At 42.0% G+C, this 45526-nt stretch carries 39 protein-coding genes and 1 tRNA gene; 19 read left to right on the top strand and 21 right to left on the bottom strand.

What is annotated here, in order from left to right; genetic code table 11:
- Positions 1-1001, bottom strand: a 1001-nt coding sequence (locus CAN34_RS08035; RefSeq protein WP_165767629.1) for a UvrD-helicase domain-containing protein, incomplete at its 3' end; no start/stop codon positions are given.
- Positions 1002-1355: 354 nt separating this feature from the next.
- Between CAN34_RS08035 and ychF the strand changes: the two genes are divergently transcribed.
- The 3 genes from ychF (at position 1356) to CAN34_RS08020 (ending at position 4864) form a co-directional block, all read left to right on the top strand.
- Entirely contained in the window at positions 1356-2447 is a 1092-nt protein-coding gene (gene ychF, locus CAN34_RS08030) for a redox-regulated ATPase YchF (RefSeq protein WP_089555204.1), read from the top strand.
- Between the two features lie 232 nt (positions 2448-2679).
- Positions 2680-4101, top strand: a complete 1422-nt coding sequence (locus CAN34_RS08025) for a deoxyguanosinetriphosphate triphosphohydrolase (protein WP_089555203.1) — start codon at positions 2680-2682, stop codon at positions 4099-4101.
- An 82-nt stretch (positions 4102-4183) separates the two neighbouring features.
- Positions 4184-4864, top strand: a complete 681-nt coding sequence (locus CAN34_RS08020; protein ID WP_079692077.1) for a TetR family transcriptional regulator — start codon at positions 4184-4186, stop codon at positions 4862-4864.
- A gap of 74 nt (positions 4865-4938) precedes the next feature.
- On the opposite strand, the gene gspK is transcribed toward CAN34_RS08020, so the two are convergent.
- The 8 genes from gspK to CAN34_RS07980 form a co-directional block, all read right to left on the bottom strand.
- Entirely contained in the window at positions 4939-6039 is a 1101-nt protein-coding gene (gene gspK / locus CAN34_RS08015; RefSeq protein WP_089555202.1) for a type II secretion system minor pseudopilin GspK, read from the bottom strand.
- Positions 6040-6072: 33 nt separating this feature from the next.
- Positions 6073-6957 (bottom strand): type II secretion system minor pseudopilin GspJ, encoded by an 885-nt coding sequence (gene gspJ, locus CAN34_RS08010; RefSeq protein WP_089555201.1) that lies wholly within the window; start codon positions 6955-6957, stop codon positions 6073-6075.
- Positions 6954-7433 (bottom strand): type II secretion system minor pseudopilin GspI, encoded by a 480-nt coding sequence (gene gspI, locus CAN34_RS08005; protein WP_089555200.1) that lies wholly within the window; start codon positions 7431-7433, stop codon positions 6954-6956. The genes gspJ and gspI overlap by 4 nt, the downstream gene beginning before the upstream one ends.
- A 3-nt stretch (positions 7434-7436) precedes the next feature.
- On the bottom strand, positions 7437-8120 hold the full coding sequence (locus CAN34_RS08000; RefSeq protein WP_089555199.1) for a prepilin-type N-terminal cleavage/methylation domain-containing protein: 684 nt from the start codon (positions 8118-8120) through the stop codon (positions 7437-7439).
- Between the two features lie 177 nt (positions 8121-8297).
- Positions 8298-8981, bottom strand: a complete 684-nt coding sequence (locus CAN34_RS07995; RefSeq protein WP_079692082.1) for a TetR/AcrR family transcriptional regulator — start codon at positions 8979-8981, stop codon at positions 8298-8300.
- A 233-nt stretch (positions 8982-9214) separates the two neighbouring features.
- Positions 9215-10003: a TatD family hydrolase gene (locus CAN34_RS07990; RefSeq protein WP_089555198.1), complete on the bottom strand. Its 789-nt coding sequence runs from the start codon at positions 10001-10003 to the stop codon at positions 9215-9217.
- A 149-nt stretch (positions 10004-10152) separates the two neighbouring features.
- The gene (locus CAN34_RS07985; protein ID WP_089555197.1) at positions 10153-11940 is read right to left on the bottom strand and encodes a GspE/PulE family protein; all 1788 of its coding nucleotides are present in this window, start codon (positions 11938-11940) and stop codon (positions 10153-10155) included.
- Positions 11941-11998: 58 nt separating this feature from the next.
- Entirely contained in the window at positions 11999-12907 is a 909-nt protein-coding gene (locus CAN34_RS07980; protein ID WP_174668351.1) for a tRNA (N6-threonylcarbamoyladenosine(37)-N6)-methyltransferase TrmO, read from the bottom strand.
- Positions 12908-13357: 450 nt separating this feature from the next.
- On the opposite strand from CAN34_RS07980, the gene CAN34_RS07975 reads away from it, so the two are divergent.
- The gene (locus CAN34_RS07975) at positions 13358-14131 is read left to right on the top strand and encodes a ferredoxin--NADP reductase (RefSeq protein WP_089555195.1); all 774 of its coding nucleotides are present in this window, start codon (positions 13358-13360) and stop codon (positions 14129-14131) included.
- 137 nt (positions 14132-14268) lie between these two features.
- Positions 14269-14355, top strand: a tRNA-Leu gene (locus tag CAN34_RS07970).
- Between the two features lie 242 nt (positions 14356-14597).
- On the opposite strand, the gene CAN34_RS07965 is transcribed toward CAN34_RS07970, so the two are convergent.
- The 5 genes from CAN34_RS07965 to hppD form a co-directional block, all read right to left on the bottom strand.
- The gene (locus CAN34_RS07965; protein ID WP_089555194.1) at positions 14598-15302 is read right to left on the bottom strand and encodes a hypothetical protein; all 705 of its coding nucleotides are present in this window, start codon (positions 15300-15302) and stop codon (positions 14598-14600) included.
- A gap of 328 nt (positions 15303-15630) precedes the next feature.
- Positions 15631-17055, bottom strand: a complete 1425-nt coding sequence (gene nhaC, locus CAN34_RS07960; protein ID WP_089555193.1) for a Na+/H+ antiporter NhaC — start codon at positions 17053-17055, stop codon at positions 15631-15633.
- Positions 17056-17146: 91 nt separating this feature from the next.
- Complete coding sequence (locus tag CAN34_RS07955; protein ID WP_089555192.1) at positions 17147-17488, bottom strand: 4a-hydroxytetrahydrobiopterin dehydratase; 342 nt, start codon at positions 17486-17488, stop codon at positions 17147-17149.
- Positions 17489-17740: 252 nt separating this feature from the next.
- On the bottom strand, positions 17741-18577 hold the full coding sequence (phhA, locus tag CAN34_RS07950; protein ID WP_089555191.1) for a phenylalanine 4-monooxygenase: 837 nt from the start codon (positions 18575-18577) through the stop codon (positions 17741-17743).
- A gap of 212 nt (positions 18578-18789) precedes the next feature.
- A complete protein-coding gene (gene hppD / locus CAN34_RS07945) occupies positions 18790-19890 on the bottom strand; it encodes a 4-hydroxyphenylpyruvate dioxygenase (RefSeq protein ID WP_089555190.1) in 1101 nt (366 codons plus the stop codon).
- A gap of 154 nt (positions 19891-20044) precedes the next feature.
- On the opposite strand from hppD, the gene CAN34_RS07940 reads away from it, so the two are divergent.
- The 4 genes from CAN34_RS07940 (at position 20045) to CAN34_RS07925 (ending at position 24797) form a co-directional block, all read left to right on the top strand.
- A complete protein-coding gene (locus tag CAN34_RS07940; protein WP_089555207.1) occupies positions 20045-20986 on the top strand; it encodes a LysR family transcriptional regulator in 942 nt (313 codons plus the stop codon).
- 336 nt (positions 20987-21322) lie between these two features.
- Positions 21323-22519 (top strand): amino acid aminotransferase, encoded by a 1197-nt coding sequence (locus CAN34_RS07935; RefSeq protein WP_089555189.1) that lies wholly within the window; start codon positions 21323-21325, stop codon positions 22517-22519.
- A 266-nt stretch (positions 22520-22785) separates the two neighbouring features.
- A complete protein-coding gene (gene fahA / locus CAN34_RS07930; protein WP_089555188.1) occupies positions 22786-24087 on the top strand; it encodes a fumarylacetoacetase in 1302 nt (433 codons plus the stop codon).
- A 134-nt stretch (positions 24088-24221) separates the two neighbouring features.
- The gene (locus CAN34_RS07925; protein ID WP_089555187.1) at positions 24222-24797 is read left to right on the top strand and encodes a VOC family protein; all 576 of its coding nucleotides are present in this window, start codon (positions 24222-24224) and stop codon (positions 24795-24797) included.
- 59 nt (positions 24798-24856) lie between these two features.
- On the opposite strand, the gene CAN34_RS07920 is transcribed toward CAN34_RS07925, so the two are convergent.
- Positions 24857-25741 carry an IclR family transcriptional regulator gene (locus tag CAN34_RS07920; RefSeq protein ID WP_089555186.1) on the bottom strand — a complete coding sequence of 295 codons (885 nt, stop codon included), beginning with the start codon at positions 25739-25741 and terminating at the stop codon, positions 24857-24859.
- Positions 25742-25880: 139 nt separating this feature from the next.
- Here CAN34_RS07920 and maiA point away from each other — a divergent pair, with 139 nt between their 5' ends.
- Positions 25881-26525 (top strand): maleylacetoacetate isomerase, encoded by a 645-nt coding sequence (maiA, locus tag CAN34_RS07915; RefSeq protein ID WP_174668353.1) that lies wholly within the window; start codon positions 25881-25883, stop codon positions 26523-26525.
- A gap of 83 nt (positions 26526-26608) precedes the next feature.
- Here maiA and CAN34_RS07910 read toward each other — a convergent pair whose 3' ends face one another.
- Positions 26609-26854, bottom strand: a complete 246-nt coding sequence (locus CAN34_RS07910; protein ID WP_089555184.1) for a hypothetical protein — start codon at positions 26852-26854, stop codon at positions 26609-26611.
- 553 nt (positions 26855-27407) lie between these two features.
- Here CAN34_RS07910 and dinB point away from each other — a divergent pair.
- From dinB to infA, 7 genes are all read left to right on the top strand, one after another.
- Positions 27408-28493 carry a DNA polymerase IV gene (dinB, locus tag CAN34_RS07905; protein ID WP_089555183.1) on the top strand — a complete coding sequence of 362 codons (1086 nt, stop codon included), beginning with the start codon at positions 27408-27410 and terminating at the stop codon, positions 28491-28493.
- Between the two features lie 175 nt (positions 28494-28668).
- Positions 28669-29889, top strand: a complete 1221-nt coding sequence (gene queA, locus CAN34_RS07900; RefSeq protein ID WP_089555182.1) for a tRNA preQ1(34) S-adenosylmethionine ribosyltransferase-isomerase QueA — start codon at positions 28669-28671, stop codon at positions 29887-29889.
- Positions 29890-30006: 117 nt separating this feature from the next.
- Positions 30007-31827, top strand: a complete 1821-nt coding sequence (locus CAN34_RS07895; RefSeq protein ID WP_089555181.1) for a peptigoglycan-binding protein LysM — start codon at positions 30007-30009, stop codon at positions 31825-31827.
- Between the two features lie 51 nt (positions 31828-31878).
- Positions 31879-33441, top strand: a complete 1563-nt coding sequence (locus CAN34_RS07890) for a FimV/HubP family polar landmark protein (protein WP_089555180.1) — start codon at positions 31879-31881, stop codon at positions 33439-33441.
- Between the two features lie 161 nt (positions 33442-33602).
- Entirely contained in the window at positions 33603-34688 is a 1086-nt protein-coding gene (locus CAN34_RS07885) for an asparaginase (RefSeq protein WP_089555206.1), read from the top strand.
- Positions 34689-34836: 148 nt separating this feature from the next.
- A complete protein-coding gene (gene truA / locus CAN34_RS07880) occupies positions 34837-35643 on the top strand; it encodes a tRNA pseudouridine(38-40) synthase TruA (RefSeq protein WP_174668352.1) in 807 nt (268 codons plus the stop codon).
- A gap of 120 nt (positions 35644-35763) precedes the next feature.
- Positions 35764-35988 (top strand): translation initiation factor IF-1, encoded by a 225-nt coding sequence (gene infA, locus CAN34_RS07875; protein ID WP_088591986.1) that lies wholly within the window; start codon positions 35764-35766, stop codon positions 35986-35988.
- Positions 35989-36263: 275 nt separating this feature from the next.
- Here the strand turns inward: infA and CAN34_RS07870 are convergent, their stop codons facing one another.
- The 5 genes from CAN34_RS07870 to leuC form a co-directional block, all read right to left on the bottom strand.
- On the bottom strand, positions 36264-37391 hold the full coding sequence (locus CAN34_RS07870) for a L,D-transpeptidase family protein (protein ID WP_089555179.1): 1128 nt from the start codon (positions 37389-37391) through the stop codon (positions 36264-36266).
- Between the two features lie 516 nt (positions 37392-37907).
- A complete protein-coding gene (leuB, locus tag CAN34_RS07865) occupies positions 37908-39011 on the bottom strand; it encodes a 3-isopropylmalate dehydrogenase (RefSeq protein WP_089555178.1) in 1104 nt (367 codons plus the stop codon).
- 209 nt (positions 39012-39220) lie between these two features.
- Positions 39221-39970 (bottom strand): hypothetical protein, encoded by a 750-nt coding sequence (locus CAN34_RS07860; RefSeq protein ID WP_089555177.1) that lies wholly within the window; start codon positions 39968-39970, stop codon positions 39221-39223.
- Positions 39971-40169: 199 nt separating this feature from the next.
- The gene (gene leuD / locus CAN34_RS07855; protein ID WP_089555176.1) at positions 40170-40820 is read right to left on the bottom strand and encodes a 3-isopropylmalate dehydratase small subunit; all 651 of its coding nucleotides are present in this window, start codon (positions 40818-40820) and stop codon (positions 40170-40172) included.
- Positions 40821-40899: 79 nt separating this feature from the next.
- A complete protein-coding gene (gene leuC / locus CAN34_RS07850; protein WP_089555175.1) occupies positions 40900-42318 on the bottom strand; it encodes a 3-isopropylmalate dehydratase large subunit in 1419 nt (472 codons plus the stop codon).
- A 299-nt stretch (positions 42319-42617) separates the two neighbouring features.
- Here leuC and CAN34_RS07845 point away from each other — a divergent pair, with 299 nt between their 5' ends.
- Together CAN34_RS07845 and putP are read left to right on the top strand one after the other, a co-directional pair.
- Entirely contained in the window at positions 42618-43490 is an 873-nt protein-coding gene (locus CAN34_RS07845) for a LysR family transcriptional regulator (protein WP_079692110.1), read from the top strand.
- 509 nt (positions 43491-43999) lie between these two features.
- Positions 44000-45499 carry a sodium/proline symporter PutP gene (gene putP, locus CAN34_RS07840; protein WP_089555174.1) on the top strand — a complete coding sequence of 500 codons (1500 nt, stop codon included), beginning with the start codon at positions 44000-44002 and terminating at the stop codon, positions 45497-45499.
- Positions 45500-45526: the final 27 nt, after the last annotated feature.

Genomic DNA, 45526 nt, shown 5'->3' with positions numbered 1-45526 from the left:
TTGTCATCCCCAACGACCATCAGCGACACCGACGCAGGTGCACAAATGAGGTCAATCAACTCTTTTTGCGGGATATTGGTGTCTTGATATTCATCCACCATAATGTAACGATATTGATTTTGTAGCAGCTGCCGAAAGGTGTCATTGCTCTTTAAATGACGTACTACTTGACTAATAATGTCATCAAAATCGTATAAATGATTGGCGCGCTTATACTCATGAAAATCAACCGCCAATTGCTCAATAGTTGGAATGTGCACAGCGATATCAGGATAGCTGCTTTCAATCAAATCACGGATATGAATGCGCCGATTTCTAGAGGTTGAAAAGATATTTTGCAAGGTTTTTTTGCGTGGAAATGCTTGCTTGGTTATTTTTATCGGATACTTTTTTTCTTTATGAATCAAATCGATAGCATCCTCACTATCGCCCGTATCTAAAATAGTAAAGCGCGGATTGATACCAAGCAGCCCTGAATATTGGCGCAATAACATATTGCAAAAGGAATGGAATGTGCCGCTAGTGATATCGTTTAGCGCCTTATTAGTTGGCAGCTTATCCTTGGCTAAATCCTCATTAGACCATTTATCAACAGATAATGTGCTTGCCAGCAGTGACTTGGCGCGACTTTTGATTTCATTGGCCGCCTTACGGGTAAAGGTTAATAGTAAAATCTCTTTAGGCGACACACCATTTTCTATCAGATAGCTGGTTCTATACGTCAGAGTTTTGGTTTTACCGGAGCCTGCACCAGCAATGACCAACACCTTGCCCTCAATAGTTGTAGCGGCTAAGAGTTGGTTGGGGTTGAGCTCACTGGCATAATCAACTTGTAGCCCTAAATGACTGGCAAGCCTTTGCTCTAACACCTCAGCATCAGCATCCATCAAATTGGCTTCGAGCTTCTTAATCGCCTGTTCAAGACGCGTAAGCTTTGGCTTCATCTCGATAAAATTTTGCGGATAATTATAATGGTGCGTAGCAAAAATTGTGGTGGTCATTATGAGCGATTGCCTTTGATATTGTTTGTAGCGCAGTTTATTATTAGCATACGGAATAAATGAGATAAACAGGCGTTTAATCTGTACGCATGGGTCTAGATATCGGAATGAAATGTTATGCTGTTACTCAACTATTGATGATAGCTAAACGGCTTTGATTATGATTTACAGATAGTAGCTTAGCATAATAATGAAAGCACTAAACGTGGTTGATAATGAGTGGTGAAAATCCAAGTATCTAGCATAACAACCTCACCCATATTGGGTTAAATTTGCTACAATACGCCCAATTTTGATTTCACATTTCATTAAGTTTTAAGCTAATTGATTCTATTACTATATTGAGAGACTACTATGGGTTTTAATTGCGGCATCGTCGGCCTACCAAACGTGGGTAAATCCACCCTGTTTAACGCCTTGACCAAAGCGGGTATTGCCGCTGAAAACTTTCCATTTTGTACCAAAGATCCCAACACTGGTATTGTGCCAGTGCCAGATCTGCGCCTTAAAAAACTGGCTGACATCGTCAATCCTGAGCGCGTATTACCAACGACGATGGAGTTTGTTGATATCGCAGGTTTGGTCGCTGGTGCGTCAAAAGGCGAAGGCATGGGCAACCAGTTCTTAGCCAATATCCGTGAGACCGATGCGATTGCTCACGTGGTACGCTGCTTTGATGATGACAACGTTGTACACGTCGATGGTCGCGTCAGCCCGATTGATGATATCGAAACCATCAATACTGAATTGGCATTGGCAGATTTAGAAGCGGTTGAGCGTGCTATTTTTAACTTAACTAAAAAGGCCAAAGGCGGCGATAAAGACGCACAAGCCATGCTTGATGTGTTCAAAAAAGTCGAACCATTATTAGCAGAAGGTCAAGCCGCACGCGCCGCCAATCTTGATGCTGATGAGAAAAAACTGATCAGAAGTTATGGCTTAATCACCCTTAAGCCTACCATGTATATCGCCAACGTCTCTGAGGATGGCTTTGAGAATAATCCTTACTTAGATGCGGTGCGCAACTATGCCACTGGTGAAGACTCTATCGTTATCGCGCTATGTAATCAAATCGAATCTGAGATTGCCCAGCTTGATGAAGATGATAAAAAAGACTTCTTGGCTGAAATGGATATGCTCGAGGCCGGTCTTGATCAAGTCATTCGCGGTGGTTATGATTTGCTTGATATGCAAACTTACTTTACCGCTGGCGTTAAAGAAGTACGCGCATGGACAGTAGCCGTGGGTGCAACGGCACCTCAGGCAGCTGGCGTGATTCATACCGATTTTGAGCGCGGCTTTATTCGTGCCGAAGTAATTGCTTATGACGACTTTATCGAACACAATGGCGAAAAAGGCGCTGCTGCTGCCGGTAAATCGCGCTTAGAAGGTAAAACCTATATCGTGCAAGATGGCGATGTGATGCATTTCCGTTTTAACGTATAATTTTAAATACTTAAGTGCTGAAATAATTAGCTAGGTTAATGGCTTAATAGTTTTCCAGCTTAATTATTTACTTACACAGTCTTAGCATATCACTACTAAAAAGCCAGCCTCGATGCTGGCTTTTTTATGCGCTTGATTTTAGTATGGTAAGCACAAACCCTTTACCTATCCAAAATTTTTAAAAGAGCTTAAATCGTTTAAAATAATAATGACGAATAGTGGACTACGATTTATGAGTACTCAATTTGATAAACCAAGCAGTCCAGCTGAGCACTGGGCGCGACTATTTAGTGCGCAGCGTTTGGGCAGTCATAAAAAAGCCCCCGCTCAAGACAGCGCACGTTCCTCTTTCCATAAAGATTATGACAGACTGGTATTTTCGCACTCCTTTCGTCAACTGAATCAAAAAACCCAAGTACATCCACTGACCAATCAACTGGGCATTCATACACGCTTAACGCATTCGCTTGAAGTCTCTTGTATCGGACGCTCTTTGGGCGTGATGGCAGCAGAAAAACTCCATGATAAATTAGAAGGTGGTTTACCTGACGGTGTCACGCCAGCTGATGTCGGTGTGATTGTCCAAGCGGCATGTCTTGCGCATGATATCGGCAATCCGCCTTTTGGTCATGCTGGAGAGTACGCCATCCGTGATTGGTTTATGCACTCTGAACGGCAAGCAGTTCTGCAAAATATGAGCAGCAATGAGCAATTAGACTTGCTGGCTTATGAGGGTAATGCCCAAGGATTTCGTATATTAACTCGTAATGAACACCACCCTGATTTGGGCGGTATGCGCTTAACTTGCGCCACTTTGGGGGCGTTTATGAAATATCCTTGGCTGGCGACACATAGCAACGATATTTCTCAAAACACTCAGCAAAGCAGCGCATCAACTAAGGTGCAAAAATTTGGCTGCTTTTATAGTGAAGCCGCGCAATTAGAAGAATTAGCAGCATGTTTAAGTCTACCGCGCTCAAAGCAACACGATGGTTTTGCCCGTCATCCCCTCGCCTACTTATTGGAAGCCGCTGACGATATCTGCTACGCACTGATAGACTTGGAGGATGGCATCAATCTAAATATGCTTACCTACACTGAGGTGGCTGCTATATTTTATGAGCTCATTGGTGAGCGTCCTAGCACTATCAGCTTGCCTGCTCATATGTCAGTCAGGCAACATCTAGCGTCACTACGTGCACGAGCGATGATGCGCTTAGTAAATGCGGTAACCGACGCCTTTGTGACTAATAGTGATGCGATGCTAGCGGGTACATTACAAGGCAGTCTATTTGCGCATTGTGATGCCACCGTCCAAAGCGGTATTACCCAAGCCAAAGAATTGGCACGTGAAAAAATATTCAATCACCCAAGTAAAGTACGTATGGAGCTGATGGCCAATCAATGCCTGCATCGCTTGCTAGATGCTTTTATGCCACTGACTTGGACAAATCAGCCTAGCGCGCCAATGTCGTTTGAGCAGCAGCGATTATTAATGTTGCTAAAACCACATCTTGATGAGCATCACCGCATTTTATCAGATGACATTTATCAAAATATGCTTAATGTATTAGACTTTATAACCGGCATGAATGACCATGAAGCTTATCGATTAGCCCAAGAGCTGCAAGGACATTGGGGGACTGTTGTTTAAAAGCTACATTTAAGCGTATTTCATTCGTATTTTTGCAATGAAATGAGTATGATAGACATCTATCTGGTAATTTTGAAATATTATGAGTAGTCGCGAACAAAAAAAACTTCAAACTCGGCACGCTTTTTTTAATGCAGTGCTTGATTTATGTATGACAGGACAGTCTTTTAGCTCTATCAGCCTCAGACAAGTAACACGTGAAGTTGGTGTGGTACCGACCGCATTTTATCGCCATTTTGATGATATGGAATCACTCGGTCGCGCCTTGGTCATCGAGGAGTTGGGCGGTACGCTAGCAACCTTAAGTGAGAGCCTACATATTGGGCGCAAACGCAGCTTCGAGCGTCAAATCGCTAAAAGCATTCAACTGTTTTTATATATGGTCAGTGAGCAGCCATGCTACTGGCAGTTTTTGGTCAGTGAGCGCTATGGCGGCTCAGACGCTGTACGTAAAGCCATCAATGAGCTTATCAAAAAGCATGGTCAAAGCTTAGCAGAAGATTTGGCGCTCCAGCCTGCTTTTACCCATATCAATACCTATGATCGTAGGCTACTGGCTGAGGCTGGGGTTAATATGTTCTTTTCTTGGATTATTGATTGGCTAGAGCTGTCTTATACTGAAGACCATGACGATGAAGTCGATTTGGCTGAGATTGAAGATAAAAAGCAGCTTATGCTACACAATTGCACGCGCCAAGCACAGATGTTGTTTTATGGCGCTTATAATTGGAAGTCTACTGAAGAAACGCATTTAAGCGATTAAGACGATATTTTTCATCGGTGCTTGTTAAAGTATGTAGAATTCTCTATGTAGCGTTTAAACTGTAAGAATAAGCGTTAAAAAATCGGTCGAAATGCCCAAAGGCGCTGGGAAACCACTTTAACGTCTTTGGGCTTTTTATTGTCAGCACTTTTAGTATTGTTATCAGAATTGTTGGCGCTATCATTGTTACCGTTAGCATTATTAACACTGCTATTTCCCGTATCATCGGTCGTCGTCTTGCTAATAACGATTGTTGCATAGCGTTGCCTTGCTTGCCCAATATTTGCACTATCAGTCGCAGTAATCAGCGCCGTAAAAGCTTGGCTATCAATTGCTAATAATGGTAAAAGCGCTTTTCGTTGCTTATCATCTAAAGCACTCAACATTGGCAATAGCCATATATCATCGATAGATTCGAATACTTGCTTTGCTCTTAGGTCGACGACGGTTTGCATCTGTTGGCTGGTTGCGCCGTCTATCAGAGCAGCAAGCAAGACTGGACTTGCTGTATTAATATTAATAGGTAAATAATACGGCACGACTGTGATATAAGGTCGTAGCGCCGCCAATACTTCAGTATTTACACCCTTCACATTTTGCAGCTGGTCAATATTGACCAATGCTTGGTTGGGTAAGTTTTTATCCGCTGAGTTATTGGACTGCTGAGCATAAACCGTACTTTCATCACCGCCATCAAGATACACTTCGCTGTCCGCATCTTGATAATCAAGGACAGCAATGGCAATATCTGGCGCCAAATTTAATTGGGTTAAAAGTCTTTGGAATACTTCTAAGGCTGCAGCATCAACGGCTCCATTATGATATAAATTATTGATATTAAAGCGACTGGCTTCGTCACGCATTTCAATGCCAATACTATGTATACCCAACGTATAAGGGGGTATAGGCTGTGCCCAAATATCTTGCTCGCTATCGGTGTCATTCAGCTTAGCGTCAGCACGAATCATCGTAACGGCTAATTGCTGACCGGCATTGATATCTTGTAATAGCTGATTTTGATCAAACAGTAAACCGCTGCGTCTAATGGCAATTTTTTGGCTGGCAAGCATTGCTCCTGCGACCACCGTAATGCTTACCACTAATAACAAAATAGTGAGCAGCGCTACCCCGCGCTGAGAGTCGGCTTTCATTGGCATAACTGGCATGCTTGGCATAAATCGCCTCTATTATTGACCAAATGGCGCATTTTAAATCTTGTTCCCTGAATTATTATTGTCTACATTGTCATTGGCTGTATTATTATTGCTCGTGCCGTTACTACTATCATTATTGGTATCGTTATTGCCACTACTGCTGTTGTTATCGCTATCATTGCTATTACCGTTGCCGTTAGAATTATTAGGAGCACTATTTTTATTGGCACTGCTATTCGGTATTGGCTGAGGAGCAAGCGCCCATTGCCAAGTAATCGGCATATCTTGATAAGTAAAATTGATGGCAATACCTTTTGGTAATAGTACGATCTTAGGCTGAGCATTGGCTGAAGCTGCTCCTTGCCCAGATTGGGTATTGGCGCTGGTATTGTTACTGTCTTTATTAGGGAATTCTGTACTCATTTCTGGCAAATAGGCTTGCCAGCGCCCCGCTGTCACGCCTTCAAGCAAGATACTATCCAAACTGATGCTATCACTACCTCCGCCTATACTGGTATATTGACGGCGAATCAAGCGCTCATCAGCAAAAATATATTCGATGTGCTTTACACTAGGACTACTTTGATAACGGGGGTCAGGATCAGCAAAACGGACAAAGCTGATATGCTCACCATCCAAACTCATAAAAGGTTCAGGCACAGGCTGTGGCGCATTTTCTTGACTATTATCATTCGTATTGTTATTGGAAGTACTAGCATTTTGAGTATTTACTGCTTGATAAGGAATGATTTGCCCCATATCTTGTTGTAGCTGCAAATAAGCATATTGTAAAACGGCTAAATTATCCGCATGAAATTGCGCACGTTCTCGAGCACGATTAACGCTATCAAATACCTGCCAGCCTGCCACTGCTAACATCGCAAATATCGCCATGGCGACCATCAGTTCAAGTAAGGTAAATCCATGCTGCGATTTCACAGGCTACCTCCATTTGGGTGTGAGTCGGTCAAATCCAAACTACCAATATCTTGCTCAGCGTTACTTAGCATAATATTGATATCGGTCACTACCGTACGCGTCTGACCATCTATAATAGGAGCAACGGCGATATTCACCTCTTTTAATGCAGGTGTAATAGCATCAGAGACTGTCATCTTTACTAGCCAATCACGACCTTGGGCATTAATCGTTTGGGTGCGATTAGCAGTCAGCCACGTATCTTGAATCCGTAAATCAGCTGCAGCGTTTTGCGCAACAAAATGTGCAAGCGTGCGCGTCCGTAATATATCGACTGAGCTCAGATAAGCACTACTGGCACGGCTTGCAGCAACGGCAACGACCGCTAAAATCGCTAGAGCAACCATCACTTCAATCAGGGTAAATCCGTTTTCATACTTTGATAGGGTTGGCTTTCGGTTTATATAGGTAGGTTTGGCTTTCTCATTATTCATCATCAGTTATTGCCCTTGCCCTATCGACATACTGCCATCTGGCATAATCGTAATGACTTCACCCACCAAACGCGAATTATGGCGCACGTCAATGGTCACCGGCGCTGCTTGCCCTGTGCCAAACCATAATACTTGCGGTACCGTTTGATCTGTAAACCAAGGTTGCAGCGCTTGTGTTTGTCCTGTACTTGAGACGTTACCAGCATCTAGGCTTTGCACATTTAAGCTCACCCCAGCAGGCAATTCAGGCAAGGTAACTTCTGACTCAACCTCCCAGCTTGGCGTTGGTAATTTATCTTCAATCGCACTAGACATACTGGATAAATCAGCGGACAGCTCCATTGAATTTTTAGGTGTACTGTCTCTACTAGAAGACGTAGAAGCGTCCGTTTGATAAGCAACATAAGGATTGGATAGAGTGACAATAACGGGGGTAACTTGACCTTGCTTATTCGCTTGTAGACTCAAACCCATCGGCTGCATACGTTCCGCCGACAACAGCCTAACGTAGCTCAATGAATCAGTCAGATGCTCATAAAAAGCGCGATTTTTACGCGATTCACTACTACCTACTGACAAGCTCATCATGCCAGCGAATATGGACAAAATAACCACCACCACTACGATTTCGACCAGTGTAAAACCAGCCTGCGTATGATGATGTGTTATTGGTGATGAGGGTTTTGACATACAGAGGTCATCTAGAATGACGTCATTCTCTTAAAATGACGGTATATTTTGGGTGATATATAGAACGATAGATATGATTGACTGTGTTAAATAAAGGTTAATGTGCTGCCATATAGAATATAACAACACAGATTTTTATAAAATAGCTACTCACGGTTTTCAAGATATAGTAAAAACCTAATAATTGGCATTACGATGTTCTTCTGACTCGGTATCAATTTGCTCTACCAATTCCTGCATATCCTCATCCATTACCTCATCATCAGCGGCAGGATAATGGCTAGGCAGCTCTAACACTTGCTGGACAAAGGCATAGCGCAAAGTATCACGGCGTCCTAAGTAACGCTGATAAAAGCTTGAGTTCAATAGCCCAGCACCGCCCTGACCCATCGCCCAAATAGACGATAAATAATCACGCGTACTCAAACTGCTGTGCTCGTCCTTTAGATAAGCACTGATAATATCGATTAAACGCTTCATACGCTGACGGCGAATATCATAAAGCTCACCAAACAAGCGATTAAGACCCGTCACTGATGCGGCTAACCGCTCTTCGATTTGATTGAGTAGCATCGCTTTTTGTGGATTAAACAGTTGCTGAAAAATCATACGCGCGACACCTGCCGATGGGCAATCGTCAATGCGATTGATCTCAAACAGCTGTTCTTCGTAACGAATAATAATACGCAAATAAAGCTCATCTTTGCTAGAGAAATGCTTGTAAAGTGTGCCTTTAGCCAAATCAAGCTGATCTGCCAAGCTGTCTAAAGTGATATCACCATCGCCTGACTCAAGTAGCAATTGCTCTGCCATTGCTAAGATATTCTCTTCTCGTATCTTGAATTGATGCTGACGACTCATAATCTCTCCTAAAACTTGACAATATCATGCATATGACCACATTTTGCATTGGCGTATCGGTATCAAGAGTATGAAGTTATACAAAGGATGCGCGAAGACCACAATAGAGGGATATGCTTATGTTTGCTAAATAATCATTTATAATCATATGGTTACATTTAACGCACCATTGCATGGCGCATAAAATCGCCACAACTTATAATAAATGACTGAGTGGTCATAGCATAACCATTTTAGTGATACTGTGCTAGTAAATTCTCAAAGTTTTTTGCAGTCAGCGTACCAACCTCCTCCGCACTACAGCCATACATCTCTGCAATACAACTGGCGACGTAGGGTACATAGGCAGGCTCATTAGGTCTGCCACGTTTGGGGACGGGCGCTAAGTAGGGACTGTCGGTTTCGATCAGTATTCTATCTCTAGGCATATTTTTTGCCGCATCTTTGATGTTTTGCGCACTTTTAAAGCTAACGATACCTGAGAATGAGATATAAAACCCTAAGTCCAAGGCGCGTTTTGCCGTTTCCCAATCTTCGGTAAAGCAATGAATAATGCCATGCTCAGCACCTTCTGCCTTTAGAATATCAATCGTATCTTCTTTGGCATCACGCATATGGACGACAAGCGGTTTTTTTAGGCTTTGGCTGGCATGAATATGACGGGCAAGGCTGGCTTGTTGCGCTTTTTTATTTTCCGTTGACCAGTAATAATCTAGCCCCGTCTCCCCTATTGCCCACACATGATCGGCATTAGCAGTTTCTATCAGACGTTCGACCGTCGCTGATTGTAAAACGCTGATGTCTTCACAAGGATGGATGCCAACGCTCATACCTAGGTTGAGCGTTTCATCGCCGTAGGTGCTGACAATATTGGCAATCTCATCATATTCCGCAAAATCACACATTATCGCCATCGCTCGCGTGACATTGGCTTCTTTCATCGCAGCAATCGCGCCGGACAATTGACCCTCATACTTGGTTAAATCTAAACGGTTAAGATGGCAGTGACTATCAGTAAACATAAAAAATCTCGTTATGGTGGCTTTTTAATAATATTTTTTTAGATAAAAGTATTATGATAAAAACTCAAGTTAGTAATAGTATTCATTGCTCTCAAGAACGCACTTTTCAAGTAATGTTTAACAAACCTATCTTTAATACAGAATTGCCACTAACGCAGAGGCACTACTCGCATGACCTCTTCCATGGTCGTTAGCCCTTCACTAATGCGCTTTGCACCAGATAAACGCAGTGGCTGTACGCCTTCGCGGTAAGCTTGCTGCTTAAGTACGTCCAAGTTTGCATCAGCAGCGACCAGTTTTTTTAGCTCATTCGATAATGGCATAATTTCATACAACCCAACGCGACCTTGATAACCCGTATGGCGGCAGTGCTCACAGCCCTGCGCCTTATAGATTTGTGCTGGCACGGCAGCACGCCACGGTTGTACCAACTCTTGCCATTGAATGGCAATCTCACTATCCGCAGTAACATCGACTGCTTGTTTGCAGTGCGGGCATAATGTCCGTAACAAACGCTGCGCCATCACGCCCAATATCGTCGCTGATGTCAAAAACGGCTGAATGCCCAAATCATGCAGACGCGTGACAGAGCTTGGTGCGTCATTGGTATGCAGTGTTGAGAGTACCAAATGTCCCGTTAAAGATGCTTGCACTGCCATATTGGCGGTTTCAGCATCACGAATCTCACCAACCATAATGATATCAGGGTCTTGGCGCATCAAAGAGCGAATACCATCAGCAAAGTGTAAATCAACTCCTGGATTGACCTGCATTTGGTTAAAGGCGGGCTCAATCATCTCAATCGGATCTTCGATAGTACAGACGTTCACCTGCTCAGTCGCCAATTGTTTAAGGGTACTATACAAGGTGGTCGTTTTACCCGAACCCGTAGGACCTGTCACTAAAATAATGCCATTTGGATGCGCTGTCAGCTCATGCCACGTCTCTAACTGCTTGCCAGACAAGCCAAGCTGCGCAAAGGAGCGTACCAGTACCTCAGGATCAAACACCCGCATCACCAGCTTTTCGCCAAAAGCAGTAGGCATGGTAGATAGACGCAGCTCAGTCTCCAATCCTTTTGGGGTGCGCGTTTTTAATCGTCCATCCTGCGGCTTACGTTTTTCTGCCACATTGAGCCGTCCCAAAATTTTAATACGTGCAGTCACCGCTACTATAATCGCCAGTGGCATCTCATAGACACTATGTAGCACGCCATCAATACGAAAGCGCACCTTCCCTGTCTCTCGTCGTGGCTCTAGATGAATATCACTGGCGCGCTGCTCAAAGGCATATTGCAACAGCCAATCGACCACTTTAACGATATGCTGGTCATTGGCATCGGGATTGGTATTATCGCCGAGCTGCAATAGCGCTTCAACGTTGGTGATATCAGACGCTGCACGTTTATGAATAGAATTAGCACCAGCAATCGCTTGCGTGACTTGATAGAACTCTTGACGATAGCGATTGATTTGCTCAGGGTTAATAAATACCGTGCGATAGCTTTTTGACTTAATGAGTTTTTCAATATTGGCGTGCCAGTCGGTATAAAAAGGCTGGTCGGTACCGATAACGACTTCATTAAGTGTCACTTCAATCGGCAAAATATGCTGTGAGCGTGCATATTCAAACGACATCAGCTGCGTCACTACTGGTACATCAACCTTTAACGGGTCAATACGGACAAGCGGCATATCTGCTTTGGCGGCTAACCATTGATTCAACCATGCCAGCGTCAATTTATCCTCAGGATTATTATCAAGCGCATGACCATTTGGTAAGCCAAACTCACTAATGGTCAGTAGCGGATGCTGCGCCTTATTGCGGCGGCTGGTAATCACTAGATTATAGCCACGTTGATCGATGACTTTATCTGCTAACAATTCATCGAGACACCAACGCAAATCAATCACTATCGAGTACTTTTGAGCAGGCATAATTTTCTTCTTTTATTATTTAAGTCGTTTCAGCGCTGATAATGTTAGCTGGTATTTCTTATACTTCTATTACTGCTGTTATCTGTAACTCACCTAACGCTATCAGCTGAAAACTCACATCAACAGACTTATAACGCATAACAAATGGCATATTGATCTCTTTACGGCGATAAGCAGGACGCGGATCTTGCGCAATTAATGCCTTTATAGCGTCAAAATCAGATAGTAATAATTGCTTTTTCGCCTTATCAATGACTGCTGTTACGGTACGCGTATCTTTTTTACTGTCTTTCTTTTCTTCATTATTATTTTGTTTTTCATTATTGTTTTGTTCTTCGTTATTGTTTTGTTCTTCGTTATTGACACTTTGGGCGGCTATAATTTGCAAAAACTGCTCATATGCAGGCTCAGTGCTAGTCACAGTCAACAATGCTGAAGCAGATGGCGCAAAGCCACTTTTTGCATCAGGTACTGCGTCACTATAAGCCACATAGGGCTTGATATCGATAATTGGCGTACTATCTATCATATCAGCACCGCTGATGATAAGTAACACCCGACCTTCTACAACCTCAATAGCTTCAAGCTTAACCACAGACAGTCCGAGCGCTGAGGGGCGATACATACTACGACTGGCAAACACGCCGATTTTTTGATTGCCGCCCAAGCGTGGCGGTCGCACTTGCGCACGAAAGCTGCTATTGGCTTTATTAAGCTGGCTGTCATCATTAGCCGGCTCGTCTTTCTTTATCTGTTTTTCCTTATTTAGATAGTTATGATGAAACTGCCAACTGATCCAAATATGACTAAAATCGGTCAAACCTATAAAGGCTGCAGGTGTATCATAAGGCGCAATCATTTCAATCACGCTGGTTAATGCAACCAAATTTGGCTGTCTCGGTGCGCCAAATTTTTGTGAAAGCGGCGCATGATGGTAGCCGATAATCGGTGACGTATGATGACTCATAAGCGAATCAGTCTGACAATTCATAAATCAAATCCAAAAAAGCGAAACCGTTATTTATACTAAAAAATAAGGGCTATACAAACTAAATTTGGCGAATCATACAAAATAACTCGCTAACGATATTCCATTTTATCATGCTATAGAAAGGCAGCTAGACGGATTTTTATTTTAAAGTTTGTTATGATGAGCAAGAAATTTATTGAGAATGGCTTGCATTCATAAAACAATGACTTCAAATCTTGCTTTTATGGGCGTTACTACCACCTCATAATACTGAATAATAATGTTAAAATAACGGTTGACGCGATAGGCTAAGCCACTAAATAGACTCTACACGCTATTAACTTGAAGCATTTTAAATCTATCATTGAAGATTTTTATTTGATACTTATTTATTTAATAGCTATTTTAATTGACTGATACAGATTATCACTTACTAACGAGGACTTTATGTCAAAACTCCGCACCGAAACGGTTACAGAGGTTCATCATTGGAATGATGCACTATTTAGCATCAAGACCACTCGCGACGACGGTTTACGCTTTCGTAATGGCGAGTTTGCGATGATTGGTTTGGTCGTTGATGGCAAGCCGTTGTTGCGAGCTTACTCGATTGCTAGTCCTAATTATGAAGAACATCTAGAGTTTTTCTCCATTAAAGTGCAAGACGGTCCATTAACGTCGCGTTTGCAACATATCAAAGTCGGCGACGAATTATTGGTCAGTAAAAAACCAACGGGTACTCTCGTATTAGACGATCTATTACCGGGCAAAAACCTCTATATGCTGTCAACTGGTACTGGTGTTGCGCCATTTTTAGCATTAGCACGTGACCCTGAAGTCTACGAGCGTTTTGAAAAGATAATTCTGGTACATGGCGTACGTGGTGTCAGTGACTTGGCTTATCGTGATATGTTCGAAAACGAGCTACCGAATGATGAAATCTTTGGTGAAGAGTTCCGTAAAAAATTCATTTACTATCCGACTGTCACTCGCGAAGAATTTAGGAACACCGGTCGTATTACCGACCTAATGAAATCTGGCAAATTTTTTGAAGACATTGGCTTACCACCCATTAATAAAGACGATGATCGTGTCCTCATATGCGGTAGTATGCCTTTTAATGCGGAAGTCTCAGCGATTTTGGATGGCTTTGGTCTGACCGTCTCACCACGTATGGGCGTCCAAGCGGATTATGCGGTCGAACGCGCCTTCGTTGGTTAAAAAAGAACTTTTATACAAAATATGATAAATAATTCTTGACGCTCAAAAATAGGCTGCTATAATACGCAGCCTATACAGAGTTAACCCTGTAGCCCAATTCGATAATGTTTAGCAGTACAAACGTTATCACCTAACACGCCGGTGTGATGGAATTGGTAGACATGACGGATTCAAAATCCGTTGCCTTTAAAAGCGTGTCGGTTCAAGTCCGACCACCGGTACCATATACGAAACCCTTACAGTCTATAGATTGTGAGGGTTTTTTATTACCTCCTATTTATGATATCTTAAACATTCTTAGAGCAAACATTCAATCATTTAGAACCGTTCAGTTGTTGCCTAAATAGACACCACTAAATTTTAGGTGCAAAAAAAGCCCTACCTAGTAGGTAAGACTTTCCTTTAATAAAAAAACTGTGTATTAATTGCTCTATATTCAAGCTAACTTAACTCTATATCTATCATACTATTCAGCATCATCTAATATTTTATTAAGCGTTTCCACCATGTCATCATCTATGATGCTGTCTTCTACATAGTCAACTAACTCATGTATGGTCGTCAGATCCATTTCCCGAATACCCAAGCTTACCAGTTGCTCGTTAATAGACGCTAAGCTTTCTGTATCTTCAGGGTTGCCTAATACATGCTCTTCAAATCCATCACTGACAAACCAGTAGATTTTTTCTAACAAACTATTTCTCTTGGTTAACGTAGAATAACTATCCCCATGGATAAACAAATTAAAACGATAAGGCATCTCTATATCATTGATAAAAAAAGTACGCTTACATTCTAGTGTATAGGCTTGTTCCTGTTTGTCTTCAGAGCCTTCGTCCTCTTTATAGTTTTCGTCTTCCTCAATCTCTTCTTTTACCAATCCCTCTAATATCTGATAACGCCCTACTTTGACTTTATGATTATAAATAATACAGGAATCAGCGATGGCCTCAAAAATGACCGCACTGACATCTAACGTATAGTCATCAATGTCATAAAAATCTTTTAAAAAGGGCAAAAACTCTGTGATTTTATCTTCAGGTACTTCGGTAAGAAATTGTTGCTCGTATATCTGAACCATGTCTTCAGGCGAATAAGTATTGGCGGTATCAGTCTCATTTCTGCCAGTAGGTTTCAAAGGTATAAGATTGTATGGGTTATTATTGGTCATTCAGGACTGCCTTTTCATTTAAGTGAGCTTTATTAGATCTTTATTACTACAAAGCTATAGGTTACTGCAAAAGCACAGGTTACTACAAAGCGATAAGAGCGGCTAAATTCACTTTTTTAAGTGTCTTTAGTGCCTCGAAATCTATGAATACATTATCTCTCATTCAGTAACTTTTAGATATATTGTTCACTTTATCAAAAAAAAGAATCACGCTAAATATTAGCGTGATTCTTTTTTAAAATAGTTCAAGCACAATGAGTTAATTTCTTACGATAGTTTTTTATAGTGATGAAACTATAAAACCTACTGAACTATTTAGCCATACCTCTTAACTAACAGCTTGTTTCGCTTCATGCTTGCGAACACTCGTTCCATCTTTGCGACTGATCGTTATTCCTGTAAAGCCAAACAATATCGTTAATAGTAGCGATAGATAACAAAAGAAAGCGTAAGGGATATACTCAATAACTGGTACACCCAATGCCTGACTGATAAACACCCCACACACACTCCAAGGTACTAAAGGATTGATAACCGTACCGGCATCTTCAATAGTGCGTGATAAGTTTTTAGGATGTAAGTTTAAGCGCTCAAAGGTCGGACGAAAGGCAGTACCTGATAGCAAGATACTTAAATACTGCTCACCGATTAGGACGTTGATACTCAAGGCTGCCATAGCAGCGGCAAAGATAGCACGCCCTGAACTGGTCAACATATCTCTGATACCCAACAGTAACGCAGGCAAGATACCAAGTGCGCGTAACAAACCCCCTAGACTTAATGCCAAGATAACAATAGTCTGCGTAAAGAACATGCTCTGCATACCACCGCGTGAGATCATACCGCCTACTTCGCCCAGCTCTAAGTTTTCGGCAGGCGCATAGCCGCCAAACATGTAGACACCTAACTGTCCGATATTAGGGGTACTATGCAAATAGGTAATGATTAAAGCGCTAGCAATCGTGTAAATGATGGTATAAATAGCATTCACTCGGCATAACGCTAGCACGACCAACACGATAAACGGTAGTATTGAATAACCATGCACTAGGCCGCTATCGACAAGCTGCGACTGTAACAGGGTAACTTGATCTAAATTGCCAGTACCTGTCTGCCCAGAGAAGTACCAAAACAGTCCTGCTGTAATGAGCCACGCGGGCACCGTGGTATACATCATGTTGCGAATATGCTCAAACAAATCAATACCTACGACAGAAGAAGCAAGCGTACAAGTATCTGATAAAGGAGACATTTTGTCGGCAAAGAATGCGCCTGAGACGATGGCACCTGCAGCGATAGCGACGTTGGCATCAAAGGCATTACTCATCCCAATAAAAGCCACGCCTATCGTCGCTGCTGTGGTCAAACTACTGCCTAGCGCCACCCCGATAATTGAGGTCAAGACAAAGGCAGAGATATAATAATACTGCGGTGAAATGAGGTCAAAACCATAATACATAATGGTGGGAATAGCGCCCGACATCATGAGAGCGGCGACTAGCAATCCAATAAAGAATAATAAATAGATAGCACCAATACCACTGACGACGCCTGAAGACATTTGCTCCTGCATCTTCTCAAAGCTTAAACCTTTGAACATACCTAATGCCAGCAAAACAGCAATAGCAAGCATTAATGATAGGTGCGGAACCCAGCCAAAGCCGATCATGGTGACACCCATAATCGCAATGACAACGCTAGCAATAATAAAAGCTATCTTAGGAGATAGCTCGGTAAGTACTTGTGGTGGCATAACACATCCTTATGTTGCCATGATATTTTGGCGTTAGGGTTGGCTTGAGGGTGGTAAGTTTAATGAGTTGCAATACTGATTACTACTCTCATTACTTATCCAATAGAGTATCGGTCTTGGCTGCCATGACAAAATCATTGCGATGCAGACCTTTAATGCTATGCGACCACCAAGTGACCGTAACCTTGCCCCACTCTACCAATATGCCAGGATGATGCCCTTCTGCTTCGGCGATGTCTGCAAGCTTATTAGCAAATGCCATCGCCGCGACGAAGTTCTTAAATTTATATTGACGTTGTAATTGCTTAATGCCATCAACTTCAATCAATGACCAATCTGGAATTTGTTGTAATAGCTCTTGTGCTTCAGTATCGCTGACCGTTGGCGCGCCAATGCGGCATGCTTCACAGCTGGCTTGTGATAATGTAGTCATTATAATGTCCTTTTTTAACTATTTATTTTTAGTGATTATACGTCCGTGTTTATGCTTTTTTTACTACTCTTAAAATAAGTTATAGGAAGTTCTACCTAAAATCGATACGATTGTAATAAAGTAAATAGCCACGTACTACTGTTATAAATTTTTCTTGCTTGCTGCTCGCAAGCGTGACAGAGGCTGCAAAAAATTTAATCCAGTAGCACTCGTATCGGTTTTAAAGTGAATCAACTATATGTATTCATTTTTTTAGGTACTTTCGACAGCGTAAGTTGGCTCAAACAATCCTAATGACATGGCTTGTTTGACGACTCCCATGATGTCGCTATCGACGATATCAAATAGCGTATCCAAATCATCGATGACATAATAAATCGGCTGGATATGATCGATACGATAAGGGGTACGTAGTACGTCTAATAAATCAAATGCGCGATGCTCTGGCTGTGCTTGCTGCTCAGACCTGTCATTGAGTGCATAAACCGTTTCAGAAGGTGAGCTTAAGATACCGCCGCCATAAATACGGCGGCTATCTTGCGTCTTTCCAACCAAACCAAACTCGATGGTAAACCAGTAAAGCCGTGCCAAAAACCATCTTTCTTCTTTACTGGCGTTTAGTCCAAGCTTACCGTACGTCTCATTAAAAGTCGCAAACGCAGGATGGGTCAGCATTGGGCAATGGCCGACGATTTCATGGAAAATATCAGGCTCTTCGATATAGTCCATGTCATCGAATCGACGAATAAAAGTCGCAACTGGAAAGGATTTATTGGCCAACAGTTTAAAAAACTTCCCAAAGCTGATTAATGCAGGGACAGCAGCGGTCTGCCAGCCTGTGGTGGCTTGCAATACCTCATCAATATCATGTAATTGCGGAATACGTGCGGGCGATAGATTCAGCTTAGTTAAACCTTCTAGATAAGCTGAACAGGCACGATTGGGTATTTGTTTGGCTTGACGCGCAAGCAGCGCTTGCCACATGGCATGCTCATCATCACTGTAATGAATATGACCAGTAGCATCTGGCTGATGCGACACGTAAGGTTGCTTTTTATCAGTAGCATTTGTAGATGGTAGGCGTTCCATGCCTATATTCCTTTTATTGCAGTTAGTCCATTACCTTTGTAGCAGTAACTTGTCTTGATGACTTTGCCCTACTAACCCTAAACGCCATAGTTTATAATCACTATTATAAGCAGGACTATACTAGTAGGTAGCAGGCTAATAAGGACAAGACAAATTCCCTTTGCCTTGCCCATTTATTGTTTTAGAGCCTATTTACAACAACGACTCTAAGACTAAGGCGTTTCAGTTTCTTGCTGACCAACCGTGCCGCGACGTACTTGGTCACGCTCGATTGATTCAAATAATGCTTTGAAATTACCTTCGCCAAAACCATCTTCGTAATCGCCTTTACGTTGGATGAATTCGAAGAATACGGGGCTACCCAAAATGGTTTCAGAGAAAATCTGTAGCAGTAGACGTGGTGCGCCGCCTTCAGTGGTGCCATCTAGCAAGATACCGCGCATCTGTAGCTCAGAGACATTTTCGCCATGGCCCGGTAAGCGCTCATCAAGCATCTGGTAATAAGTCTCATTTGGCGCCGTCATGAGCGGGATACCCATGTCTCTAAGTTTGTCGATACTAGATAGTAAGTCGTCACTCAATAGCGCAATATGCTGGATACCTTCGCCATTAAATTGCATCAAGTACTCTTCGATCTGACCGCCGCCCTGCTTTGACTCTTCGTTCAATGGGATACGAATTTTGCCATCAGGAGCAGTCATCGCTTTACTGGTTAGGCCAGTGTACTCACCTTTGATATCGAAATAGCGGATTTCACGGAAGTTAAAGATACGCTCGTAGAAATCTGCCCAATATGACATACGACCACGGTAAACGTTATGCGTTAGATGGTCGATAACCTTAAAGCCAAAGCCTTTTGGATGCTTATCGACATCAGGTAAGTATTCAAAATCGATGTCATAAATAGAGTTGCCATCAGTAAAGCGGTCGATAAGATAAATAAGCGAGCCGCCGATGCCTTTAATTGCTGGCAGACGTAGCTCCATAACCCCTGTTTTCACATCGACTGGCTCAGCACCGTTTTCGATAGCCAGCTCATAAGCTTGCTGAGCATTTCTTACTCGAAAGCCCATGCTACAAGCGCCAGCACCATGCTCACTTAAAAAGTAGCTGCCATGGCTTTTTGGCTCACGGTTTAAAATAAGATTGATATCTCCTTGACGAAACAAGGCAACATCTTTCGAGCGGTGATTGGCGATATGGGTAAAGCCAAGGTTGCGGAATAATTCTTCGACAAGCTCAGGCTCTGGTGAGACAAACTCAACGAAGTCGTAGCCTTGTAGGCTCATTGGGTTGTCAAATAAATCTGCCATTGTCATCATCCTTAATTGCAATTGGTGGTATAAAGCGCTAAAAATTAGCAAAAAATAAGTTTCATCAATCATTCCTATTGACGTTTCATTTATATTAGATTAGCTTGATTTATAAGACTAATTGTTTTTTATGATTTATTTATCAGGTTTACTTATGAATATCAGTATCCGCCAACTTACCGCTTTTATCAAAGTCGCTGACAACGGCAGTTTTACCCGTGCCAGCGACCAGATGCATTTAACCCAATCTGCCGTTAGTGGCTTGATCAAAGAGCTCGAATCTAACTTGGGCATTGTGTTATTCGATCGCACCACACGCCAGTTGTCTTTGTCTGTAGTAGGACACCATTTATTGCCGCAAGCTCGGCGCATTTTGAACGAGATGCAACTATTTGAAAATGAAGCAAGCAGTTTGACAAACTTGGCGCAAGGTCAGGTAAGATTGGCAGTATCGCAGTTTGCTGCTTCTTCTATGCCAGCGGTCATTGCGCAGTTTGCCAAAGACTATCCAGATATCAGCGTATCGTTATTAGATTGCTCAGCAGAAAACGTCCTTGAGCATATCCAAAACATTGAAGTGGATTTAGGCGTCGGTACTGAGGTCGGTACTGAGCTTGAATTTATGGAAACCGAAGATGACATCCGTGCAGACTTGTTATATCAATTACCATTTTGTGTAGTAATGCCTGATAGCCATGTGTTGGCGCAAAAACATGAAGTCACTTGGCAAGACTTGATTGACATTCCACTGATCACGCTACAAGGCCCTTTTCTTGAAAAATTGACCACTGAGCTGGATGAAAGTATCGTCAACCATATTCAGCAGGCGCGTTACAAAGTGAATTTTATGTCGACAGCACTTGAGATGACTCGCCAAGGCTTTGGCATTACTTTGTGTCTGCCCTACATGCCAGAAGTGATAGACTGGGTAAGCGCCAACGGTTTACAGATGCGACCGCTAGCGCAACCTGTCAAAATGCGCCGGTTTTTCATTTACCAACGCTCATCTCGAGCATTATCACCGGCGAGCATTGCTTTTAAGCGTTTTTTGCAGCGCTATTTTGCCACCCATTTTGATGACTTACAGAGCTTTTAAAATTCATTATCTAAGCAATCGCTTGATATAGTCGATTCAATTTAAAAAGAATACAGTGCTACTGGGATAAATTTTGCGAAGCCTCTTGAGTGCGAAGCGCACAGCAAGCGAGGAAAATTTATCCCAGTATAACGCTACTTTTAACGTACCTCTTTTATATTGAATTGGCTATACTGACCATCACAGTCAGTATAAAGCTGAGAGATAATTAAAAAGTTTGTAGGTAAGAAAAAAATGCGTTAATTAATGAGGATAACGGAATCTAACGTTGAGTTAATCACAAAACTGGTTTATGCTTTTTAGCGCCTCAACTCATATCTCTTGTAAGGAAAACAAATGTTTGAACGTATCGATTATTATGCCGGTGATCCAATCTTAGGATTGATGGACAAATTTGCAGCAGATGGCAACCCAGATAAAGTGAATCTAGGTGTGGGCGTCTATTATGACGAAGATGGCAAAATGCCCGTACTTGAGTGTGTCAAAACGGCTGAACAGCGTATTGCTGACCCTATCTCGCCGCGTCCGTATTTGCCAATGGCAGGTTTACCAGGACATCGTAAAGGCTGTCAAGAATTGCTGTTTGGTAAAGACGCACAGATTTTAAAAGACGGCTTGGTTGCGACCATTGCGACCATTGGTGGTTCTGGTGCGTTAAAAGTTGGCGCAGAATTCATCCACGAATGGTTCCCACAGTCTAAGTGCTATGTCAGCGATCCAACATGGGGCAACCATATTGCCATCTTTGAAGGCTCTGACGTCGAAGTCGGTAAATACCCATACTACGACACCGCTACTGGTGGCATCAAATTCGATGAAATGATCCGCTTCTTTGAAACCTTGAACAAAAATGATGTGATCTTGCTGCACCCTTGCTGCCATAACCCAACAGGCGTTGATTTGACTCGCGAGCAATGGGATCAAGTACTCAACGTTATTCAAGCACGTGAATTGATTCCATTTATGGACATTGCTTACCAAGGCTTTGGCGAAGATATAGACAGCGATGCTTACGCGATTCGTAAAGCCGTCGATATGGGTCTGCCAGTGTTTGTCAGCAACTCATTCTCTAAAAACTTATCGCTATATGGTGAGCGTGTCGGTGGTTTATCAGTCGTTTGTCCAACAGTAGACGAAACTGAGCGCGTTTTCGGTCAGCTGAACTCTACCGTGCGCCGTATCTACTCAAGCCCACCATCACATGGCGGTCGTGTGGTCGATATCGTCATGAACGACGAAGCGTTACACAAGCAATGGGTTGGCGAAGTTTATGCGATGCGTGACCGTATCAAGTCTATGCGCGTAAAGCTGAAATCAGTATTGGAAGCCAAAATTTCTGATCGTAACTTTGACTATTTAACTGAGCAGAACGGCATGTTTAGCTTTACAGGACTCACTCCTGAACAGGTTGAGCAGCTGCAAAGCAAATTTGGTATCTACATGGTATCGAACTCACGCATGTGTGTTGCCGGCTTAAATGCCAGTAATATCGATTATGTTGCCAATGCTATGGTTGAAGTCTTAAAAGACTAAACCAGCTTGTTATCGTAAAACTATCTTAATAAGAAAGGCTGAGCAGTTGCTTAGCCTTTTTTTGTGCCTGAATTTCATGCTGTGGTTTTATGTAATAAACGACAGTAATAGCCATATCGATAGCAACAAATCAGCCAACTTTAATATCAGCATGACACTAAAACACTGCATAAAAAACCTTGCAATATGACTGGCTATAAATTACATTATACGTAAGTAGTTAATCATAACGTAATTTATTAAACTCATTTAGCAAGGAGCAACCTATGTCAACGATTGACAAAAATCTCACCTCTTTTATTGATATCGCCGCTGATTCTGATTTTTCAATTCATAATCTGCCTTACGGTATCTTTAGCGAAACCGAAGGCGCTGCTGATAATAACAAGCGCCGCGCGGGTGTTGCTATTGGCGAGCACGTCTTGGATTTGGCTGTCCTCGAAGCAGAAGGTTTGCTGAACTTAGAGGGCGGGTCATATTTTGATCAATCGACTCTAAACGCCTTTATTGATTCTGGTCGCGACAACTGGACTAAAGCACGCACAACTATTCAAACGTTGCTGTCTAATACTAGTAATGCCTTACATGACAATAAAGACTTGCAGAAAAAAGCACTCTTTAAGCAAGCAGACGTCACCATGCATTTGCCGGTTCAAGTACCTGGTTTTACCGATTTCTATTCTTCTAAAGAGCACGCGACCAACGTCGGTACCATGTTCCGTGACCCAAGCAATGCCTTACTACCTAACTGGACGGAAATGCCAGTCGGTTATAACGGACGTGCCAGCACAGTTATCGTCAGCGGTAGTGATGTGATACGCCCCTCTGGTCAGCTAAAACCTAATGCAGATGAACGCCCTATTTTCTCGCCTTGTAAGCGCCTTGATTTTGAGCTTGAAACGGCTTTTGTCGTTGGTAAAGGCAATAATATCGGTCAACCGATTGCAGTAGATAATGCTATCGATCATATCTTTGGTATGGTCTTACTTAACGATTGGTCAGCCCGTGATATCCAAAAATGGGAATATGTGCCTTTAGGTCCATTTAATGCCAAAACGTTTGCTTCTGAGGTATCACCTTGGATTGTCACCATGGATGCATTAGCACCGTTCAAGATGCCATGCCCTACACAAGAGCCAAAGCCACTGGCTTATCTGAACGAAAAAGACAGCAATAATAGCTACGATATTAATCTGTCGGTAGAGCTACTGCCTGAAAATGCTGATGAAGCGACTGTGATTTGTGAAACTAACTTCAAGCATATGTACTGGTCGATGGCACAGCAGCTGACCCACCACACTATCACTGGCTGTAAAGTAGAAGTTGGCGATATGATGGGCTCAGGTACTATTTCCGGACCGACGCCAGATTCTTATGGCTCGATGTTAGAGATTGCTTGGAATGCCACCAAACCGGTGACTCTTAAAGGCGGCGAAACGCGCAGCTTTATTGAAGATGGCGATACAGTCATTATGAAAGGCTATAGCGAAAAAGAGGGTATCCGTGTCGGCTTTGGCGAAGTACGCGGTAAAGTACTACCTGCTTTAGAATTTGATTTTTCTGAGTAGTTATCGGACTGTTAAAGATTTAAAGCACCGACCTGTTTCATAAATAAAATGCTAGTCACAGTAAAATTGAGATTAAAATTATATGGCATTTGCTGTGACTGCTTTTTTGATTAGCTATCAAAAGGAGTTTGATAATGACCTTTAAAATTGAAAAAATTCATCATGTGGCCTATCGCTGCAAAGACGCTAAAGAAACCGTCGAATGGTATAAAAAACATCTAAACATGGATTTTATCTTAGCATTTGCTGAAGATCATGTACCTTCAACCAAAGCCTTTGACCCTTATATGCATGTGTTTTTAGATGCTGGTAACGGTAATGTCTTAGCGTTTTTTGAAGTACCTAATCAACCTGAAATGGGCTTTGACCCTAATACGCCAAATTGGGTGCAGCATCTAGCGATGAAAGTAAAAGACCGTGATACTTTAATGGCGGCTAAAAAGCATTTAGAGGAAGGTGGTATTGATGTTATAGGCGTGACCAATCACGGCATCTTCCACTCGATTTACTTCTTCGACCCTAACGGACATCGTATGGAACTTACCTATGATGATATTACATCAGAAGAAAAAGTATCGATGATTACTGAAGAGATTAAGCAAGATATGCTTGATGAATGGACGCGTACCAAACGCGCTCCAGCGCATACGCAGTTTTTGCATGCTGAGGAGCTCGCCGAAGCAAGAGAAGTTGCACCTGTGGGCGAATAAGTATCAACTTATCAAATCCTAAAACATGGCGTAGCTGAGATTGTCTCATTTACTCGCATCTAAGCAATTTGATAACGCTGTGCTATCAGCAATATTTGCTCAAATATATTATGCTGCTCACTCATCGGCAACTGCTCGGTGGTTCCGATGATAGTAATAGCATACTCTAAGGGCAATTTTTCAAGAGATAAACCTTTATCGATAAAAGCTTGATCAGCGCTGTTAGTAGCAAACTGCGGTAAGATAACTGGAATCGTAATCGCATTAATCCCCATTAACATATCACCAGTCACTGTTGCATAACCTTGGGTACGAATATTGGTTTGTAGCTGGGTAAATTGCAACCAACGAGACGCTGTTTCATCATCGTTCAATACTTTTGCATTATTAGCTTTACCTTGCCACTCTGCAAGCACCAATGGCTTAATAACGGCATCAGACTGGTAACTGGCAAACAACTGCCCTGTGGCAGAAGTCGTCAGCGGCATCCGTGAGCCAATACGAGTGATGATACTAATCGGGCTATCCGGTTCAACGGACTGAATGATAATTGGACCTTCACTAAACCACTTAGCGATTTGCACGCCACAGTTTAGAGTATCTTTAATAGCATTGGCGACAGCGGTAAGTCGCTCTAAAAGATTATTTTGATTGAGCGCTGTGTGCCCCAAAGCGCCTAAAGCATCAACGCGTTCGCCCAATCCGTAACGCCCATCGTCAAGTTGACGAGCATAGCTTTTACGAATCAAGCTCACCAAGTAACGATGGGTTTTGGCAGGATGCATCTGCATGGCTTGAGCAATATCTTTTAGCATCATAGGCGCGTTATAAGCGATAAGGATATCTAATATCGATAGGCCAATTTCAAGTGACTGTACGCCGCCTTGGGGCTTGCTAGAGATTAAAGTATGATTTGATAGTGAGGCATTATCTGATGATGACATTTTAAAGCTCATTGGTTTAAGCGAATTGGTGTTTGTCTATTAATAAAAGCGCTTACGGATTTGACGAATTTCTTATTACGACTGATTATATACATAATGATAAGCGTTTGATACATGCTCAAAATGGAGAATAATAATGATGGAACTTTATAGCTATTTTCGCAGTAGCACCTCTTACCGTACTCGCATTGCTATGAACCTTAAAGGCTTAGAGTATGACTATATTTCAGTTAATTTGGCAGAAGACAAACAGTTGGAGGCGGCATTCAAAGCGGTCAATCCACAAGGTCTAGTGCCCGTCTTACAAGTTGATGACTTACGACTCTATCAAAGCCCAGCTATTTTGGAATGGTTAGAAGAAGTCTATCCTAATCATCCGTTGTTACCTAAAGATGCGGCTGGTCGTATGCAAGTACGAGCACTCAGCGCTATGATAGGCTGTGATATTCACCCGCTTAATAATCGCCGTATCTTACAATACCTACGCAATGAGCTGACCGTTGGTGAAGATGAAGTCATGGCGTGGTGTAATCGCTGGATTAGTGAAGGTTTTTCCGCATTAGAGAAACGCTTGGCAGAAGATAAAAATCGCGGTAAATTCTGCTATGGCGACAGTCCAACGTTTGCAGATTGTTATTTAATTCCACAGGTATCTTCTGCTCGACGCTTCAAAGTAGACCTCAGTCTTTATCCTAATATCCTCGATATCGATACGCACTGCCGCACTCTGAAAGCATTCGCTGATGCTGATCCTATGATGCAACCTGATGCGCCAAGCGTCTAATCTAATCTACAAAAAATAAAGCCTCCAAATTAGGAGGCTTTATTATATTGATAATCTCATATTAGTATTGCCACATCCAATGCTTAAAGATTCATCTCATGTTGGGTAACAGCGACTATCTTTATCGGTACCGCAAATAGCCATGGTGAACCACCACTACAATAAAACAAGTCATCTTTAAATGAGACAATACAAGCGGTAAAATCATTACCACAGTGATCTATCATTGCTTGCTCATCACTATCATCATCGACTGCACACCATACTTGTTTATCACCTCGTGCAAGCAATGCGCGCGTTAAACCACTGCCTGCTAACTCATTATTCATACCCCGCTCCTTAACTTTTTTTACAATAGTTTGAGCTATTCATCATTAAATATATAGTTTTTTGATAATAACCTTTATCGTTATTGAGTCAATGAACCTAATATAAATGATGCAAATCCGTTTGTTATCAAGCAAATATAATGAATAATCACCTATATATTTAATTGCTGTTTTACTTCTTCTACTCTCTCTCTTCTATAGATATTTTGTATCTTGGTCACTCCATTGTAAAGCTGTATAAGCAAAAATGTAATGATTAACTACATTGTTCCCGACGAACGGTCAAGATCGAAATGTGAACGGTCAGTAAATTTAAATACTCTTAATAAATATATCACTCAAAACCTTCAATTCGTTGTTTAACAATACTTACCATCCAAAACTTCCTGAAATTCATAAGACAAGTTATTGATGATGAAAATGGTGTCAGATCACACTGTGCATTGCGACTATTTCTCTTACCTGAATATTGTTCACCATATCTTCATAAACTACTTTTCAATCGAGCAACAGAGACTAAAACAGAGTCATAAAATCAGGTAAAATAGTACTCATGACACCCATCAACCAACAAAACCTGCGCAAGATTATCCACATCGATATGGATGCTTTTTATGCCAGTGTGGAACAACGCGATTTCCCTGAGCTGCGTGGCAAACCATTAGTCGTCGGTGGCGACCCAAATGGTCGCGGAGTAGTTGCTGCTGCCAGTTACGAAGTACGTAAGTTTGGCGTACGCTCCGCCATGTCGTGTTATGAGGCGAAAAAGCGTTGTCCAGAGGTCATATTTGTACCACCACGCTTTGATGTTTACCGCGCAGTCAGTAACGATATCCGCCGCATTATGCACAGCCTGACGTCGCATGTTGAGCCGTTATCATTAGATGAAGCGTATCTTGATGTGACTGGATTATCCGTGCATAAAGGCTCAGCGACGTTAATGGCAAATTGGCTACGGGCGCAAATTTTAGAACAAACAGGTCTGAACGCCTCTGCAGGTGTCTCATTTAACAAGATGCTTGCAAAAATCGCCTCTGACATTAATAAGCCTAATGGCACCGCGGTTATCACACCAGCGGATGCCGACACCTTTATTAGCACACTGCCTATTGAGCGTTTTCATGGTATTGGCAAAGCAACTGCCAAGCGCTTACATGCGATGGGTATCAGTCACGGTGCAGACCTTCGCCGCACGCCAGCTGCCATACTAGTTAATGAGTTTGGTAAGCGCGGACAGTTTTATTATGATATTGCGCATGGTCGTGACGAACGTGCCGTCAAATCAGAACGTACGCACAAATCTGTTGGCTCTGAGACAACTTTTAGAGACAATTTAAATCGTGATGATGAGCTCCTCAGACAAATCTATGAGCAAAATGCCGATGCTTTTTATCAGCTGCATAAAAAACAGCTTATTGCCTATACCATCACTCTCAAAATTAAATACGCAGACTTTACTCAAGTGACGCGCTCACACACTTTATCCACCGCTTTTGATAGTGCTGAATCCGCTCACTACTGGTTAGACAAGCTATTTTTAGATATTCCGCGTCAACTTCCTATTAGGCTTGTGGGTGTGACTTTCTCTTCGTTAACGCTTGCCACACAGGTAATACCGCAGTTAGATTTATTCGAGTAACATGAATGATCTTTAATAAAAACAGGTTTAAACTTTTGAAAAACGAGAAGATGATTGCTTAGGCTATTTAATTATTATCAAGTTTTACGAACTATAACTACTTAGGAAAATGTTCTTTCATATTCTCGTTTCTGCTACAATTACGCCAAAATTCCCCTCTATTTAAAGACTACTTATGACTGATTCTCAACTAGCAAGCTTAGATAATAACCTCAGTATTCATGCCAATAACGATAGCCATAAAAGTGACGACGTTTTAGAATATTTAAGTGTTGATGATTATGATTATGAGCTACCAGATCAGTTGATTGCCCGCTATCCATTAGCGCAGCGGTCAGCGTCAAAGCTACTGTATCTAGCTGCTAGTAATAAAAAAGATGACATCAGTCAAATTGAAGATAAATTGTTTTCAGAGCTACCTGAGCTGCTAAACGCGGGCGATTTAATTGTCTTTAACGACACCAAAGTTATGAAAGCGCGTCTGTTCGGTCAAAAAGATACGGGCGGAAAGGTTGAAGTGCTGATTGAGCGCTTGGTTGATATTACTAATTTGAATAGTGCAACTTTAGATTTGGCAACATTAGACGATACACTTAGCACAGAAAAATATATCGCTCTTTGTCATGTTAAAGCCAGTAAAGCACCTAAGCTTGGCCAGCGTTTAGCGCTTGCTGACAGTCACATGAATTGCGTGATGATTGGTCGTCAAGAGAACTTATTTATCTTGGCTTTTGATGCACCCATCTTGCCTGATTTAGAGCGCCATGGTGAGCTACCCATTCCGCCCTACTTTGAGCGCCATGCTGATGCCACTGATAATACTCGTTATCAAACCGTTTTTCATGATCCTGCCAAGCTTGCTAGCGTAGCAGCACCGACAGCGAGCTTACATTTTGATGAGATAGTGTTAGATAGGCTTGCTGCAAAAGGGATTAATACAGCATTTGTTACACTTCATGTTGGCGCAGGTACTTTTGCCCCTGTAAAAACAGACAACTTACTCAATCACACCATGCATAGTGAATATGCCCACTTGCCTCAGACTACTGCCGATCTTATCAATCAAACACACGCCAATGGCAAGCAAGTGATCGCTATTGGTACAACGGTGACACGTGTCCTCGAAACCGCGTATCAAAAGACAGCGGTTAATGGGCAAGCACTGGCTAGCTGGTCAGGTGATACAGATATCTTTATTTATCCGGGATTTAAGTTTGGGGTTATAGATAAATTACTAACGAACTTTCACTTGCCGAAGTCGACTTTGTTAATGCTAGTATCAGCCTTTGCAGGTAAAGCATCTATTGAGCAGGCTTATAAACATGCTATTAAAACGCAGTGTCGTTTTTTTAGTTATGGCGATGCTATGCTGCTTGATAAAAAATCGAACGGATAAGAGTGAACATTAAGCAAACAATTAAGGTATTGATCACAACAGCAGTGGAATAAACTGGTAAACTAAACGCTATTTTGTTATAACAACACAGATAACTCTCACTTTAAAGGGCTGCACATGTCTTGTCATTTATCTCATCGCTTGACTACGATACATCGCGCAGTATCCATGGCACTGCTATATTCAGTAGGCTATGCAGCCCTAGTATCTAGTGCTCAAGCAGCGACGATTGGCAAAACTGTCGTAACCTCTGCTCAGCACGAACCTTTAGCCGCCAGTATTTTGGTCACTGACATTAAAACCGCCGATTTTTCGGCCAGTTTGGCGAATTCTACTGTCTATCAGCAAATGGGTTTGACGCCAACTGATTCAATGACCGTACGCTTTCAGCCGACTTCTGCCACTACTGGTCAGGTTTTTATTACCTCTACGAAGCCTGTATCCACACCCTTTGCAGATGTGGTGCTAGCTATTAATGATGGCGCTCAGCGCAATGTCGTTCCTAAGACATTACTCATGCCCCTTAATGACAGCTTACCGATTACATCCTCTAAGAACATCGTTACAGGGGCAAAAAAGCCAAACTTACCGGTTATTTCTATCACTAATGCGCAACCGTTAACCGTTAGACAAGGCACACCGCCACCATTATTTTCATCACCCAAAGTATCAGCATATAAGTCATCAACGCCTGATTTGACAGCGGCAAAATTGCCCGCACGTGATATTCAAGTACCTAACATTCAAGCACCTACTGTATCATCTAGCTTGCCGACAGCAGTCAAGACGACGACACAAAGCAATACTACGGTTTATGCTCCTAGTCGCCTAAATAACGATAATACTAGCTCAATTAATTCTTTAGATAAAAACTATTTGAATACAAGCAATACTACCAACAATCTTCCAAATAATAAAATAAGCACCAATAACACAGTCGCAACCTCCCTTAATATTCTATCGTTGGATAATAATGAAGAAGGTGCCGTGACTGACAAGCAGTTCGATATATTAAATATACAAATTACCCGTCAGATACAGCTTAATAATGAACGCAGTACAGGCATGGTGGCGGCTATACCAATGAGCCCTACAGCGACAATGCCGCCAACGCTAAATAATCAGGCCTCAACAGCTAAAGTTAATTCTGCTGATACCATTGTCGCTAGCGCACCTCTCAATAGCGTGCCCTCTAGTAACATCTCCTCTAGCAGCGTTACATCCAATGCCTCTACAGTAGGGACAAATACAGCAGCCACAGTGGCGACAGTCCCTAATCAACCAGGTAGCGCTGAAGTCAATTATACCGTACAGCGCAACGACAGCTTATGGGTCATTGCCCAGCAAATCGCAGAGAAAAACAATCTTGACATTCAGACAGTCATGAAGGAAATTAAGTCGCAGAACCCTAGTGCTTTCATTAATAAAAATGCTGATCAATTAAAAGCGGATGCGCAGTTAAGCCTACCCAATTATGATGTGCTGCCATCACAGCAAAAGCTAGAGGCAGCGATTAGCGCGCAGAGACAATATAACAGGAAAGCCAATATACCTATTGCAAAAAAACCAACAACGCCAAAACCCACTTCAAAACCAGTATCTAAAACTGCATCTGAGACAACTCAAGCAGCTAAACATACTGAGAAACCGGCGGTAACAAAGACCCAAACATTGCCAAAAGCACAGTTTTCTGTCATCGCTCCTGGTCATCAAGGTAGCGCAGATGGTACTAAAACCAAAGCAGGTATGGCAACAGGCAACGGGCTTAGCACAGATGTATTAACCATTCTCAAATCATCAAGACAAAGTACAGCGTCGCAAGCTCAGGGCTTATCAAAGACCAATGGCATGCTTGACAGTTATACGAGAAAATTGCAATTACAAAATCAAAAACTGGCTGAGCTGCAAGCTCGTCTCAAAAAATTACGCAATCAATAATTGCCTAACTGATCAATGCAGTCAACTGCAACAGTAGGCGTGGGAGTCACTATGGACAATATGCTATATATCATCGCTGGTTTGGTGCTTATTTTAATCGTAGCAGTCTTGGTCATGCGCAAAAACAAAGCGCAAAAACCATCAGATCAGCCCAGTATAAAGACAGATAGAACGGATTCTTTATCGACACAAACTGCTTCTAAAGATATGCCTGCTAAAGCCAGTAGCAATAATGAGAGAAAATTTGATCATATTGAAATCGCTCAACGTTTTATGGATCAACAACGCTATGACAAAGCTATTGAAACACTCAATCGTGGTTTGATTGAAAAACCTCATGACAGCCAATTATCTCTCAAACTACTCGCGGTATATGCCACGATAGATCAATCTGACAATTTTAATAAAGTCTATGACTCTATCAAAGCACATAATGACGTAAAAAGCATTGCACAAGCGGATGAGCTAAAAGCTTTGCTTACTGAGGAACAAAATCAAATAGCCCAGCAATCTCTACCAGCAGATAACAGTCAAGATACTGGCTTTGAAAGTATCGATTTTGATATGCCAGCTAATAAAGTTGAGAATAATGCTCCAACTTTTGATACCGCTACTGCTCAGCCTGTTGAGTATGAAAACGATTTATTAAATACCACCAATGAAACCTTAACGGTTTCGAACGATTTTGACAACCTTGATAACTTTGATAACATCGACCAAGCGTTTGACCTTAGTCAAAATGATTTAGAAAACAATACTAGTGTGACACCTGTCACGACACTAGATATAGCAGATGAAGAAACTCTAGCGAGTTCAACGACTGTTACAGACACAGACAGTAACGACTTTGACTTTGATTTTGACTTTGAGTTGTCTGAGCAAAGTGATATCTCTACAGAATCTCCTGTCACCGCTATCGCTAACGACAACTTGAACGACATCACTTTAGATGAGGAAGATTTTGTCTTAGATTTGGCAGACTTAGAGATTGATGCTGGAGCAGATAACGTCAGCGTCGATGATCAAATCACTACAGACGCGATTCAAACAAATGAAGATGGACTTACTTTATCTTTAGACGGTATTGACAGTATCGATGCATCAAATGCAACAGAAAACCAAACGGCTATTGAGCAACCTATTGTTATTGAAGATAGCTTTGATGATTTTAATATTGAAGGCGATTTAGGTGAAAGCCATAGTTTTGAAGATAATAAGACTGAAGTATCTAGCATGTCACCGACTACCGTTATGTTCGATGACAATACACTAATAGATGATGATTTTGACTTTGATACTTTATCAAACTCTCCAACAGCAACAATGCCCGTTGCAGTTGAAAGCGACCATGATGTCAGTGGTATTGATTATAGTGATACTGGTATTACTGCTGAAACTACTATCGAAACAGCTGAAGATTTCTCATCACGGTTTGCAGCAGACTTTGATTTCGTCAAAACTTTAGATAGCAATCAAGTGACTCTAGACTTAGCGGGTCAGTATGTCCAACTGGGTGAATATGATAGCGCCAAACGTTTACTCAACGAAGTCCTGACTCAAGGTAATAGCGAACAACAGCAGCAAGCAAAATTATTGCTTGAACGCACTGCTTAAAGAGAGCTGTTGCAGCAGCGAGTATTCTACTAGTAAAAAATATTCGCTGCATTTTGCGTTTCATTGAGTTTGCTTGCCATACTTTCTATTCCGATTAAGTTTTCTGCTCTACCCTTTCTCTCCTCTCTATTTATTGTGCTAACATTATGCAATCCTATTTTATGATCAAAACAATCTCTACACCGATCCAGCTCATCTATGCTGGCGGCACTTTTGGCAGTTATGGGCGTCCATTAGCACCCTTATCAGCAGAAGTATTTTTGCCAACGCTGCAACAACTGCTAGCCGATCCAAATAATGCGGTTAATCTATTGCCAATTGCTTGGCTTAACAATACGCTCATTAAAGACAGTAGCCAACTTACTCCTAGCGATTTTGTACATTTTTATAAGCTGCTATTGTCAGCTTATGAACAAGGTAGTAGACGCTTTGTATTAATCACCGGCACTGATACCTTAAGTTACTTGGGTGCATTCTTAGCAGAAGCCTTTGCTGGTAGCGACATCTGTGTGGTTGTTACTGGTAGTATGCGCCCATTATTAGACAGTGAAATACTGCACTCTTACACCATTGATGCTCAAAGTGATGCTTGGAGCAATCTTAAGGACGCTTTAAAACTGGCAGCTGCCGGTGAGTCAGGTGTGAGGATAGGCTTTGGCGGCGAGTCTTGGCCTGCGCAAACGGTACAAAAGATACATAGCCATGATTTTATGGCTTTTACCGGTCACTCAAGAGCCGCTTATCCGGCCAATAGTTATATCAAAACTCTTCCAGATACGCGTCGGCAGCATTGGCTTGATGACCAACAAGATATAATCGATGATATTCAAGCTCGCGCTGAGCAAGCCTGCGTTCATGCTTTATATTGTTTGCCAAATGCGACCGATGTATTAAACAGTCAGCTCCGCGCCCTATTATCGCAGCCACCTTGTGGCATTATCTTATTAGGCTTTGGCGCTGGCAATGTTCCTTATTCAGCAGACTTAGCAGAAGCACTACAGTTGGCTTACGAAAAAGGTCACATGGTGATATGTGCCAGCCAATGCCCGTTTGGCGGTGTCAGTGACAATTATGCGGCTGGCAGTTGGCAATACGATTATCAAATCATTGCAGGCGGGCGCTTAACCATCCCTGCTATTTATGCACGCCTACTGTGGTTACTATTGCGCTATGATAGCCCAGCACGACGTCGGCAACGCTGGTTGAATAACGTTAATCAAACTGGCACGCGCATTAAAAAACGCTAAATAAATATTAGGGCGTGTTAAATATTCAACACGCCCTAGCCACTCCTTACTTTACAAGCTCTTAGACATAAGCTCCGAAATGAAAATATCCGAGACTACAAGCATCGAAACTAAAAATAGTGAAATTAAAAACATCGAAACTAAAAACATACCGATGTATACATTAGCCATTGCCATCGAATTTTTGGGCACGCATTATCATGGTTGGCAACGTCAAAAAGAGGTGTTAGGCGTACAACAAGCATTAGAAACTGCCATCAGTACCGTCGCCAATGAGCCAGTAGAAGTCGTAGCAGCGGGGCGCACGGACTCAAGTGTTCATGCCAGCAACATGATTGCCCACTTTGTCACTCATGCCTATCGACCCACAAACAACTGGTTACGCGGAGTGAATAGTCTATTGCCTGATGATATTGCTTTGCGCTGGGTTCAGCCGATGCCCGCAGATTTTCATGCACGTTTTGCAGCCATTGCTCGTCGTTATCGCTATATCACCCTCAATCAGACTCAGCGTCCTGCCATTCTCAATCATCAAGTAACCCATATCTATGAGCCACTTGATCTAGCCGCCATGCAACTGGCTGCTGCTGATATCGTAGGTACTCATGACTTTAGTAGCTACCGCGCCGCGGCTTGCCAATCCAATCAGCCTGTGCGCAACGTTAGCCATGCAAATATTTTTGCTCATGGTCAGTTTATCGTTTTCGATATTCAAGCCGATGGATTCTTACATCATATGGTTCGCAATCTGATGGGAACGCTATACGCTATCGGCAGACACGAATTAGAACCAGCAGATTTTTTAAATATTTTGGCTAAAAAAGATCGTACCATTGCACCGCCCACCGCTTCTGGTGATGGTTTGTATTTTATTAATGCCTATTATCCTGAACGCTTTCAAAAGCTGCTGCCAAATGCCCCATTAACACCCATTTGGCTAAACCTTCCCGACTAGTTAATATAAACTGATATACATATCACTTACAGGCTGTCAAGTAAAAATCAGGTTCCGTATTGCTTTAATCTACTAACTTACGTATAATATGGGCTTATTTTAAATTGATTGATGATACAAATTATGGCAAAAGACGAGATTATTGAATTTGAAGGCGAAGTCATTGACACCCTTCCAAATACTTTGTTTAAAGTTCGTTTAGAAAACGGACACGAAATCATTGCGCATATCTCAGGTAAAATGCGTAAGCATTATATTCGCATTTTAACTGGCGATAAAGTCAAGGTTGAAATGACCCCTTATGACCTATCTAAAGGTCGCATTACTTACCGTGGTAAAAACTAGCTTTTTATTTGCTAAAATGGTTATAAGAGCATTGTTATGAATGCTTGAGTGGTTTAACTGATAATAATAATGATACTGCTAACCTACTCATTATTGCCTATCATATTTTAGTAAGTTAATATTGTTTTGCTTTTACCATAAAAATACCGCTGAATATAAGCGGTATTTTTATGTCTAAATTTTAGCATAGGCTCTTATGATTTAATAACGACCTATCAAGATTGCATGATAAACGTCAGTCTTAATGCATCACTTAAAGCCATTATTTAAAACCATTATTTAAATTCAACCGTCGCACCATTTTGTATCACACCAAGCAATGCTAATGCATCCCAATTCGTCAAGCGTATACAGCCTGCCGATGCTTGACGACTGATACGAGCAGGATCTGGCGAACCATGAATACCATATGAAGGCTTACTTAAGCCTATCCATACCAATCCTACTGGATTATTAGGACCCGGTGGAAGGATAGACTTACTACCATCATCAGCGCTATAAGTATAATTGGGCTCATGCACTTTTACCTCTACGGTATGCGTACCCGTTGGCGACGGCATCGCCGTGCTACCTACTGTCGCCGGATAGCTGGCAATTAAATTATTCTTATCATCATACGCATATAGGGTTTCGGTGGCTTTATCAGCAACGACTCGCGTAACCGGCTTGGTGTTAGGATTGCCCGGATTGTATACTGTAATGGTCTCGCCTACTGTAAAACTAGCCTTTGGATTGAGCGCTTTAAGATAACTTTCACTGATATGAAATTTTTCCGCCAACCCTTCAATCACGCTTTCATAATACAAGCCATCAAGCTTGGCTTTGGCCTCGGCACCCGCTGGAATGGTCGTCGTTTTGATATTAATGTCAGCATCACTGAGCTGATAGCTCACCAATACTGGTTGCTGCATCAGTTTATCGTTTTTGGTTAATGCTTGCCACGTTTCACTATTCAATGTATCCGTCACTGTCAAACCATTGGCCTTTTGAAAGGCTTGCATCGCTTTACGGGTATTCTTTCCCCAATAACCATCGACAGGGCCAACCGCGTTTTGATGCCAATTTAATAAAGCTTGCAATTTAGTGACAGTATGACGATCTAGATTCATACCTTCTTTCCAAGTAGCATTATTTATCTTTTGTGCCACTGCCGGCAGATTTTCTGTTGTATATTTGATGGTAGGTAAAAATTTATTTAATGATACGGCAGCTTTACTCTTACCAGCAACTTTTTGACTCACCCCATTGGTAACGGGACTTATATCACTGACATTACTAAGCGTGCTTTTATTAGCAACATTTGCGCTATCGTCGTTGGTCGCGGCGATACTTTGAGCCATAAACAGAACTGTTGATAAACCAAGCGCAGCTATCGCCGTGCTAATTTTCGTTAACTGATACATATAACGCTCCTAAATTTTTTTAAAATTATATTTTTTATGAAAAACTTTATTGTTAAAAAGTTAGCTATTAAAAATGATGAAAGTTATTATTTTTAGTCTTTTAATACATTATCAGCACTTTTAATTATTACTATCGCATTGCTTCAAGATATTAATAGATACATTAATATTTGCATGGATACTAACCATCTCATAGTACTTACAAGTGAATAATAGTGCCACTACCCTCCTGTGAGGATATGACAGCTTTATGTTAATAAAACCCTTATCTTGCAGTGTCTATGTTAAAACAAGGTTTTTTTTGCGGCTGTCTGGTTAGATAGGTTTACGTTAACGAGTTGTTTCAAGAAGCATAAAAAAAAGCATAAAAAACCCATAAATTGCTCAGCAATTTATGGGTTTATCGTGACAAAATTTCTAACATCTGAATTTATAACGATCAGAATAATACAGTCGAAAACGTTAACGAATGCATTAGTCTTAACAAATTCTCAGTCTATATTAGAGCAGCGTCAGCTAGACCAATTTGGCCAATACCGCTTGCCCCATTTCCTGACAGCCTACTTGTTTTAGTCCAGCTTCACTACGGTCCAAGATATCGACCGTACGTAAGCCATCATCAAGGACATCACTTACCGCTTGCTCAATTGCTTGCGCGGCAGATTCTTGTTTAAAGGTGTAACGCAGCATCATCGCGACGGATAAAATGGTTGCCAATGGATTGGCTATATCCTGTCCTGCGATATCAGGGGCTGAACCATGGCAAGGCTCATACATCCCTTTACCTGCTTCATCGAGACTGGCTGATGGTAGCATACCGATAGAACCCGTAAGCATAGCCGCTTCGTCAGATAAGATATCACCGAACAGATTGCCCGTTACCATGACATCGAACTGTTTAGGGTCTTTAATCAGCTGCATACAGGCATTGTCAGCATACATATGCGATAACGCCACATCGCCATAGTTCGCTTGCTGCAGCTCGATCATCGTCTGCTTCCAAAGCTCAGTGACTTCTAAAACATTAGCTTTGTCGATAGAGCAGACTTTGGCAGGTGTACCCGCTGCTTGCGCGCGTGTTTGTGCCAGCTCAAAAGCAACCTTGCCGATACGATTAATCTCGCTCGTGCTATAAACCATGGTGTTATAGCCTTGCTGCTCACCATTTTCTAGGGTGCGGATACCGCGTGGCTCACCAAAATAGATACCACCGGTCAATTCACGGACGATAAGCAAATCTAGACCTGAGATAATTTCAGGTTTAATACTAGAAGCATTGACCAGTTGCGGATAAAGTTTTGCCACTCGTAAATTGGCAAATAAACCAAGCTCACTACGGATTTTAAGCAGACCACGCTCAGGGCGTTTGCTGCGCTCAATACCATCCCACTTAGGCCCACCAACGGCACCCAATAACACCGCATCTGCTGCGCGCGCACGTTGTAGCGTCTCTTCTGGTAAAGGTTCTCCAGTTGCATCAACTGCCACACCGCCGATTAATCCAGACTCAAGGGTCAAACCTAACGCAAACTTATGATTGACGGCTTCGAGCACATCAATGGCTTGAGTCATGATCTCAGGGCCAATACCATCGCCCGCTAATGTTAAAATCGTTGCCATACTGATCCTTGTGGGTAAGTAAGTTTTTATTTATAGTTTTGCTATCATTTGATGACAGCTTTCTAAAAAACGACTTCTTGCACAATGAGCTGCACAAGAAGTCGTCTATTTTATTAAGTTTTCTGCAAAAAGTTAGTATTAAACGATCAAAACCAACATTGAGAGACAAGCTGCTTGCCTTTCACACTTTGCCTGTTAAACGTTGATTGTCACGCTTTGGCTTTTACTTTCACTTTTGATTGTGCTGGTGTCGCCTTAACCATACGAGTTTCTACAAACTCTCCTTGATGCTCAGTGCCTAGCTCTTTGCAGAAGCGACGCTGCACCGTATTGCCTTGATAAAGATCAACACATAAAGGTTCTGGTGATGCTGTGTCTAACAAGCTACCCGAGTTTTGACTGGATTTTTTTTGATAAGCACGTAGCTGATAAGTACCGGGGTTAACAAAATCATGAATCATCGCAAAACGTTCTACATAACCCACATTATTTTCTGGATAGAAGTTAATATGTACTTCACGTTTAGCAGGCTGTACGCGCGCATAATAATTGGTCATCCCTGGCATACCAGATGCTGATAATGGAACAATTTTGATCGTGTTCTTATTAGCGAGCGGTGTCATATCTATGGTCATGGGTGCTTGCGTATGCTTAGTGCCATTACGACTTTTCCCGTTTCCACTGGCGTTCTTCATCGCGACCAGCATATTGGCATTAAAAGGCTTATGAGTATCAGGCGCAATGACTAAGGTGCGATCTATCTGCACAATCTCGCAGTGGTAAGTGCCGACGCAGGCAATATTCACTTCACCAGCGACAGGCTTGATATTACCCGCCCACGCCTTTGCGTTTTCTGCTTGATCTATCTGTTGGTAGCCAGTCAACGCCTGACAGCCAGATAACAATAAGCTTGCGGCCATAGCCGTGCTTGTCCATACAGCGAAACGTGTTTTATTCATAATGGTGGCTACTATGTATAAGATAGAAGATATAATAATGTAAAAATAGATTACTATTCATTTTAGCCACTTAGTCACCATAACTCAACGCTGTATTAACGCTAAGCTATTCTTTATGACGATTAACAAATATTGATTCATCATTTACTGTTAATCGCTTATTATTAACATTTCGTTTTTAATATTTCGTTGTTAATGACTAAGCTCTAACTTCATTGAATATCCAAGGTGTTTTTTGCATCATTTTATCTTCGTATTCTTTAATGGCATCGCTTTGTTGTAGCGTTAAGCCGATATCATCAAGACCATTTAGCAAGCAATGCTTCCGAAATTCGTCTACCTCAAAAGCATACTCTTCACCAGTTGGCGTAATGACTACCTGCCGCTCAAGATCTGCAGTCAGCTCATAGCCTTCGTTGGCAATCGTGGCTTTCATTAATTTATCAACGATTTCTTCATTTAATACAATCGGTAGCATGCCATTTTTGAAACAGTTATTATAAAAAATATCGGCAAAGCTCGGCGCAATAACGGTACGAAAACCATACTCTGAAAGCGCCCAAGGCGCATGTTCACGGCTAGAGCCGCAACCAAAGTTTCTGCGCGCCAGTAAGATGTTAGCACCTTGATAGCGTGGCTGATTTAGAATAAAGTCAGGATTAATAATACGTGTGCTATTGTCTTGACCCGGATAACCTTCATCCAGATAACGCCAATCATCAAATAGATTAACGCCAAAGCCTGTACGTTTAATAGACTTCAAAAACTGTTTTGCAATAATCTGATCGGTATCGACGTTGGCGCGATCAAGTGGGCAAACGATACCCGTTTGAGTGTTATAAGCTTGCATAAATACATCCTCTAATATAAAGGTAATCGTAACCGTTAAAGCATGGCTAATAACCGGTTATCGATAACTGAGTGTCCACTTAGAATGTGCGCACATCGACAAAGTGACCTGCCAATGCTGCTGCTGCTGCCATCGCTGGACTCACCAAATGCGTACGACCGCCATTACCTTGACGACCTTCAAAGTTACGGTTAGAGGTTGAAGCACAATGCTCTTGAGGCTCAAGCTTATCGGCATTCATCGCCAGACACATCGAGCAGCCCGGCTCACGCCATTCAAACCCAGCATCAGTAAATAAAGTATCTAAGCCTTCTGCTTCCGCTTGCAACTTCACTTGTCCAGAACCCGCAACGACGATGGCTTCTTTGATAGTATCAGCCACTTTACGACCTTTAATTACGGCTGCGGCATCACGCAAATCTTCGATACGTGAGTTGGTACAAGAACCGATAAATATACGATCAAGCTGGATATCAGTAATTTTTTGACCTGCTTCTAAACCCATATAGGTATAAGCGCGCAACCAACCTTCTTCTTGTGCTTCGTCAATGGCTTGATCAGGGGTAGGAACTGATTGGGTGATATCAACGACCATTTCAGGTGAAGTGCCCCACGATACTTGCGGTGCTATTTGGCTGCCATCAATCTCAATCACACTATCAAATACGGCGTCATCATCTGAATAAAAGGTACGCCAATATGTTTCTGCTTGCTGCCATTGCTCAGCAGTTGGCGCATAAGGACGACCTTTGACATAATCTATCGTCGTATCATCAACGGCAACCATACCCACGCGCGCGCCCGCTTCAATCGCCATATTGCAGACGGTCATGCGCCCTTCCATAGTCATGTCTTCAAATACTTGACCAGCAAATTCAATGGCATGCTCTGTTCCGCCAGCGGTGCCAATTTTTGCGATGATAGCAAGTACCACGTCTTTTGAGGTCACGCCAGCGCCAAGCTTACCCGTGACGCGGATTTGCATATTTTTTGATTTCTTTTGAATCAAGCACTGAGTTGCCAATACATGCTCAACCTCAGACGTGCCAATACCATGCGCTAAACAGCCAAGTGCGCCATGTGTTGCTGTATGAGAATCACCACAAACGACGGTCATACCGGGCAATACCAAGCCTTGCTCAGGACCGACGACATGCAAGATGCCTTGACGGGCGTCATTGATGGTAAATTCGGCAATATCAAACTTAGTACAGTTTTCATCTAAAGTCAGTACTTGTAAGCGAGACACTTTATCTTTAATACCTGCAACACCCTCTGAGCGCTCTTTGGTCACCGTTGGCACATTATGGTCAGGGCTTGCAATATTGGCAGACAGACGCCACGGCGCTCTATTGGCCAGCTCTAAGCCTTCAAATGCCTGCGGACTCGTCACTTCATGCAGCAAATGGCGGTCGATATAAATCAGGCTCGAACCATCATCACGCTTAGTGACTTCATGAGCATTCCAAAGTTTGTCATATAACGTTTGACCGGCCATGTTGCTATCCTTTTTAGTTGCTAATAACTTAATTTTTCGTTTGCCTAGACAGTAGTAAGCTAGGACCTTTTTATTTGTAATTTGATAATAAGCGCTGCAATCGGCCAACGAACCAAGTTTTATAGTCAAATAATCAAATTTATATAATAAATACGTCTTGATGCCTTGTGATTATAGCAGGCTAATCCTATAATAATAATTGATGATTTTTGCATAGTTGCAAACTTTTATTTCTAATACATTATGACTAGGTCAGCCAACTTTTATTTATAGCTCGCTACGTAGCTAAGGACATCGGTGTGAATACCACAAATTTGACGACATTCGTCACTGTTATGCAAACAAGCAGTATTTCAGGTGCCGCAGAAAAACTGTTTATTACTCAGCCTGCGGTCAGTAAACGCATCAAAAACTTAGAAGATGAATTCAATATTACCTTATTTGATACCGTAGGGCGCGGGATTGTGCCAACGCAAGCGGCTAGTGAGATGTTACCTCATGCCAAACGCTGGCTTGAAGATTATGAAAACTTCAAAATCAACTTGCAGCATTCTAAGCATATTGTATCTGGCAAGCTCGTCATCGGCACCAGTCATCACATAGGCTTACATCATTTAGCGCCTGTATTAAAGCACTTTATCCAAGCCTATCCTGCCGTACAGTTGGAAGTGCACTTTGTGGATTCAGAAACCGCCCACAAATCGGTGTTAGATGGCGATTTATCATTGGCATTTTTAACATTACCGCCTGTATATGATAAGCGCTTGAGCTATCATACTCTATGGTCAGACCCACTCTTCTTTATGACCGGCACATTATCCCCTTTGGCCACAAAGTCTAATGTGACGCTAGAGCAATTGGCACGCTACCCTGCTATTTTGCCGTCTGCCAATACCTTTACCAGTCAGATTACCTTGGCTGAATTTGCTAAGCACAATCTAAAGCCTTATGCCACTATGAGCACTAACCCGCTTGAATCTATTCGAATGTTGGTTTCTGTTGGACTCGGCTGGTCAGTATTGCCACAAACGATGATCAGTCAAGACTTAGAACGTATTGATATGGCCGATAATATCGAATTACAGCGTTATTTAGGCGTGGTCATCAATCCAAAACTAACGCAATCTAACAGCGTTACTGCTCTATTGGAATTACTTGCTCCGATCGAGTAAAGAGTTGCTGGCTAAAAGATTGCTAACTTATGCTAAGTGTTCTTTTAACAGAGCATAATTATTTAGAAAATTGCCGAATTCGCATTTGTGACTCTCATACGTTATAATACATCTGACGTTTTTTGATAACATAAGTTTACCTTAATAACACTGATAGTCATATATTGAACAGTTCTAGTAATATATGATAGTAAACAGTAGGTTTAATGGTTTTAAATGATTGGTTATATAAGCGACTGATATTCATATGTGATTAGTAGATGCGGGCAACTACCATAGTAAGCTGGAAAATGTATTTTCAGTAGCCTTTTAATCACTACTTTATAAGTATGAGTCCTAGAACAGCATCAATCATATAAAACTAACAGAAGATATTGAATAAAAGCCATTATGTCCTACTTAATGGCTTTTTTCGTCTTTAGATATTGTTTCTAAACATCGTCTTGTAAGACTTAATTTTTCTCGTTAAAAATAATGACAGCCAACAACGTTGGTTAAGGATAGTTTATATGAACGGAGTTTCTAGTGGCGTACTGGTATCACTTGGCGCCTATTTCTTGGTGATGATTGGGATTGGCATTTACGCTTATTTTAAGCAAGCCAATGATACTGAAGGTTATATGCTTGGCGGTCGCAGCCTAGGTCCTGCGGTAACTGCTTTATCCGCTGGCGCATCAGACATGTCCGGTTGGTTACTACTTGGTTTACCAGGCTATATGTATGCAGATGGGGTGGTGAGTGTCTGGATTGCGCTTGGTTTGACGATGGGTGCCTTCTTAAACTATATTATCGTCGCACCACGTTTGCGGGTTTATACTGAAATTGCAGACAACGCAATCACACTACCTGATTACTTTGCTAACCGCTTTGAAGACAAATCACACATGCTTCGCGTATTCTCAGCAGTCGTTATTATCTTATTCTTTACTGTTTATACTGCAGCCAGCTTAGTTGGTGGCGGTAAACTCTTTGAAAGCTCGCTCAATCTTTCTTATAGTACTGGTCTGTGGGTGACTGCTGGTGTGGTCGTCGCTTATACCTTATTTGGTGGTTTCTTAGCGGTATCAATGACTGATTTTGTGCAAGGCATAATCATGCTATTTGCGATGGTAATCGTACCTGTCGTCGCATTTACTGACCTTGGCGGCATTTCAGCAACCACTGCAGCAGTTCGAAACATCGATCCAAACCTGCTTAATATTACCAGTGGTATGACAATCATGGGTATTATCTCCTTACTAGCATGGGGTTTAGGCTATTTTGGTCAGCCGCATATTATTGTACGCTTCATGGCAATACGTTCTGTTAAAGATATCCCAACGGCACGTAACATTGGTATGAGCTGGATGATTGTTAGTTTAATTGGTGCATTGATGACTGGTTTTGCTGGTCGTGCTTATGTACAAAAAACAGCAATGACTTTAGATGATCCTGAAACTATTTTCTTAGTATTTACACAGTTTTTATTCACACCACTGGTTTCAGGTTTCTTGTTAGCCGCTATTTTAGCAGCGATCATGAGTACTATCTCATCACAACTATTGGTAGTGTCAAGCTCATTAACTAAAGATGTCTACAAGCTATTTTTAGATAGAGATGCGCCAGAAGCTCGTCAAGTACTGGTAGGTCGTATCTCTGTTATATTAGTTGCTGTTGTATCAATCTTATTAGCCTCTGATCCAGAAAGCTCTGTATTAAGTTTGGTCTCTAATGCTTGGGCTGGATTCGGTGCTGCTTTTGGACCACTAGTCATATTTAGCTTGATATGGCGCGGTATGAACCGTAACGGTGCTGCTGCTGGCATGGTCGTTGGCGCATTAACCGTCATCTTATGGATATATGGTCCTTTCCAAATCAACGGTATGGCGCTTAATAGTTGGTTATATGCGATTGTCCCAGGTTTCGTTCTTAGTACTATCGCTATCTTTGCGGTAAGTATTATGACAGGCGGTCCAAAGGATTCAATCAAAGAGAAATTTAAAGAAATGGAAATGAATTTGAATAAATAAGCACTTTTTATTCACTATTGTATGATT

Source organism: Psychrobacter sp. DAB_AL32B, assembly GCF_002224105.1.
Classification (GTDB): domain Bacteria; phylum Pseudomonadota; class Gammaproteobacteria; order Pseudomonadales; family Moraxellaceae; genus Psychrobacter.
This window is presented reverse-complemented; position numbering and strand designations above follow the sequence as displayed.

Coding starts and splice junctions, on each gene's coding strand:
- ychF (WP_089555204.1), top strand. CDS start 1,356: ATGGGTTTTAATTGCGGCATCGTCGGCCTACCAAACGTGGGTAAATCC.
- CAN34_RS08025 (WP_089555203.1), top strand. CDS start 2,680: ATGAGTACTCAATTTGATAAACCAAGCAGTCCAGCTGAGCACTGGGCG.
- CAN34_RS08020 (WP_079692077.1), top strand. CDS start 4,184: ATGAGTAGTCGCGAACAAAAAAAACTTCAAACTCGGCACGCTTTTTTT.
- gspK (WP_089555202.1), bottom strand. CDS start 6,039: ATGCCAAGCATGCCAGTTATGCCAATGAAAGCCGACTCTCAGCGCGGG.
- gspI (WP_089555200.1), bottom strand. CDS start 7,433: ATGATGAATAATGAGAAAGCCAAACCTACCTATATAAACCGAAAGCCA.
- CAN34_RS08000 (WP_089555199.1), bottom strand. CDS start 8,120: ATGTCAAAACCCTCATCACCAATAACACATCATCATACGCAGGCTGGT.
- CAN34_RS07995 (WP_079692082.1), bottom strand. CDS start 8,981: ATGAGTCGTCAGCATCAATTCAAGATACGAGAAGAGAATATCTTAGCA.
- CAN34_RS07990 (WP_089555198.1), bottom strand. CDS start 10,003: ATGTTTACTGATAGTCACTGCCATCTTAACCGTTTAGATTTAACCAAG.
- CAN34_RS07985 (WP_089555197.1), bottom strand. CDS start 11,940: ATGCCTGCTCAAAAGTACTCGATAGTGATTGATTTGCGTTGGTGTCTC.
- CAN34_RS07980 (WP_174668351.1), bottom strand. CDS start 12,907: ATGAGTCATCATACGTCACCGATTATCGGCTACCATCATGCGCCGCTT.
- CAN34_RS07975 (WP_089555195.1), top strand. CDS start 13,358: ATGTCAAAACTCCGCACCGAAACGGTTACAGAGGTTCATCATTGGAAT.
- CAN34_RS07965 (WP_089555194.1), bottom strand. CDS start 15,302: ATGACCAATAATAACCCATACAATCTTATACCTTTGAAACCTACTGGC.
- nhaC (WP_089555193.1), bottom strand. CDS start 17,055: ATGCCACCACAAGTACTTACCGAGCTATCTCCTAAGATAGCTTTTATT.
- CAN34_RS07955 (WP_089555192.1), bottom strand. CDS start 17,488: ATGACTACATTATCACAAGCCAGCTGTGAAGCATGCCGCATTGGCGCG.
- phhA (WP_089555191.1), bottom strand. CDS start 18,577: ATGGAACGCCTACCATCTACAAATGCTACTGATAAAAAGCAACCTTAC.
- hppD (WP_089555190.1), bottom strand. CDS start 19,890: ATGGCAGATTTATTTGACAACCCAATGAGCCTACAAGGCTACGACTTC.
- CAN34_RS07940 (WP_089555207.1), top strand. CDS start 20,045: ATGAATATCAGTATCCGCCAACTTACCGCTTTTATCAAAGTCGCTGAC.
- CAN34_RS07935 (WP_089555189.1), top strand. CDS start 21,323: ATGTTTGAACGTATCGATTATTATGCCGGTGATCCAATCTTAGGATTG.
- fahA (WP_089555188.1), top strand. CDS start 22,786: ATGTCAACGATTGACAAAAATCTCACCTCTTTTATTGATATCGCCGCT.
- CAN34_RS07925 (WP_089555187.1), top strand. CDS start 24,222: ATGACCTTTAAAATTGAAAAAATTCATCATGTGGCCTATCGCTGCAAA.
- CAN34_RS07920 (WP_089555186.1), bottom strand. CDS start 25,741: ATGTCATCATCAGATAATGCCTCACTATCAAATCATACTTTAATCTCT.
- maiA (WP_174668353.1), top strand. CDS start 25,881: ATGGAACTTTATAGCTATTTTCGCAGTAGCACCTCTTACCGTACTCGC.
- CAN34_RS07910 (WP_089555184.1), bottom strand. CDS start 26,854: ATGAATAATGAGTTAGCAGGCAGTGGTTTAACGCGCGCATTGCTTGCA.
- dinB (WP_089555183.1), top strand. CDS start 27,408: ATGACACCCATCAACCAACAAAACCTGCGCAAGATTATCCACATCGAT.
- queA (WP_089555182.1), top strand. CDS start 28,669: ATGACTGATTCTCAACTAGCAAGCTTAGATAATAACCTCAGTATTCAT.
- CAN34_RS07895 (WP_089555181.1), top strand. CDS start 30,007: ATGTCTTGTCATTTATCTCATCGCTTGACTACGATACATCGCGCAGTA.
- CAN34_RS07890 (WP_089555180.1), top strand. CDS start 31,879: ATGGACAATATGCTATATATCATCGCTGGTTTGGTGCTTATTTTAATC.
- CAN34_RS07885 (WP_089555206.1), top strand. CDS start 33,603: ATGATCAAAACAATCTCTACACCGATCCAGCTCATCTATGCTGGCGGC.
- CAN34_RS07870 (WP_089555179.1), bottom strand. CDS start 37,391: ATGTATCAGTTAACGAAAATTAGCACGGCGATAGCTGCGCTTGGTTTA.
- leuB (WP_089555178.1), bottom strand. CDS start 39,011: ATGGCAACGATTTTAACATTAGCGGGCGATGGTATTGGCCCTGAGATC.
- CAN34_RS07860 (WP_089555177.1), bottom strand. CDS start 39,970: ATGAATAAAACACGTTTCGCTGTATGGACAAGCACGGCTATGGCCGCA.
- leuD (WP_089555176.1), bottom strand. CDS start 40,820: ATGCAAGCTTATAACACTCAAACGGGTATCGTTTGCCCACTTGATCGC.
- leuC (WP_089555175.1), bottom strand. CDS start 42,318: ATGGCCGGTCAAACGTTATATGACAAACTTTGGAATGCTCATGAAGTC.
- putP (WP_089555174.1), top strand. CDS start 44,000: ATGAACGGAGTTTCTAGTGGCGTACTGGTATCACTTGGCGCCTATTTC.